Source organism: Bacillus sp. EA-CB0995 (assembly GCF_055814245.1).
Window position 1 is genome coordinate 3,996,837 of record NZ_CP169269.1, and the last position, 57,671, is coordinate 4,054,507.

55 protein-coding genes, 6 pseudogenes and 4 riboswitches (2 of these 65 cut by a window edge) are annotated in these 57,671 nt (G+C 35.9%); of the genes and pseudogenes, 24 read left to right on the forward strand and 37 right to left on the reverse strand.

Annotation, left to right across the window (positions count from 1 at the left end; genetic code table 11):
- The 6 genes from ACEWFJ_RS20525 to cdr all read right to left on the reverse strand — a co-directional run.
- Positions 1 to 332: the 5' portion of a rhodanese-like domain-containing protein gene (locus ACEWFJ_RS20525; RefSeq protein WP_473689750.1), read on the reverse strand. Its footprint begins 43 nt before the window's first position; only the first 332 of its 375 coding nucleotides appear in the window; its start codon is at positions 330 to 332; the stop codon falls past the left edge of the window.
- A 465-nt stretch (positions 333 to 797) separates the two neighbouring features.
- A complete protein-coding gene (locus ACEWFJ_RS20530; protein WP_098308173.1) occupies positions 798 to 1,025 on the reverse strand; it encodes a sulfurtransferase TusA family protein in 228 nt (75 codons plus the stop codon).
- Between the two features lie 69 nt (positions 1,026 to 1,094).
- Complete coding sequence (locus tag ACEWFJ_RS20535) at positions 1,095 to 2,225, reverse strand: MBL fold metallo-hydrolase (RefSeq protein WP_473689751.1); 1,131 nt, start codon at positions 2,223 to 2,225, stop codon at positions 1,095 to 1,097.
- Between the two features lie 47 nt (positions 2,226 to 2,272).
- Positions 2,273 to 2,842, reverse strand: coding sequence for a sulfurtransferase TusA family protein (locus tag ACEWFJ_RS20540; RefSeq protein ID WP_473689752.1), 570 nt, complete (start codon positions 2,840 to 2,842; stop codon positions 2,273 to 2,275).
- Between the two features lie 71 nt (positions 2,843 to 2,913).
- Positions 2,914 to 3,192: a metal-sensitive transcriptional regulator gene (locus ACEWFJ_RS20545; RefSeq protein ID WP_473689753.1), complete on the reverse strand. Its 279-nt coding sequence runs from the start codon at positions 3,190 to 3,192 to the stop codon at positions 2,914 to 2,916.
- Positions 3,193 to 3,515: 323 nt separating this feature from the next.
- Positions 3,516 to 5,183, reverse strand: coding sequence for a CoA-disulfide reductase (cdr, locus tag ACEWFJ_RS20550; RefSeq protein WP_473689754.1), 1,668 nt, complete (start codon positions 5,181 to 5,183; stop codon positions 3,516 to 3,518).
- Between the two features lie 247 nt (positions 5,184 to 5,430).
- Here cdr and ACEWFJ_RS20555 point away from each other — a divergent pair, with 247 nt between their 5' ends.
- From ACEWFJ_RS20555 to ACEWFJ_RS20585, 7 genes and pseudogenes are all read left to right on the forward strand, one after another.
- A complete protein-coding gene (locus ACEWFJ_RS20555) occupies positions 5,431 to 7,650 on the forward strand; it encodes an MMPL family transporter (RefSeq protein ID WP_473689755.1) in 2,220 nt (739 codons plus the stop codon).
- A 396-nt stretch (positions 7,651 to 8,046) separates the two neighbouring features.
- Positions 8,047 to 9,439, forward strand: a pseudogene (locus ACEWFJ_RS20560) (sensor histidine kinase).
- Positions 9,440 to 9,683: 244 nt separating this feature from the next.
- Positions 9,684 to 10,756, forward strand: a pseudogene (locus tag ACEWFJ_RS20565) (ABC transporter permease).
- Positions 10,756 to 11,469, forward strand: a complete 714-nt coding sequence (locus ACEWFJ_RS20570; protein WP_473689756.1) for an ABC transporter ATP-binding protein — start codon at positions 10,756 to 10,758, stop codon at positions 11,467 to 11,469. The pseudogene ACEWFJ_RS20565 and the gene ACEWFJ_RS20570 overlap by 1 nt, the downstream one beginning before the upstream one ends.
- A 236-nt stretch (positions 11,470 to 11,705) precedes the next feature.
- The gene (locus ACEWFJ_RS20575) at positions 11,706 to 12,074 is read left to right on the forward strand and encodes an HsmA family protein (protein ID WP_098308159.1); all 369 of its coding nucleotides are present in this window, start codon (positions 11,706 to 11,708) and stop codon (positions 12,072 to 12,074) included.
- 61 nt (positions 12,075 to 12,135) lie between these two features.
- Complete coding sequence (locus ACEWFJ_RS20580) at positions 12,136 to 12,534, forward strand: DUF2871 domain-containing protein (RefSeq protein WP_098308157.1); 399 nt, start codon at positions 12,136 to 12,138, stop codon at positions 12,532 to 12,534.
- Positions 12,535 to 12,547: 13 nt separating this feature from the next.
- Positions 12,548 to 13,042, forward strand: a complete 495-nt coding sequence (locus tag ACEWFJ_RS20585; protein WP_473689757.1) for a CcdC family protein — start codon at positions 12,548 to 12,550, stop codon at positions 13,040 to 13,042.
- A 376-nt stretch (positions 13,043 to 13,418) separates the two neighbouring features.
- Here the strand turns inward: ACEWFJ_RS20585 and ACEWFJ_RS20590 are convergent, their stop codons facing one another.
- Positions 13,419 to 14,090, reverse strand: coding sequence for a MerR family transcriptional regulator (locus ACEWFJ_RS20590; RefSeq protein ID WP_473689758.1), 672 nt, complete (start codon positions 14,088 to 14,090; stop codon positions 13,419 to 13,421).
- 482 nt (positions 14,091 to 14,572) lie between these two features.
- Here ACEWFJ_RS20590 and ACEWFJ_RS20595 point away from each other — a divergent pair, with 482 nt between their 5' ends.
- On the forward strand, positions 14,573 to 15,775 hold the full coding sequence (locus tag ACEWFJ_RS20595) for a macrolide family glycosyltransferase (RefSeq protein WP_473689759.1): 1,203 nt from the start codon (positions 14,573 to 14,575) through the stop codon (positions 15,773 to 15,775).
- A gap of 60 nt (positions 15,776 to 15,835) precedes the next feature.
- On the opposite strand, the pseudogene ACEWFJ_RS20600 reads toward ACEWFJ_RS20595, so the two are convergent.
- Positions 15,836 to 17,253: pseudogene (locus ACEWFJ_RS20600) on the reverse strand (SpoVR family protein).
- Between the two features lie 201 nt (positions 17,254 to 17,454).
- Here ACEWFJ_RS20600 and ACEWFJ_RS20605 point away from each other — a divergent pair.
- Entirely contained in the window at positions 17,455 to 17,760 is a 306-nt protein-coding gene (locus ACEWFJ_RS20605) for a DUF952 domain-containing protein (protein WP_473689760.1), read from the forward strand.
- 43 nt (positions 17,761 to 17,803) lie between these two features.
- Here ACEWFJ_RS20605 and ACEWFJ_RS20610 read toward each other — a convergent pair.
- The 3 genes and pseudogenes from ACEWFJ_RS20610 to ACEWFJ_RS20620 all read right to left on the reverse strand — a co-directional run bounded on the left by ACEWFJ_RS20610 (position 17,804) and on the right by ACEWFJ_RS20620 (position 20,619).
- Positions 17,804 to 18,363 (reverse strand): annotated as a pseudogene (locus ACEWFJ_RS20610) (nitroreductase family protein).
- A 173-nt stretch (positions 18,364 to 18,536) separates the two neighbouring features.
- A complete protein-coding gene (locus ACEWFJ_RS20615; RefSeq protein ID WP_473689761.1) occupies positions 18,537 to 19,946 on the reverse strand; it encodes a sensor histidine kinase in 1,410 nt (469 codons plus the stop codon).
- The gene (locus ACEWFJ_RS20620) at positions 19,933 to 20,619 is read right to left on the reverse strand and encodes a response regulator (protein WP_473692622.1); all 687 of its coding nucleotides are present in this window, start codon (positions 20,617 to 20,619) and stop codon (positions 19,933 to 19,935) included. Before ACEWFJ_RS20620 ends, ACEWFJ_RS20615 begins: the two co-directional genes overlap by 14 nt.
- Positions 20,620 to 20,802: 183 nt before the next feature.
- On the opposite strand from ACEWFJ_RS20620, the gene ACEWFJ_RS20625 reads away from it, so the two are divergent.
- A complete protein-coding gene (locus ACEWFJ_RS20625) occupies positions 20,803 to 21,426 on the forward strand; it encodes a hypothetical protein (RefSeq protein WP_473689762.1) in 624 nt (207 codons plus the stop codon).
- A 695-nt stretch (positions 21,427 to 22,121) separates the two neighbouring features.
- Here the strand turns inward: ACEWFJ_RS20625 and ACEWFJ_RS20630 are convergent.
- A complete protein-coding gene (locus ACEWFJ_RS20630; protein ID WP_429715579.1) occupies positions 22,122 to 22,766 on the reverse strand; it encodes a cupin domain-containing protein in 645 nt (214 codons plus the stop codon).
- A 336-nt stretch (positions 22,767 to 23,102) separates the two neighbouring features.
- On the opposite strand from ACEWFJ_RS20630, the gene ACEWFJ_RS20635 reads away from it, so the two are divergent.
- The 5 genes from ACEWFJ_RS20635 (at position 23,103) to ACEWFJ_RS20655 (ending at position 28,503) form a co-directional block, all read left to right on the forward strand.
- Complete coding sequence (locus tag ACEWFJ_RS20635; RefSeq protein WP_057219622.1) at positions 23,103 to 23,603, forward strand: DinB family protein; 501 nt, start codon at positions 23,103 to 23,105, stop codon at positions 23,601 to 23,603.
- A 567-nt stretch (positions 23,604 to 24,170) separates the two neighbouring features.
- The gene (locus tag ACEWFJ_RS20640) at positions 24,171 to 25,697 is read left to right on the forward strand and encodes a spore germination protein (protein WP_473689763.1); all 1,527 of its coding nucleotides are present in this window, start codon (positions 24,171 to 24,173) and stop codon (positions 25,695 to 25,697) included.
- Positions 25,694 to 26,776, forward strand: coding sequence for a Ger(x)C family spore germination protein (locus tag ACEWFJ_RS20645; protein WP_473689764.1), 1,083 nt, complete (start codon positions 25,694 to 25,696; stop codon positions 26,774 to 26,776). The genes ACEWFJ_RS20640 and ACEWFJ_RS20645 overlap by 4 nt, the downstream gene beginning before the upstream one ends.
- A 13-nt stretch (positions 26,777 to 26,789) precedes the next feature.
- Positions 26,790 to 27,881: a GerAB/ArcD/ProY family transporter gene (locus tag ACEWFJ_RS20650; RefSeq protein WP_473689765.1), complete on the forward strand. Its 1,092-nt coding sequence runs from the start codon at positions 26,790 to 26,792 to the stop codon at positions 27,879 to 27,881.
- A gap of 58 nt (positions 27,882 to 27,939) precedes the next feature.
- A complete protein-coding gene (locus ACEWFJ_RS20655; RefSeq protein WP_473689766.1) occupies positions 27,940 to 28,503 on the forward strand; it encodes a PCYCGC motif-containing (lipo)protein in 564 nt (187 codons plus the stop codon).
- A 399-nt stretch (positions 28,504 to 28,902) separates the two neighbouring features.
- On the opposite strand, the gene ACEWFJ_RS20660 is transcribed toward ACEWFJ_RS20655, so the two are convergent.
- A complete protein-coding gene (locus tag ACEWFJ_RS20660; protein WP_473689767.1) occupies positions 28,903 to 30,162 on the reverse strand; it encodes a PH domain-containing protein in 1,260 nt (419 codons plus the stop codon).
- A complete protein-coding gene (locus ACEWFJ_RS20665) occupies positions 30,155 to 30,634 on the reverse strand; it encodes a PH domain-containing protein (RefSeq protein WP_473689768.1) in 480 nt (159 codons plus the stop codon). Before ACEWFJ_RS20665 ends, ACEWFJ_RS20660 begins: the two co-directional genes overlap by 8 nt.
- Before the next feature lie 161 nt (positions 30,635 to 30,795).
- Here ACEWFJ_RS20665 and ACEWFJ_RS20670 point away from each other — a divergent pair, with 161 nt between their 5' ends.
- From ACEWFJ_RS20670 to ACEWFJ_RS20695, 6 genes are all read left to right on the forward strand, one after another.
- Entirely contained in the window at positions 30,796 to 31,044 is a 249-nt protein-coding gene (locus tag ACEWFJ_RS20670) for a YhdB family protein (RefSeq protein ID WP_098308131.1), read from the forward strand.
- 179 nt (positions 31,045 to 31,223) lie between these two features.
- The gene (locus ACEWFJ_RS20675; RefSeq protein ID WP_429720709.1) at positions 31,224 to 32,123 is read left to right on the forward strand and encodes an LCP family protein; all 900 of its coding nucleotides are present in this window, start codon (positions 31,224 to 31,226) and stop codon (positions 32,121 to 32,123) included.
- A gap of 166 nt (positions 32,124 to 32,289) precedes the next feature.
- Entirely contained in the window at positions 32,290 to 32,721 is a 432-nt protein-coding gene (locus tag ACEWFJ_RS20680) for a disulfide formation protein C (RefSeq protein ID WP_473689769.1), read from the forward strand.
- Entirely contained in the window at positions 32,721 to 33,134 is a 414-nt protein-coding gene (locus ACEWFJ_RS20685; RefSeq protein ID WP_098308125.1) for a thioredoxin family protein, read from the forward strand. The genes ACEWFJ_RS20680 and ACEWFJ_RS20685 overlap by 1 nt, the downstream gene beginning before the upstream one ends.
- A 75-nt stretch (positions 33,135 to 33,209) precedes the next feature.
- Positions 33,210 to 33,425 (forward strand): DUF1540 domain-containing protein, encoded by a 216-nt coding sequence (locus tag ACEWFJ_RS20690; protein ID WP_473689770.1) that lies wholly within the window; start codon positions 33,210 to 33,212, stop codon positions 33,423 to 33,425.
- A 95-nt stretch (positions 33,426 to 33,520) separates the two neighbouring features.
- Entirely contained in the window at positions 33,521 to 34,450 is a 930-nt protein-coding gene (locus ACEWFJ_RS20695) for a carbohydrate kinase family protein (protein WP_473689771.1), read from the forward strand.
- 105 nt (positions 34,451 to 34,555) lie between these two features.
- Here ACEWFJ_RS20695 and ACEWFJ_RS20700 read toward each other — a convergent pair whose 3' ends face one another.
- The 3 genes from ACEWFJ_RS20700 to ACEWFJ_RS20710 all read right to left on the reverse strand — a co-directional run bounded on the left by ACEWFJ_RS20700 (position 34,556) and on the right by ACEWFJ_RS20710 (position 37,000).
- Positions 34,556 to 34,822 (reverse strand): hypothetical protein, encoded by a 267-nt coding sequence (locus tag ACEWFJ_RS20700; RefSeq protein WP_473689772.1) that lies wholly within the window; start codon positions 34,820 to 34,822, stop codon positions 34,556 to 34,558.
- A gap of 176 nt (positions 34,823 to 34,998) precedes the next feature.
- Entirely contained in the window at positions 34,999 to 35,772 is a 774-nt protein-coding gene (locus ACEWFJ_RS20705; RefSeq protein WP_473689773.1) for a L,D-transpeptidase, read from the reverse strand.
- 358 nt (positions 35,773 to 36,130) lie between these two features.
- A complete protein-coding gene (locus tag ACEWFJ_RS20710; protein ID WP_473689774.1) occupies positions 36,131 to 37,000 on the reverse strand; it encodes an SDR family oxidoreductase in 870 nt (289 codons plus the stop codon).
- Between the two features lie 231 nt (positions 37,001 to 37,231).
- On the opposite strand from ACEWFJ_RS20710, the gene ACEWFJ_RS20715 reads away from it, so the two are divergent.
- Complete coding sequence (locus ACEWFJ_RS20715) at positions 37,232 to 38,533, forward strand: NCS2 family permease (RefSeq protein WP_473689775.1); 1,302 nt, start codon at positions 37,232 to 37,234, stop codon at positions 38,531 to 38,533.
- 50 nt (positions 38,534 to 38,583) lie between these two features.
- Here the strand turns inward: ACEWFJ_RS20715 and ACEWFJ_RS20720 are convergent, their stop codons facing one another.
- From ACEWFJ_RS20720 to tenA, 19 genes and pseudogenes are all read right to left on the reverse strand, one after another.
- Positions 38,584 to 39,438, reverse strand: a complete 855-nt coding sequence (locus tag ACEWFJ_RS20720; protein WP_473689776.1) for a patatin-like phospholipase family protein — start codon at positions 39,436 to 39,438, stop codon at positions 38,584 to 38,586.
- 159 nt (positions 39,439 to 39,597) lie between these two features.
- A complete protein-coding gene (gene kdpDN, locus ACEWFJ_RS20725) occupies positions 39,598 to 40,743 on the reverse strand; it encodes a KdpD-like non-kinase potassium sensor (RefSeq protein WP_473689777.1) in 1,146 nt (381 codons plus the stop codon).
- Between the two features lie 65 nt (positions 40,744 to 40,808).
- On the reverse strand, positions 40,809 to 41,390 hold the full coding sequence (gene kdpC / locus ACEWFJ_RS20730; RefSeq protein WP_473692624.1) for a K(+)-transporting ATPase subunit C: 582 nt from the start codon (positions 41,388 to 41,390) through the stop codon (positions 40,809 to 40,811).
- 17 nt (positions 41,391 to 41,407) lie between these two features.
- Positions 41,408 to 43,507 (reverse strand): potassium-transporting ATPase subunit KdpB, encoded by a 2,100-nt coding sequence (gene kdpB, locus ACEWFJ_RS20735; RefSeq protein ID WP_473689778.1) that lies wholly within the window; start codon positions 43,505 to 43,507, stop codon positions 41,408 to 41,410.
- Positions 43,508 to 43,520: 13 nt separating this feature from the next.
- On the reverse strand, positions 43,521 to 45,188 hold the full coding sequence (gene kdpA, locus ACEWFJ_RS20740) for a potassium-transporting ATPase subunit KdpA (RefSeq protein ID WP_473689779.1): 1,668 nt from the start codon (positions 45,186 to 45,188) through the stop codon (positions 43,521 to 43,523).
- Positions 45,189 to 45,207: 19 nt separating this feature from the next.
- Positions 45,208 to 45,288 carry a K(+)-transporting ATPase subunit F gene (kdpF, locus tag ACEWFJ_RS20745; RefSeq protein WP_336483473.1) on the reverse strand — a complete coding sequence of 27 codons (81 nt, stop codon included), beginning with the start codon at positions 45,286 to 45,288 and terminating at the stop codon, positions 45,208 to 45,210.
- Positions 45,288 to 45,389: a signal peptide protein gene (locus ACEWFJ_RS20750; protein ID WP_336483268.1), complete on the reverse strand. Its 102-nt coding sequence runs from the start codon at positions 45,387 to 45,389 to the stop codon at positions 45,288 to 45,290. Before ACEWFJ_RS20750 ends, kdpF begins: the two co-directional genes overlap by 1 nt.
- A gap of 97 nt (positions 45,390 to 45,486) precedes the next feature.
- Positions 45,487 to 45,630, reverse strand: a riboswitch (cyclic di-AMP (ydaO/yuaA leader).
- A gap of 239 nt (positions 45,631 to 45,869) precedes the next feature.
- Positions 45,870 to 46,106, reverse strand: coding sequence for a hypothetical protein (locus ACEWFJ_RS20755; RefSeq protein ID WP_473689780.1), 237 nt, complete (start codon positions 46,104 to 46,106; stop codon positions 45,870 to 45,872).
- Positions 46,107 to 46,123: 17 nt separating this feature from the next.
- Positions 46,124 to 46,525, reverse strand: a complete 402-nt coding sequence (locus ACEWFJ_RS20760) for a hypothetical protein (RefSeq protein WP_473689781.1) — start codon at positions 46,523 to 46,525, stop codon at positions 46,124 to 46,126.
- 94 nt (positions 46,526 to 46,619) lie between these two features.
- A riboswitch (cyclic di-AMP (ydaO/yuaA leader) is annotated at positions 46,620 to 46,771 on the reverse strand.
- A gap of 95 nt (positions 46,772 to 46,866) precedes the next feature.
- Positions 46,867 to 47,679: a bifunctional hydroxymethylpyrimidine kinase/phosphomethylpyrimidine kinase gene (thiD, locus tag ACEWFJ_RS20765; protein WP_473689782.1), complete on the reverse strand. Its 813-nt coding sequence runs from the start codon at positions 47,677 to 47,679 to the stop codon at positions 46,867 to 46,869.
- Between the two features lie 14 nt (positions 47,680 to 47,693).
- Positions 47,694 to 48,712: pseudogene (locus ACEWFJ_RS20770) on the reverse strand (thiazole biosynthesis adenylyltransferase ThiF).
- Positions 48,705 to 49,475 (reverse strand): thiazole synthase, encoded by a 771-nt coding sequence (locus tag ACEWFJ_RS20775; RefSeq protein ID WP_253628639.1) that lies wholly within the window; start codon positions 49,473 to 49,475, stop codon positions 48,705 to 48,707. The pseudogene ACEWFJ_RS20770 and the gene ACEWFJ_RS20775 overlap by 8 nt, the downstream one beginning before the upstream one ends.
- Positions 49,476 to 49,477: 2 nt before the next feature.
- Positions 49,478 to 49,681: a sulfur carrier protein ThiS gene (thiS, locus tag ACEWFJ_RS20780; RefSeq protein ID WP_473689783.1), complete on the reverse strand. Its 204-nt coding sequence runs from the start codon at positions 49,679 to 49,681 to the stop codon at positions 49,478 to 49,480.
- Positions 49,682 to 49,696: 15 nt separating this feature from the next.
- Positions 49,697 to 50,806, reverse strand: a complete 1,110-nt coding sequence (thiO, locus tag ACEWFJ_RS20785; protein ID WP_473689784.1) for a glycine oxidase ThiO — start codon at positions 50,804 to 50,806, stop codon at positions 49,697 to 49,699.
- Positions 50,790 to 51,419, reverse strand: a complete 630-nt coding sequence (tenI, locus tag ACEWFJ_RS20790) for a thiazole tautomerase TenI (RefSeq protein ID WP_473689785.1) — start codon at positions 51,417 to 51,419, stop codon at positions 50,790 to 50,792. The genes thiO and tenI overlap by 17 nt, the downstream gene beginning before the upstream one ends.
- A gap of 10 nt (positions 51,420 to 51,429) precedes the next feature.
- Positions 51,430 to 52,429 (reverse strand): annotated as a pseudogene (locus ACEWFJ_RS20795) (ABC transporter substrate-binding protein).
- Positions 52,426 to 53,178 carry an ABC transporter permease gene (locus ACEWFJ_RS20800; RefSeq protein ID WP_473689786.1) on the reverse strand — a complete coding sequence of 251 codons (753 nt, stop codon included), beginning with the start codon at positions 53,176 to 53,178 and terminating at the stop codon, positions 52,426 to 52,428. Before ACEWFJ_RS20800 ends, ACEWFJ_RS20795 begins: the two are co-directional and overlap by 4 nt.
- On the reverse strand, positions 53,175 to 53,924 hold the full coding sequence (locus ACEWFJ_RS20805) for an ABC transporter ATP-binding protein (RefSeq protein ID WP_473689787.1): 750 nt from the start codon (positions 53,922 to 53,924) through the stop codon (positions 53,175 to 53,177). Before ACEWFJ_RS20805 ends, ACEWFJ_RS20800 begins: the two co-directional genes overlap by 4 nt.
- Entirely contained in the window at positions 53,893 to 54,588 is a 696-nt protein-coding gene (gene tenA / locus ACEWFJ_RS20810) for a thiaminase II (RefSeq protein ID WP_473689788.1), read from the reverse strand. The genes ACEWFJ_RS20805 and tenA overlap by 32 nt, the downstream gene beginning before the upstream one ends.
- A gap of 85 nt (positions 54,589 to 54,673) precedes the next feature.
- A riboswitch (TPP riboswitch) is annotated at positions 54,674 to 54,774 on the reverse strand.
- A 59-nt stretch (positions 54,775 to 54,833) separates the two neighbouring features.
- Positions 54,834 to 54,941, reverse strand: a riboswitch (TPP riboswitch).
- Positions 54,942 to 55,347: 406 nt separating this feature from the next.
- Between tenA and ACEWFJ_RS20815 the strand changes: the two genes are divergently transcribed.
- On the forward strand, positions 55,348 to 56,511 hold the full coding sequence (locus tag ACEWFJ_RS20815; RefSeq protein ID WP_473689789.1) for an SH3 domain-containing protein: 1,164 nt from the start codon (positions 55,348 to 55,350) through the stop codon (positions 56,509 to 56,511).
- A gap of 6 nt (positions 56,512 to 56,517) precedes the next feature.
- On the forward strand, positions 56,518 to 56,853 hold the full coding sequence (locus ACEWFJ_RS20820; RefSeq protein WP_098308065.1) for a hypothetical protein: 336 nt from the start codon (positions 56,518 to 56,520) through the stop codon (positions 56,851 to 56,853).
- A 312-nt stretch (positions 56,854 to 57,165) separates the two neighbouring features.
- Here ACEWFJ_RS20820 and ACEWFJ_RS20825 read toward each other — a convergent pair whose 3' ends face one another.
- Positions 57,166 to 57,671 carry the final stretch of a DUF3965 domain-containing protein gene (locus tag ACEWFJ_RS20825; RefSeq protein WP_473689790.1) on the reverse strand. Its footprint extends 646 nt past the window's final position, so 506 of the gene's 1,152 nt are visible here — the last part of the coding sequence; its start codon lies beyond the right edge, outside the window; it ends in the stop codon at positions 57,166 to 57,168.

Here is a 57,671-nt window from a genome sequence, read left to right on the forward strand (position 1 = left end):
TTAAACCCTAGCTTCTTTAAAATTTTTGTTGCTTGTTTACTTCTCATTCCACTTTGACAAATTACAATTACTTCTTTGTTTTTATCTAAGCTATTTGCTTTTTGTACTAATTCATTTAATGGCATATTCCGAAAACCTTGAATATGATTGCCTCTAAATTCCCCTGGTGTACGAACATCAATCAATTGCTTATTCTTATTCTTTTTCTTGATCTCATCTTTTAGTGCTTTTCCGCTTATATTTTTTACTCCCTTAACAGGTAAAAAACGAGAGATAACAAACCAAGAAATAAGCGCAATAAAAACGATGTTCAATGCTACATTCGTACTCATACAACATCCCCTCCAATCCTTTGTTGTTCACCTTATCTACACGGACATTTTGTTAAGCTATAGCTTTGTATATGAAAGCCTTTCTTTCTCAAAAAACGTATACTCAAATTTCGATCTAACGTATTATTGACAATAAGATGAATCGGTCTATCTGGAATTTCATGATAATATCTCGCTAAATATGCATATGGTATTTGAATAGACTCGGGAATGCTTTCCTGACTGCTTTCATTATAATCACGTGAATCTAAAATAACTTCATTACCATATTTTACAGTTCTAGGATGTGAAATGCATGGAACACCTAAGATAGGAAAGTAACGTCTAAAAAGTATACGGGCAAAAACAATCATTAACGCAATACCTATATAAAACATGTTTATCATTATCCCCCTATTTTTAAATTCATTTAGCTCCATACATTTCTCAATATACACATTGAATTCCGCAATAAGACTCTTATTTTTACGCTTTCTTAATCCAGAATTTTAGAACACCGTCTTCTTCAACATGTTGTAATACTTCATGTCCACCTGTTTGTGCCCATGCTGGAATATCTTTTATAGAACCTTTATCTGTTAAATGAACCTCTAGCACCTCTCCAGATTGCAGGGCATCCATCGCTTTTTTTGTTCTTACGATTGGCATTGGGCACGCTAATCCTTTTGCATCTAATACTTGCTTTACATTCATTTTATATACCTCCAGTAGTATGTTTTATTTTAAATTTGTTTCCTAATAGAAGATAACTAGAATCTCATGTTACTCATGAACCGCACAGCGATTTGGTCCTATTTCCATTTCACGCTGTTCTTCTTCATTTGGATTGATTTTCCCCATATTCGTTTGACGAATTTCTTGATATGCATTCGGCTGTGGTGGTAAGTTTTCTGTAACTGTTTTACGAAACTCTGCCTCATCCTCAATATTTAATCCTGCATTCTGTACAAATAAATCTTTCAATTTTGCGCTAACTACGCCTTGTTCATCCAGTTCACTCACTTTAGAATAATGAGCTGGTAAAACAATTAACTCTTGAGATAATTCTTTGTAACGTTTATATAAAGTAGTACGTAAATCACTTACCCAGTCTTCTGCCTTACCCGCAAGATCTGGACGGCCAATGGAATCTACAAATAAAATGTCACCTGATAGAAGATAAGAATCATCTACGATAAATGACGTACTTCCAATTGTATGACCTGGTGAATACATTGCTTGAATATCAATTTTTGTTGTTCCAACTGTAATGACAGTTCCTTCTATAAGCGGCTCATAAGAAAATACGACCTCTTCTGCATCTTTTGGTGGTAACCAATACGTACCGTTTACCTTCTCAGCTAACTTACGACCGCCAGAAATATGATCGGCATGTAAATGTGTATCCATAACATTCGTAATCACAACACCTTGTTCTTTCGCAAAACTTTCATAAGCTTCGATTGTGCGTACAGAATCAATCACTGCCGCTTCACCATTCGAAACAACCATATACGATAAACAACCTTTTCCGACGCGGTTGAATTGATAAATGCTACCGCCATCTTTTAAATTACCTACTTTAATCGGTTTGACATACTCACTCCAAGCTTTCATACCACCAACTAAATAATAGACATTCTCTATGCCAGCTTCTACGAGTTGTTCAGCTACAAACATAGAAGATCCTTCTTTCGCACATACAACAAGAATATCTTGATTTTTTGGCAGTTCAGCCAAAATACCGTCTACACCTTCTAATAAATCAAAGTATGGCTTATTAATAGATGCTACTTGCTTTCCTTCGATTTTCCAATCCACATAATCTGCTTCATTACGAACATCTAAAATAAACAGTTCTTCAAACAACACCTTCTCAGCAACATCTTTCGCTTGTAATCCTACAACACCCATTAATTTACCCCCTATGGTATATTTTTATTTAAAAAATAAAAAACTCTTTATTCCTGCTCCAAAGCACCTTGCCACTGCGACATACCAGGGACTACATTTTTCACATTCAAGAAACCTTGTTTTTCTAGTAACTGACATGCTAAATCACTGCGGTTACCTGTTCGGCAAATGACATAAATCGGTTTTGTTTGATCAAGCTCACTCCATCTTTCTTCTAAATCACCTAACGTAATTAATACAGCTAATGGAATGTGACCAAAAGCAAATTCAGCTGGTTCCCGTACATCTAACACAATGCATTCTTCTTGAGATGTTAACTTATTTTGTAGTTCTTCATTTGTCATTGTACGAGGATACTTAGCCTCTTCCTTCATTTCCTCTTGACGTGCTTTTCGTAAATAATGCTTCAAAACACCGTTCTCGTCTTTCGTACCGAGATATTGATGTCCTACATTTTTCGCCCAAGCTTGAATATCAGCTATCGATCCTTTATCTGTCGCTTCCACTTCAATTACTTGGCCCTCTTCTAATGTATCCATTGCTTTCTTCGTCCGAACAATTGGCATCGGGCATGCTAAACCTTTACAATCCAATGTAGTATTAACTTGTATACTCATGTTTCATTCCTCCTGAAACTATTATCACACATATACCTGTACGGGTATATTAAAATCGTTTTTAAAATCTGTCAATAAATTGACAGATTATCTACTTTTACAAGTAGTTGTACAGCCTCTTTGATTACATCTTCATTAGATGTATCACCTTTTTCAAATTGCTCGCGAAGGCATTTTTCTAAATTCGTTCCGACAATTAATCCAATGGTACGATCCATCGCAGAGCGTGATGCAGTCAGTTGTGTAATCACTTCTTTACAATCTTTTCCCTCTTCCATCATGCGAAGCACACCACGAATTTGTCCTTCAATTCGCTTCAAACGATTTTTCATATCTTGACCATATTCCAATGTATGAGCACCTCCATACTTTCATTTGTTTTATGTTAAAGTAAAGTGTTTGTTTAACCTTATACACGTATATTATACCCTAGAGGGTATTTTGTAAACCCCTCTTTTTTATTTTTTTGTGATAAAGTGAAACTTCTATCAGTGGGGAGTTCTTCATCCCCCACTGATAGTTAGTTGAACCAATCGAACTTTTACGGGCAGTTATCCCCCACCTATCCTCTTCGCTTTTCTTTCTATCAGTGGGGGTCTTACTGCCCGTTAATGCGGGATAACGTCCTATCAAAACTGACAAGACGTTATCACTTATAATAAACAAGATTTAGTTATTCATGCGCAACACGGTTTGGTAAAACTGTCGCATACAATTTAAAACCACCGTCTACATTCTTTGCTGCATACCCATTTTCCATTAAAATACGTGCTGCTACGTAACCTCTCATGCCAAGTTGACACGTAATATAAATTTCTTGATTTGTCGGGATTTCATTTAATCGATCACGCAAATCATCCAATGGAATATTTACAGATCCTTTTATGATCCCTTGTTTTAGTTCATGCGGTTCCCGTACATCAATTAAATATCCGCCTTTTTCAACGATGTCATCAATTTCATGCCATTGCACTGTATCAACAAGTCCTTCAATCATATTGCTTGCTGCATACCCCACCATGTTTACAGGATCTTTAGCAGAAGAATACGGCGGAGCGTATGCTAATTCTAAATCAGGTAAATCCATAACTTTCAATTTTGCTTTCATTGCCGTTGCAATGACATCGATTCGTTTATCTACACCATCGCGGCCTACAGCTTGTGCTCCGTAAATTTCTCCCGTTTCTTTGTTAAAGATGAGCTTTAGTAAGATCGGATAGGCATTTGGATAATACCCCGCATGAGAGTTTGCTTGTACATGAACTACCTCATAGGGTATCTCTAAACGTTGTAATACTTTTTCATTTACTCCTGTTGAAGCCACTGTCATTTCAAATACTTTAGCAATGGATGTACCCATTGTTCCTTTATATATAGACTCTGCATGGCCATGAACAATATCCGCTAATAGACGCCCTTGACGATTTGCCGGCGATGCAAGTGGAATCATTGTTTCTGTTTCCGTAACAAAATCTTTTACTTCGATCGCATCTCCAATCGCATAAATAGATGGATCAGAAGTTTGCAATGTTTCATTTACTTTAATTGTCCCTCGAACTCCTAGTTCCAGGCCTGCATCTTTTGCCAAGCTGCTTTCAGGTTGGACACCGATAGAAAGAATAATCATATCCGTATGAATTTTTGTACCGCTTTTCAAACGAATAATTTCCCCATCTTCTTCAAAAGCATCTACCCCATCTTCTAAAATGAGCTGAACGCCATGCTTTGTCATATGTTCATGCACGTATGTTGCCATTTCGTAATCAATTGGTGGCATTACTTGATTGTTCATTTCAACAAGTGTTACATCAACACCTCTTTCTCTCAAGTTTTCAGCCATCTCAACGCCGATAAAGCCTCCGCCAATTACAGTCGCATGACGCGGTTTATTTTCATCAATATATCCTTTCATACGATCGGTATCAGGTACATTTCGTAATGTAAATAACGCTTTCGCTGCTTCAATGCCTGGAATTGGTGGAACCATCGGCTTAGAACCCGGTGAAAGAATTAAAACATCATAAGATTCTTCGTAAGTTTCATTTGTAACTGCATTTTTCACAACAATTGTTTTTTCTTCTTTATTAATTTTTATCACTTCGCTTAAAATGCGAATATCTAAATTAAAACGTTTTGACATTTTTTCAACTGTTTGCACTAACAACTTTTGTCTTTCTTGAATGACTCCGCCAATATAATAGGGCAGTCCACAGTTTGCAAACGAAATATATTCTCCACGCTCAAACATAATAATCTCATCATCTTCACTTAAACGACGCAGACGTGCTGCAACTGACGCACCCCCAGCAACTCCGCCAACTACAAGAATTTTTTTACTCATCCTTCTTTTCCTCCTTCATATATGGTTCAATCATTTTCACTTTTTAATTACACATACCCGTATAGGTATATAATAAACATAAAAAAACATTAATGCAATATTTCCAGCTCGATATTTCCATTTGTTCACAAAATAGAAACAAAGTTAAGAACTAATTATCGACATAATTTTTGTAATATTCTGTTCATATTCCGTTCATATTTCTATTTTAAAATTTTCCTGAAAATAAAAAAGGGAGGTTATACATGTGATTAATCGTCCTTTACACAAACTTGCTCGTTTTATAAGTAGTCCAAAGGGTGCCAAAATAGTTTTAATCGGCTGGATTCTTGTTATTGGCGTTTTAAGTTTCATTGCACCATCAGCCAAAAAATACGCAACAAGCAGTGGTGAAGGAAGCATACATGAAGATACTCCGTCTGCTGTAGCCCAAAAAATAGTGGACGAACAATTTCCATCCAAAGATGGAGCAGTCGCCCTACTTGTTTTTCATGGAAAAGATGCAATCACTGAGGCCGAGCGTGCAAAAATCTCAGAAATTAGTAAGTGGCTTTCTTCAGATGATAAACCGAAAAATGTCGCAAGTGCCTTACCATTCCACCAACTCCCCAAAGCCACACAAGATAAAATGTTTTCCAAAGATAACACGACTATTCTTTTAAATATTGCGCTAACGAAAGATTTAGAATCGGATCAAATTTATGAGACATTAGAGCAAATTCGAAACCATGTGAAACAAACAGATATAGGAGATTTACAGTTTGAGATTACAGGTCCAGCTGGAATTGCAGCGGATACGATTACGCTGTTCAAAAACGCTGACTTCGTATTAATGTTTGCAACAATCGGATTAATTCTTATTATATTAATCATCATTTATCGCTCCCCATTGCTTGCTGTCATTCCATTAATCATTGCTGGTATCGTATATCAAGTAGTCGATCGCATTTTAGGATTAGCAGGCCAAAATGGATGGTTCGTCGTTGAGAAACAAGCTCTTTCCATTATGATGATTCTACTCTTTGCAGTTTTAACGGATTATTGTTTATTCATCTTAGCTCGTTATAGAGAGGAATTAAAAAAGACTGATTCGAAGTACGATGCGATGCAAGCTGCATTAACGCAAGTAATGGAACCTATTTTATTCAGCGGCGGAACGGTGCTGGTTGCGATGCTTACATTGTTCTTTGCTGTTTTTAATGCATATCATAACTTTGCCCCAGTATTTTCAGTTGCCATGGTGTTCATTCTTCTTGGAGGCATCACACTCATTCCCGCTCTATTTGCACTAGTAGGTCGAAAAGCATTTTGGCCTTTCATTCCAAAAGTAGCCGAAAAAGAAGAAAAGTTAAGCGGCTTCTGGACAAATGTAGGCACTTTTGTAAAGAAAAAGCCTTCCATCACAGCAAGTATACTGTTAATTATGCTCATTCTTGCTTCACTGAACGTTGGATCTATGAAATATTCATTTAATTTAATGAAGTCATTTCCAAATGACATTTCATCGCGGCAAGGTTTTGAAATTTTAGAGGAAAACTTTCCACCAGGACAATTAGCACCTGTGACTGTCATTTTGAAATCAGATAAAGAAATTGCATTAGACCAACCATTTGTTGAAAAATTAGCTTCATTATCAAACTCAATCAAAGAACTAGATGGGGTAAATACCGTTACACCTGAAATCACTTCAGGATTATCCGCACCAAATTCGAATTTGCCAAAAAATTTCTTATCAGAAGAAAAGCATGCCATCAGACTGCAATTGACTTTGCAAGACAACCCATACGATAAAGCAGCTTTAAATACAATAAGTACGCTCCGAGACAATAGTAAGGACTTGTTAACGAAAAGTGGCTTCGATTCAGAGCAATATTCCTTGCATTATAGCGGGCAAACAGCACAGCAATTAGATGTGCAATCTTTAAATCAAAAAGATACGATCGTGACGTTCTCGCTCATTTCAATTTTCATTTTAATTATGCTTGCATTCCAATCAAGATCTATCATAATAGCGCTAACAATGATGATAACAATGTTACTTTCTTATTCAGCAACGCTAGGACTAGGTTGGATGATCTTTCATTATATTTTAGGTTACGACTCGATTAGCTATCGTCTACCGGTCTACACCTTTGTATTTCTCATTGCATTAGGGGTGGACTATAATATTATGCTCGTATCCCGAATCAAAGAAGAGGCGCAAAAACATGAATGGAAAGAAGCTGTGGCACGTGGAGTCGCTTTAACAGGGGGCGTCATTTCATCAGCTGGTATCATACTCGCAGCCACATTCGGTGTACTCATTACGCAACCACTTCAGGAACTCTTTCTGTTCGGTTTGACGATGACAATGGGGATTTTAATTGATACATTCCTTGTTCGTGGTATGCTGCTCCCTTCGATTCTAATTTTTTTCAAGCCAAACCGTTCTAAGCAAATTTCTTCAATTCCAACAGATTTGAAATAACCTAATGGTTCATCGTTTAAATAAAGTGAAAAGTGTGCTATCAAATTTGCTGACAGCACACTTTTCGTTTTCTTCGCAATTGTAATAACGTGTTCATCTTCTGTTCATAAACATTTCTTATTCTACAAACGTAGAACTCCGTCAGTTTTTTCTTCCTCCCCACTTCTCTTCTTTATTTTTTCAAAATTTCAAGGTGGAAGTCTTACTGTCCAAAGATAAAGTGAAACTTCCGTCAGTGGGGGTTTTCTTCATCCCCCACTGACGGTTAGTTGAACCAATCGGGCTTTTACGGGCAGTTATCCCCCACCTATCTTCTTTGCTTCTCTCTCAATCTTGAGGTGGGGGTCTTACTGCCCGTTAATGCGGGATAGAAAAATGAATCAGAGGTGAAATACTATGCGATCATTATATTCAAGATTTGTCATTATATCGATTTTTATTATGTTAATTAGTAGTGTTGTAGCATTTTTACTTACAAATGTATATTATCATGTGTATTTAAAACCATATAACAGTGAGAAAATTTTAAAGTATGCAGAAGAAGTAAAGCATTTATATGAAAAAAATACAGAACTTTATAAAGATGATTATTTACAATCTATTTCTAGCCTTGGCTTTGAAATTTACGTAGTAGACGATAAAAAACAAGGTAAGCGGTACGGTGATGATTTCAAGAAAATGAATATTAGCGCAGAGACGATTGAACATGTATTAAACGGAAATATATACAATGGGATTTTAACATATCCAAATCGTTTATTTGCTACCGGCTTTTTTGACAATACACTTTCGAATAGTATAGGAATTCCTGTTGAAAATAACGGTAAAGTGTATGCGCTATTTATTCGCCCAGATATTCAACAGCAATTTGGAGAATTACGTATTTTCTATGCTGTTTTATTAGGATTAACTATTATAATCAGCCTGATTTGTATCGCGATAGCTACCCGCTTTGTCGTTCGCCCTATTCAAAGATTTACACGTGCGACAAAAGAAATTGCAAGTGGGAACTATGATTTAGCACTGCCAGAAAATCGGCGCGATGAAATTGGCACACTTGCAACTAGCTTTCGGAGAATGGCCAAAAGATTACGAAATTCAGAGCAGATGCGACAAGAATTTGTTTCGAATGTTTCTCATGAATTTCAATCCCCCTATCATCTATTCAAGGATTTTCAAAAACATTACAAACGCATGATTTAACTACAGCTGAGCAAAAACATTACTTAGAAATCATTGAATCCGAAAGTCGACGCATGTCCAGTTTATGTAAACAATTATTAATGTTAGCATCGCTTGATAAAGAAGATCTTACTTTATGTAAGCAACCTTTTGATTTAGGGAAACAAATAAAAGATATTATTTTTATGCTTGAGTGGGAATGGCGAACAAAAGAACTTGCAGTTGAAATGGATGTTCCTAGCATACAAATTTACGGAGATGAAAACTTGCTTCATCAAGTATGGACCAACTTGTTTACCAACAGCATCAAATTTACAGAAAGCGGCGGAACAATTTTATTTGAAGCAGAAGAACTGGAAACAGAGTGGCGTATTTCGATCACTGATATGGGTATTGGTATACCGGAGCATGAAATAAAAAAATATTTGATCGTTTTCATAAAGTCGATACTGCGCGAAACAGAAATGTAAATGGAAGCGGATTAGGTCTTTCTATTGTAAAAAAGGTGGTTGACCTTCATGGCGGAGCAATAACAGTTGATAGTGAACTTGGAAAAGGAACGACCTTTTCCATTTACCTTCCGAAACCAAAAGAAGAATCTATATAAAAAACTCCCATCAGTGGGAGTTTTTTCATCCCCCACTAATAGTTAGTTGAACTAATCGGGCTTTTACAGGCAGTTATTCCCCACCTATCTTCTTCGTTTTCTCTTAATCTTGAGGTGGAGGTCTTACTGCCCGCGAATAGCGGGATAAACGGTAGGCTCTGCTTTTGTAATATTTTGTTCATATTCCGTTCATATTTCCTCTTTATGATAAGAGCATAGAACGAAACAAGGAGGAATGAACGTAATGTTTTTAGCACTTAAAGAATTAAAACAATCAAAATTACGATACGGATTAATCGGTACAATAATGATACTTTTATCATTTCTTGTACTTATCATATCAGGTTTAGCAAATGGTTTATCTCATGATAATGCCTCTTCTATTATCGGAATGAAAGCAGACAAGTTTGTAGTATCAAGTGATGCCGAGGGTAAATTATTACGCTCTCAAATTAAGCAAGACGACGTAGATAAAGTATTAGCACAAGTTGATGAAAAAGATGCGGTTCCAATGCATCTTAAAATGACGACATTTGAAAAAGAAGGAAGTTCAAAAAAGTTGATGCTGCTATTTTTGCAAGTAAACAAGATTCATTCATTGCCCCAAAAGTGATTGAAGGGAAAAACAGTGCTTTAGCAGACAATGAAATCGTTGCTGATGAATCCATCAAAGAAAAAGGTATAAAGCTTGGAGATGAGCTAGTAGATCCTATTTCTAAGAAAACTTTCAAAGTTGTTGGATTTACAGAAAATCAAATGTTTAGCCATACACCTGTTGTTCATATGAATGAAAATGTATGGAGCAGCATTGCAATGCCAAATGAAAAAGATTTCAGTATAATCGCTCTAAATACTGATAAAAAAATCGATAATACAGATAATGTAAAAATTGTTGATAAAAAAGAAGTACTACAAGGTATTCCAGGTTATAAAGAAGAACAAGGAACATTAACGATGATTATTGCGTTTTTACTTGTAATTTCAGCATTATTAATCGGTGTTTTCTTCTATGTTATTACTTTACAAAAAACACATCAATTAGGCGTATTAAAAGCAATCGGAACAAAAAACTCATATTTAGCAGGTAATTTAGTTGTACAATCTATCTTCTTATCTGGTGTCGCTCTTGTAATCGGCATTGGCTTAATCTTGGCAATAGAGACTGTTTTACCAGCTGGCATGCCATTCTTATTAACAACAACAACAATCGTGCAATATGCAGGTATCTTTATCGTAATTAGTATATTCGGTACACTAATTTCTCTATATCAAGTATTGAAAGTAGATGCACTAGAAGCAATCGGAGGTGGAATGTAATGGTAACAGAAGTGAAATGGGATAACCCAACGTCATTATTAAAGCTTGAACAAGTAAGTAAAGTATATGGCGAAGGAGATACAGAAGTAACTGCCCTTCATCCAATTACGTTAGATGTAAAAGCGGGCGAATTTATCGGTATTGTTGGTCCATCAGGTTCAGGGAAAAGTACATTGCTTTCCATTGCTGGTGCACTTCTCTCTCCTTCAAAAGGAAACATTTATATTTCTGAGCAAAACGTAACAAATTTATCAGAAAAAGAGATGACAAGTATTCGTCTAGAAAAAATTGGTTTTATATTCCAATTTGCAAATCTCGTACCTTTCTTATCGGTTAAAGAACAACTTTTATATATCGCTAAGTTAAAGGGAGAAAATAAAAAAGAAGCGGACAAGTTTGCAACTGAATTACTGAAAACATTTGGATTATCACATCGAATGAATCATTATCCAAATCAACTTTCAGGCGGTGAAAAACAACGTGTAGCCATCGCTCGTGCTTTTATGAATAATCCAGACTTAATTTTAGCCGATGAACCTACTGCTAGTCTTGACTCAAAACGTGCTAGAGAAGTAGTTGAATTAATGAAGCATGAAGTTAAGAAAAACAAAAAAGCAGCAATTATGATTACACACGATGAAAAAATGCTTGATGTATGTGATCGAATTTTAACACTTCGAGATGGAAAATTACTACGCGAAAACGAAATTTAAGAGCAAAAGTCCAATAAAAGTAATCTTAAAAAAACTTTCTTATTCCCTATCTGACTTGGGAATAAGAAAGTTTTCTTTCATTTAAAGCATACTTTCATTTTCATTTACAACATAACGCAATTTTAATATAATAATTAGACGAATTTCATATGTAATATTGCGTTCATATTCTATTCATAATTCTCATGTAACATGCTTTATATAAAGCAAATGACTGTTAGAAAGGAATGATGAACGTGTTAGCATCTGCTATTACATGTATTACAGCTGCACTCATTTTTTATACAATTGGAGTATGGAGTGAAAAATTTCAAAAAACATTAAAACCTTGGCATGTCATTATTTTTTGGCTTGGATTAGTATGTGATACGCTCGGAACTACATTAATGGAGAAAATGGCTTCAGCAGGATCTCTCCTCAGCTTTCACGGAATAACAGGCTTATCAGCAATTTTACTTATGCTATTTCATGCTGTTTGGGCAACGATTGTGTTAATAAGAAAAGATAAAAAAATGATGACAACATTCCACACACTAAGCGTTATCGTATGGTTCATTTGGTTAATCCCATATATTTCTGGCCTCATATACGGAATGACAAGATAGCTTCTAAATACAGCTCTATTCCCAGAAATAAACATTGCTATTACTACCTTAGGGGGTTATTATGAAAAAGTTATATAATGCATCTTTTGTCTACTTAGTTATCGGTTTATTTTCCGGTGTATTTGCAAGAGAATATGCAAAAGCGCAGGGAATTCAAGGCACTACTCTGCTGAACCTTTTGCACACGCATATGTTAGTTCTTGGATTTTTGTTCTTTTTAATTGCCTTTGCATTATCAAAATCATTTGCATTTCATGAAGCAAAAAGTTTTAATGCGTGGTTCATCGTTTATAATATAGGACTGATTTCAACAGTTGGTTCATTGGCGGCACGCGGACTTCTTCAAATAAATGGAACTGATTTTAAAGGATTAAGTCATATAGCAGGAACGTCTCATACTATCATTGGTATTGCTCTAGTTTGGTTTATGATTTTATTGAAAAAATCATACAAGGGATAACAGGAGGTAAAATATGAACTTAAATATAAACTTAGCTGTTGTAATGAGTATTGTTGCTCTTTGCATGGCTATTGGAATGATGATTATTCGCTTAAAATCAGCAAAGAAACCTGTATCGTTAAAGAAAATTGTACTCCCTCCGATTTTTATGAGTACGGGAGCATGCATGTACATCTTACCAGAATTCCGATTAACAACATCAGAAATTTGGGAAGCAGTGATCGTTGGTTTATTCTTCTCTATTTTTCTTATTAAAACATCAAAATTTGAAATACGCGGAAAAGATATCTTTTTAATACCTTCTAAAGCATTTATAGTTATTTTAGTCGGTTTACTTGCTGTCCGCATCGGTATGAAAGAATATTTAAGTCAATCAATTGATTTAGGACAATTAAGCGGTATGTTCTTCTTACTTGCTTTTGCGATGATCGCATCTTGGAGAGTTGGAATGTATCGTTCATTTATGAAATTGCAAAAGGAAATGGATTTTGTAAGCAAGAGCGTTTAATCAAAAAAGCGCATCTCTAAATAACGTGAGTCCGGTATTATACCGGGCTCACGTTATTTATTTTCTATAGTGTTTGGCTTTCCTAGCGACCTTTACACACACTTCCGATGTGAAAAACCAAGAGTAATACTACTTACGAGTTGTAGTATTGCTCTTTAAAGTTGCTTAAATATTGATAAATACAATAGTAAATGCCCCCAAATAAAGTTTTTCAGGTCTAAGAGATTATTCAATAATCCCGTTTGACTAGGCAAAAAGAAAAAGCCGTAGCTATACAAATACTTACGACTTTTTCTGCGATAATAAAGATGAATTTAACTGTGTGATATAGCATCCTTGATGTAGTCAGAAAGCTGTTTATCAATCTTATCTATTCCTAATTTTTTCCTACTTCAGGATTTTCTTTATAATAACGTTCAGCTGCTTTGGAGATTTCAGGATCCTTAAAAGTCAACTTATTGAGGAGTTCATTCCATTGTTTTGCTAATTGTGTTACGTCTAGGTTTTCGGATGGTGTTCCTTTCTCATATTCCATTCGTATTTTTGCAGTTATTTCAGCCCATTCACTTACACATTGTCTTCTTTCTTCTAGTCCCATTTGTTTGAACATCTTATCTTGTTGCTCTTGGGTAAAATATTTTTCTTTACTCATATTTATCACCTCAATTAAATTTATGAATTGTTCTCCGCTCACTTCTTGTTGACTGTTAAGCAGTTCGTATATTTTTTCCAACCGACTGCATAATTGTTTTTGTATTCGAATGTACTCTTTTACACTATCTAGCTGTACTTTTATAACTTCGACTGGATTTAAATTTGGATTTTCTATCATTTCTTTAATCTGGCCCAAAGCAAAACCTAGCTGCTTAAGTGACATGATTTGTTGTAACTTGGCAATATCTGTTTCAGTGTAAATCCTATGTCCCTTATCAGAAGAAACCGAAGGAGAAAACAATCCCATTTTGTCATAATGATGGAGCATCCGTACCGTAAGTCCAGTTTGTTTGGCTAATTCTCCAACTTTCCAAGTTTTTTTATTCAGAATCAACCCCTCATTTCGTACGAAGTAATTTCACCGGCAAAATTACTATACACCCTGACATCGTGTTAGATTCAAGTCTCTTTTTAAAACTTTTTTGTTTTTTATATTAATAACAGTTTTCATGAAAAAGATGCCTTCCTATTTAAGAATCACATCCAAATTTAAGACTATTGGCGACTGAAAAAAACATTACTTTATTAGTTTTTAAATAACAAGAACAACCGAAAGCTATGGTCTTAGATTGGCAGTTGTTAAAAGAATAATCGATTTGCACTTCGTGGATCGTATAGAAGAGAAAGAAACAACGTTTAAAGTAAAAAAATGAAGTAATTAGTTATGAGAAATTTATTTTTCAACATACGTTAGGTCACATAGAGGACACACAACTATTATATTCTGATACTTGTAATTGAGTTGAGCAATGATGTAGGACAGTGATCCGTACTATTACACAATTTAGAGAACATTTTACCTAAGGAGTGATTATAATGGCACGTGTTTTATTTATTAATGGTGGATCAGAAGGACATATCAATCCAACAATTGGTGTTGTACAAGAGCTTATTGCACGCGGGGAAGAGGTAGTGTACTTCACAATAGAAGCTTTTCGGGAGCGTATCGAGAAGACGGGAGCTACTGTACGAACATTTGATGGCCAAAAATTTTTAGAAGCCTTTATCTCAGGTGGAAGAAACTATTTATTCGAAAGAATCAACGGTCTTTTACATACGGCGGATATCATTATACCTAGCGTTCTTGAACAGATCCAGGGAGAACATTTTGATTACATCATTCACGATTCTATGTTTGGTTGTGGACGTTTACTTTCGCAAATTCTAAAGCTCCCCGCAATTAATTCGTGTACATCTTTTGCTCAGACTGAAATATCATTTGAAAAAATGTTAGAACATCTTTCGCAAAATATCCCAACAGAAATTGCTAAAAGGATAAATAATGATTTTCAAAACCTAACAACAAAAATCAAAGAAAAATATGGTGTTGAAATCACTTCTCCTTATGAAGTTTTTTGTAACCCTGCACCACTTGCAATCGTTTATACAACTAGAGAATTTCAACCTTTTGGAGAAACATTTGACGAAACATACAAATTTGTAGGTCCATCCATCTCTTCACGATTAACGCAAGAAAACTTCGACCTTACTACAATCAAGGGAAAAAGCCCAATTTATATTTCACTGGGTACTGTCTTTAATCAAGCAATTGATTTCTATAAGCTTTGTTTTAAGGCATTTGGGAACACTGATCATACCGTTGTCATGTCTATTGGGAAAAAAGTTCAAATATCTGATTTAGGGGATATTCCTAAAAACTTCATTGTAAAAAATTATGTTCCACAAACCGAAGTGCTAAAACACTCTAAATTATTTATCACACATGGTGGAATGAACAGTACCCATGAAGGTCTCTATTACGAGGTTCCGCTAATTGTAATCCCACAAAGCGCGGATCAGCCTTTTGTTGCTCAAAGAGTTGCTAATATCGGAGCAGGTATCAATTTAAGCATGCACAGTCTGAGCGCTGACCAACTTCGTGAAACTGCGGACCAAGTATTACACAATCCATCTTTCCTACAGGCTGTTGGCAACATTAGTAAATCCTTTCAAAAATCGGGCGGGTATCACCAAGCTGTTGAAGAGATTTTTGAATTTAAAAGTAAATATGATATCTAAATATAAATATTTTTCTCCTACACTGCCAAAAATAAAAAGCCGCTGGTTCCCCAGCGGCTCTCACACATACTTCCGATGCACCATCTTCCCATCATAAGAAAACACAACACTCTTATTCTCCACAGTCGACTCCATATGCACTGTTCTTCCCCATAACTGATGAATATACGGCAATACTTTCTCTAAATATTTTAAATCAAGTTCAATTCCTTCATAATAATGCTTAATGTACAATTCTCCGTTCTTTAAATGATCTCCATCTTCGACCATTAAATATGGGAAACCGCCGTTTGTTCTCATATTCACTAACTGATCCCGAACATTTTCCCAATCTTTATCAATGACTTTATAATCTTTCCCTTGGCGCTGGAATAAGTACATATCTTCCCGCATAACAAGTTCTTTGTTTAAGTAATTTCTAAGGAACGAAACGTCCCATTCAATTTCGCGTACTTCAAAGATTTTTTCTCTTCCTGAGTCTGGTTTTACGCCTTGGCGCTTCATCTCTTCTGTCGGATTATTGTAGCGTTCTTCAATGTCTTCAAACATTTTAATGCCAAGATAGTACGGGTTAATACTCGTCTTCGATGGCTGGACAACACCTGCGTTTAGTTTTGCAAATTCTATTGCTTCATCCGAGCTTAAGTCCATTTCGCGAAGGATACGTTGATGCCAGTACGAAGCCCAGCCTTCGTTCATGATTTTCGTTTCAAGCTGCGGCCAGAAATACAGCATTTCCTCACGCATCATCGTTAAAATATCACGCTGCCACTCTTCTAATTCTCGGCTATATTGTTCAATAAACAGAAGTAAATCTTTTTCTGGTTGCGGAGGAATTTTTCTTTTCTTCCGTACATTAGGTAATTCTCGTTTCTTATTTCGATTCTCTAAATTCCATAAATCATCGTACGGCGAGGGAGCCTTCCTTACTTGTTCCTCCTCTTCTTGATCATCTATACTCCACGCAAGCTTCGGTCTCATAAGTGAAGGATCAATGTGCTCTTGAATGGCTAGCACAGCATCTAAAAAAGTTTCTACTTCTTTTTTCCGTATTTATGCTCATAATTTTTAACTCTCTCTGCAGTTGCCGCCATACTTTCAACCATATCGCGTTTCGTGTTAGAAAATCGAATATTGTTTTTAAAGAAATCACAATGCGCCAATACATGAGCGACAATAAGCTTATTTTGAATCAATGAATTTGTATCGAGCAAAAAAGCATAACATGGATCGGAGTTAATAACGAGCTCATATATTTTACTAAGTCCTAAATCATAGTGAAGCTTCATCTTATAAAATTGCTTTCCAAAGCTCCAATGTGAAAAGCGCGTTGGCATGCCATATGCACCAAATGTATAAATAATATCAGCTGGACAAATTTCATAGCGCATCGGATAAAAATCTAACCCAAATCCTGTCGCAATTTCCGTAATTTCTGCAATTGCATATTGTAATGCTTTGTCCTCACTACTTCTCATCTCTGTCCCCTCCTTACACATTCCCTTATGAAAGTGTATGAAGGAAAACAAGCTTTCATGAAAATTAAAGAAATTACCTCAATTTATTTTGTCTTTTAGATGCGATTATCTTGCAAAACATGTAAAATTCCCTTTAGAGAACATTCATTACAAAGGGGATAATCTTATGAATACAATCATAAAAGTGATGACACTGCAAGCATGGGAAACTGCGAAAGAAAAAGGAGTAATTATCGAAACTTCTTTACAGAAAGGGGGTTCATTCACTGCTCATTTCTCAATCAATCATTACAAGTTGCTCACAAACATTTTGCAGCAGAACCTTCTATTGTATTTTTAACAATTGATCCAGAGCGTGTACAAGCAGAAATGAAATACGAATTAGCTGCAAATGGTGAACGTTATCCACATATTTACGGTGTTATACATACGAGTGCAATCACAAACATTCATATATTAAATCAACATAAAGATGGAACGTTCACCCTTCCAGCAGAACTTGCATAATAAAAGAAGGATGCTTATATGTTAATAAACATCCTTCTTTATATTATCCTTCAATAATCTCTAACTTCTCCATAATTGGTGTACGCTCTTTGCCTTCTGGCGCCTTATCAAAATACCCAACATGTAAAATACCAACAATTCGTTGTCCTTTCGTTAAACCAATTGCTTTCATGAAAGCAGGATTGTAAATAAGTCCACCTGTTTTCCAAACAACGCCTAATTGCTGTTCCCAAGCTAGGAGCTGGAAGTTTTGCATAAATGCACATACAGCAGCGTAATCTTCATCACGCTGCGCTTGGCGTGGGTCTTCATCCATATAGACAACAATCTGAGCTGGTGTACTCATAAAACGTTCCGTTAACATTTTTCCGCGTTTTCTCTCTCTTCTGGTGAAAAAGAATTTAAAACAGCGTCTACAAACTTTTTACGGCCATCCCCCAAAAATAATTTACATTTCCACGGCTCGCGATGCTGATGATTCGGTGCCCATGTTGCATTATTTAATAGTTCAATTAATAATGCTTTTTCTACTACTTTATTTGTAAAGGTACGAATAGACCTTCTTTCTTTTATTACATTTGCAATAGACGTATAAGTTGTCATCTGTTCCTCTCCTTCATCATCTTATATCTATATGTATACGTTAATAAATGATAAAGATTATCAATTTCAATTATAATCTAGTTTCCTCCTATAAATCAATATTTAATATCGAAAAACACAATGTGACCATTGCAGTAAAACAAAAAATCGCCTTACTTTATGTAAGACGATTTTCATGACCTAGGAAAACGTATGATAAACGTTGTTCCTTTACCTTGTTCACTCTTTACTTCAATCGTTCCATTATGCAGTTTCACAAGTTCTTTTACAATCGATAAACCTAATCCAAATTCACCATAACTATTTGTTCTAGATGTATCAGCTTTATAAAAACGCGACCACATTGCCGATACCTCTTCTCGTCCCATTCCAATACCAGTATCTTCAATTTCAATAATTGTCATTTGCTCTTCTTCTTTTCCTCGCAACATAATTGTCCCATTTTCGGTAAATTGCAGGCTATTTTTTGTGATGTTCAGCAAAATTTGCAGCAGCCGGTCATAGTCAGCATAAACAAATAAACTAGCGGGGACATCAATTCCAATTGTATTTTCTTTTTCCTCCGCTTGCAGTTCTAATTGTTCACTGATTACTTCAAAAACTTCTTTTACTTCAATCTCTTCTTTTTGAAGTGTGATTTCATTAGAAAGAATCTTTTCGTAGTCTAATGTTTCATTGACAAGGCGGATTAGCCGCTTCGTTTCTTGTTCCATCATCTCAAAGCAGCGCTGCTTTTTCTCCTCCGGAATGAGGTCATTTTTCATTCCTTCTACTAAACCATTGATTGTCGTAAGTGGTGTTTTTAATTCATGTGAAACATCAGCAATAAATTGACGCTTTCGCTTTTCTAAACGATTGATTTCCTTCTGTGCTTTATGAAGCTGCTGCGCCATATTATTAAAATCATTTCCAAGCAAACCGATTTCATCGTATTGTCCAATAGGAATATGCACATCATACTGACCTTTTGAAATCATTGCGGTCGCCTGGCGAAGACGCTGCACCCGTTTTACTAAAGAGCGCGAGAAAAAGATACTGACCACTAGTACAATTAGAAATGTAACACCTGCTGCAATTAACAAATATCGATTTAATTCCGTAACAATTTGAAGTGTGCTGTGAATGGGAGCTGTTAACATTACCCCGCCTTGCAGTTCACCATCTCTCATATATGGAATTGCAACGACCGATACAGGTTGTTCAAATCTTTTCGCGTCTCGTTTTATTTGCAACGTTTCACCATGTTGAATTTTCTTCCATTCTGCCTCGCTTAACAATGATTTTTTCTTTACCCGAACTGGGGATTGTGTAATTTCTCCCTTTTCATTAAAGATAAAAAACTTCGTGTCACGCGCATGCAATAGACTAGAGAAGTGTTTCAATTTCACAACATGAACATTCATTTCCTTTTTCTCAAGCTCATCAATAATTTTAGTCCCATAAGAAGTCAGCTCGTCTACCTTTGTCTCGTAAGCAAGATTTTCAGCTAAACTTAAAAACATGGCACTTAATAGAATAAATGCAACAAGTAAAATAAAAATGTAACTAAATAATAGCTTATAAAAATACTTAACCCTTTTCACAGCCAGCTACCACTTCATCAAATTTATAACCAACGCCCCAAACCGTATGAATCCATATATGCGAGTCAGTGCTAATTTTTTTACGAAGCCGCTTAATATGTACATCCACCGTTCGTTCGTCTCCGTAAAATTGATATCCCCAAATGCGTTCTAAGAGCTGTTCACGACGAAATACTTGGCGCGGGTGCTTCGTGAAAAAAACGAGCAATTCAAATTCTTTTGGCGTTAAATTTCCCACTTTCTCACCGTCTAAAAATACTTCTCTTGTTTCTTCATTAATATGAAAATGATTTATTTCATTTTTCACCTGTTTTTTTGATAACCGGCGTACAACTGCCTTCATCCTTGCGATTAACGTAAGCGGGCTAAACGGCTTCGTAACATAATCATCTGCTCCAATTTCTAATCCTAGTACTTGATCAGCTTCACTATCTTTTGCTGTTAACATGATAATAGGAACATCACTGCTTTCTCTTATTTTTTGACACAGTTTTATACCATCCATGCCTGGAAGCATCCAATCTACAATAAGCAAATCCCAATCTTTCTTTTGAAACAATGAATATGCTTCTAAACCATCTGCGACAAATGTTGCTTGAAAGTCTTCTTTCATAAAAAACATTTCAAGCATTGAACACACGCTCTCATTATCCTCTACAATTAATACATGCATCGCAGCATCTTCTCCATTCATTGAAATCTTTTTCTCCATTGTAAAACTCTTATCATATGGAAACAACTTTCTATTTCTCTTTTCTTTCTTACAAATAAAAACATAATTTGTTCATAGTTTTGTCATACTTTTTGGATAAGCTATATAACGCAAGCAGTTTACTACTTATAGGAGTGATGAAACATGAAGAAAAAGCTAGTAACAGGAATGTTAGCGTTATCATTATTATGCGGAGCAACATCGCTAACGGCATACGCTTCTACCGATAGCTCGCAACCAGAAACAAAACAAGAAACGAAACAAGTAGCGAAACACCACAAGCTCATTTCTGAAGAACAATACAAATCATTAACTGAAAAAGGATATAAAAAACATGAGATTTGGAAAGCGGCACGCATTGCAAAGTTAAGTGGCAAAGATATTAATGCTGTATTAGAGTACTATAAGCAAAAGCATACATGGAAAGAAACTGCGCAGCACTTTGGCGTTGATCCAAAGAAACTTCATAAATTTCATAAACATCATATGAGTAAAGAAATGGAAGGAAAACTGTTACAAAAAGTGGCAGAGATGCAAAAATCTACTCCAGATCAAGTGAAACAAACAATGCGCGACTATGAAGTATCTTTATTCCACCTTGCTGTACTGAACATTATTTCACAAAAAAGCGGCACACCATTAAATGATGTATTAAAAATGAAAAAAGACGGTATGAATGTAAAACAAATTGCTGAAAAATTAAATGTAAAAAAAGAAGATATTAAAACAGAAATGAAAAAATTAAAAGCATCCTTGAAAGCGGAATAAGCAAAATAAACATAAATAAGGAAGAAGCAAATTTGCTTCTTCCTTATTTATATGGCTCTGTTAAACACTGCTGTTGATTCTTCATTAAACTAACAGATCAGGTTAGCTCGATAAAAGAAAATTAAAGCCGTGGTATAATCGAAGCAAATATTAGGTTTAAAAGAGGGGACTCTAGTGTGAAGTTGATTTGTCAAAATTGTAAAATAGAGATTTCTAAGGAAGTGACTGAGCTAGAGGATTTAAACTTTCTTAATGAAAATGATGGTCAAGATTATATTCCTGAAGTTTTTTTATAGTTGGTGATGGAAAAGCAGACATAAAACTGAAAGGCTCAATCATTATCAATATTAAGGATTTAACCAATTCAAGCTACCATTCAGATGATAGTAGATTAAACGGATGTTGTGGTTATGATGGTTTAGATGGTATGAATCGAGTTTGCTTGAATAACCACGAAATTGGCACTGAGAATTCGGATTGTTGGATGCCTCATTTTGTCGCATTAAATCCAGACTTGGTTAAATTTATTTAAATATTTGGCTCTGTTAAAGAATGTTGTTGATTTTCTTGTTAAACTAATGGGGCAGTTTAGTTGAAGAAGCGAAATAACTCCTTCTTGTTGCTTTTGAGACAAACAGAAACAGGTACACAGAAAAGGCATGGATTAGCCATGCCGATAGATTTATTTATTTAATTTATCTAAAGCCCCAGTATTGCTGATACTGAGGCACGTAGGGATATTGTTGATTATATTGTTGTTGTTGATACTGTTGAATTAAATACTGCTGAGAGAAATTTTCATTTTTTCTATTGCAGTTTGTGTAAGGACCTATAACTGTTGATGGTTTAACCGGTTCAATTGCTTCTTTCCATTTATCTTCATCGAGACAGTAGGTATGTGCCATAATATTTGTAGGAGTAAATTTTAAAATGTCTGAACCAAAAACAACCTCTGGAGTTGGTGCATCAAAAATTGCTAAAAAGTGAGTGTTATCAGCAGTAGCCATTTGATAATGCCACCAACCTTGTGGAATGTTTGCCACTTGACCGGGGGTAATAGCGTAATTGAGAATTTGTTTTGTAAATGGGTTCAGCATCGAAACAGTTAGCTCCCCGGAAATACAATAGTTCAATTCGGCAGCATTTGGGTGATATTGCGGTTCTGCTACATTATTGGCACTTAGGAAAATGTCTAACAGAGATACATTTTCCAATGTATTTAACTGGTTCACACCTAATATGTTAATGAGGTTGTTGTTATCCTTTTTAAACAAGGGACTGTTATTTACGTCAAATGTGTATTGAGTTGATGGTGATGTGTAATCCATATATAAAGTCATAATTTTCTTCACCTCTTTTCATAAGCAGCTAAAAATATATAGGCATTTTATGTACTTAAAACATGTTCGGTGTGCAAAGTGATTGAGAATAAATTAGTGTGAAGCAGAAGAGAAGGTACTTATGAAGCTAACGGGGTTCGAGAGTTGCATAAAACGAAAAAGTGGCTTCTGAATAAGGAAGCCTTTTTTATTGAACTAAATGGCAGGATTGCTTTGACCTTTGTTCAACAATTGGGCCATTTAGTTGAAGATCTCATCAGATAAGTAATAATATTTACAGGAATAATTCATTCTGATAAAGAATATTAAAAAACGTGATGATAAGGAGGCGATTGTATGGCAAATCATGTAGAAAATCTATATAACTATCATGTATGGGCAAATCAACGGATTATTGATCATCTTAAGACACTTTCTCCTGAGAAATATCAAAAGGAAATGAAAAGTGTCTTTTCTTCTGTTTCAAAGGTTTTATCTCATCTCTATTTGGTGGAATATGGATGGCTTAATACCCTCGAGGGTCAGAGTATGAATGAAGCAATGCAATCTTCATTTCAAATTCAAGAAAAGATTGAGAAACTGCCCATTGAAGACTTAGAAACGGAATTTCACACTTTAACATCTCGGTTTAAAACCTTTTTGAACAGACAGGAAGATATGGAAAAGAGAATAATGTTGGATAATCCATGGGCAGGATTAAGAGAAACAAGTATATCTGAAATGGTCTTACACGTTGTGAATCATGGAACCTATCATAGAGGGAATATTTCAGCTATGTTACATCAGTTGGGTGATTCTTCAGTTATGACTGATTATGCTTTTTATTGGTATTCTTGAAATGTTATTCATTATAAATAGGCAAGAGAAGAGTAATCCATTTTTTCTTCAAAAAGGTGACGTTAGTTGAGGATCGAGAGATGTTTACACAGACCTTTCTTTGAGCTAACGAATAACTTTAATCAAACAATTGTTGATCCAAAGTAATCTCACTCTTCTACGATATTTAACATTACCAGCAAGTATGAGCTTCTTGTTTAATCAAGAAAAGGGCGTGATTCTTTAATAAGAATCGCTTTTCTTAATGAACTAACGGGTGCGTTAGTTGAAGAAATTACTCAAAAAAGTTGATATAAAACATCAGCTTTTTTTATTTGAATAAAAATCAACAATGGAATTTAACAGAGTCATTTATATAAAACAACGATTTAATAGTCATTGTTCCCACATGCCAAGTGCATATCTTCGCCCCCAAAAGCAAGACTTCCAGCAATAAAATTCCCTCTACTATTAATATAGAAACACCTCGAATATTCCAACCTACTTTTCATATATCTTCTCGTATAATTTTTCATTTTTCCCCCAAAATAACAAAAGCACTTCAAACACCGAAAAGAGGTGAACCATATGTTTCGTTTACAGTTCGGACAAAAAGAAGCGAAACAACAAGTGAACGAAAAAAGTAATTGTTCCATACCAGAATTTCTCGAAAAGATGAAACAATCTATGGATTTTCTGCATTTCAACATAACAGATAATGGGAATTTATGTATATTTTATATCAAATCAGTATCAGAAGAAGTTGTACTAAAACATTATATTCTTTCTCCTATAAAAAGACGGCTAGCAAACATTGAAAAAATAGAAGATTTACCTAATATTATCCCAATTGAAGAAATTATCTTATCTCCTTCTATAGAGGAGATTCGTGAAAAATTATTAGGTGGATTTATATTAATACAGCTTCAAAATTCCTCACAAAAGGATACTTATGCTCTAATTCGTGCCGAAAGTACAGTTCCAGGCAGCCGTATATATAATGATACTGAAAATGAATATAGTGTTGTTGGACCGAAAGTTGGATTTGTTGAAAGTCTCGATGTCAATCTTCATTTATTGAGAAAAGGCGTTGTAACAGAAAATCTTATCTTTAAAGAAGTTACAGTTGGGTCTATATCAAAAACACAGCTTGCTGTTGGTTACCTCGACGGGATTACAAATAAACAACATGTCAACACTGTAATGCAACGGTTACAAGATATTGATTTTGATATTCCATTTGACGCAACAATGATTGAACAACTCATTAGTGATAATAGTAATTCAATCTTTCCGCTTCTGCTATCTACAGAACGCTTAGATCGCGCTATGTATGCATTGATAACTGGGCAAGTACTCATTTTAACAAATGGTTCTCCTTATGTTTTGGCTGGCCCAACAACTTTACTTGACTTCTTTGTTTCACCAGAAGATTATTATTTATCATGGATTATTGGATCATTTTTTCGTTTTATTCGATTTTTCGGAGCTTTATTCTCTATTTTTTCTTCAGCGATTTATACAGCTGTTTTAACATATCATTATCAAATGATTCCAACAGATTTAGTCGGCCCTATCGTTTTCTCTAGAGCAAATGTCCCTTTTCCACCTATATTAGAAGTTCTTTTTTTAGAAATTACGATTGAATTATTACGAGAAGCGGGAGCACGCTTACCGACAAAGGTTGGACAAACGCTTGGTATTGTCGGTGGCATTGTCATCGGGCAAGCAACAGTGCAGGCTGCTTTGACAAGTACAATTTTACTCATTGCCGTTTCTCTATCAGCACTCGCTGCTTTTACAACCCCGACAATTAAAATGACTAGCACGATTCGTATCCTACGATTTCCACTTATTATACTAGCTGGTATGATGGGTGGTCTCGGTTTAATAATTGGTTTTACTCTTATTTTGGCTCACTTAATTCATTTAAAATCACTTGGTTCACCTTACTTATTACCACTTTATCCATTTAGAAGTATTGATTCATCGGAAGCATTTGTCCGCTATCCGTTCAGTATGGCAGCAAAGCGCCCTTCTTACCTACGCCCAAAATCAAACTGGCGCTTTAATCCGAAGAAAGCAAAAACAAAACAGAATGGTGACAAAACATGAGAAACTTTTTCTTTCCATTCCTTATATGCTTACTATTTTTTCTTTCTAGTTGTGCACAATCACAAGTTGTAGATGAAATGCGAATTGTTCATACTGTTGGATTTGATCTCACTGCAGATAAAGAATTTAAAGGAACGATTATATACCCTGTTTACAACATTGGGAAAAATAAAACCCCAAAAATATTATCATCAGTCGGGCGCTCAGGAGAAGTAGTAGCAGCTAATTTAGCTGCCAAATCTCCTCACAAGATAGTAGTAGGTCAAACACGAATGATTGTATTTGGATCAAGTTTAAGTAAACAGGGAATTTCAAATATAATTGGAAATTTGCAACGCGATCCAAATATTGGACGAGATGTACAAATTGCAGTTGTAGATGGCACAGCAGAGCAATTACTAAAACATACGATAAAAAACGGATCTCTATATTTATCAGAACTAATTGATCAAAATGTTGCAAATGAAAGTATACCGAAAACAAATTTACACGTTTTTCTATATAATTATTTCTCATTTGGATATGATCCTTTTCTTCCCTATATCCGAATAGACGGTAAAGATTCTGCTTCTCTTCAAGGCCTTGCATTTTTTAAAAAAGATAAAGTTGTGATGTATGCGAATAATGAAGACTCATTTTTAATCAAATTAATCATGAATCCAATGAAAAATGGCCGATACGAAATGAATATACAAAAAGAAAAAAACAAAGGTGTTGTTGTCATTCACAGCTTATCGGGAAATAGCACCTATCATATTACAGATAACACTCCTTTACCTAAAGTAGAAATTAAAGTAAAGCTAAATGGTTTAATTAAAGATTCCCCCAGCTGGATGAATTTAGAAAATCATAAAAATATTTCTTATATTGAAGCACAATTACAAGAAAATATTGAGAAGCATTTAACGGCGCTCATTCGTCAATTTCAAAATAAAAACATAGATCCGCTTGGAGTTCGTGATCAAATTAGAAGTCACTCTAGAAAGTTGAATATGAAACAAATTTCAAAAGTGTATCCATCTATAGATGTTTCTGTAAAAGCAAAAATCAACATTGTACAATCTGGAATCGGAGAATGAGGAGGAGAAAAAAATGAATCTACATAGCAAAGAATTTACAGTTTCTCCTTATTTTACGTTCTTTTTAATTCATTCTCTTCAAATAGGTGTAGGAATTTTAGGCTTTCAGCGTATTCTTATTAAACATGCTGGCTATGATGCTTGGATTTCTATTATCATCATGGGAGTCATTACACATTTCGTTTTATTTTGTATGCTTAAAATGCTTGAAAAAGATAATGATTTAATTAACATTCATACTACATGCTTCGGAAAATGGCTAGGTAAAGTCTTTACAATATTCTTTATGCTATATTACGGCCTATCTTGTCTTACTATCCTTCGAACATATATTGAAGTTGTTCAAGTATGGGTATTTCCTACTATAAAATTATGGCAAGTCGGGCTTATTATTTTATTCGTCGTGTACTACATTTTAAGTGGAGGATTTCGCTCTATAACAGGGATATGCTTTTTGGGTGTTATCTTGCCTCTTGTAATACTTGCTTTTTTCGTTTTCCCACTTAAATACGCTCATTTCCGCAATATTTTACCTGTTTTCACTCACTCTTTTTCCGATATTATGCGATCAGCAAAGCAGGCTTCGTTAGAATTTCTAGGATTTGAAACATTACTCATGTTTTATCCATTTATTGAAAAGGGAAAAGGCGTAAAGCGGTGGGCACATTTTAGCATTTTTTTTACAACCTTTCTATATGTGCTTGTAGCCTTGCTATCATTTGTTTATTTCAGTGAAGGCCTGCTGCAGCATACAGTATGGGGGACATTAACGATGTTCAAAATCATTAAAATCCCTTTTATTCAGCGATTTGAATACGTGATTATCTTCCTTTGGTTTCTCATCATTTTACCGAATCTTTGCTTAACAACATGGGCTTCTTGCCAAGCTGCACATCGTTCTTTTCAGCTACCATTAAAGGTTGCTTTTCCAATATTTATTGGAATCATTTATATTAGCTCCTTATTTTTTATGAACCGTGAATCCATCAACACATTAAATACTTATACTTCTAAAATTGGGCTGTATTTAATATATGTTTATATACCTGTCCTTTTTGTTTGGCACTATTTTTGTTATCGGTGGAAAAATAAAGCTACCTCATAGGAAATAATTAGGGAATCTGTTACAATTTTAGTAAAATTAAAATAAAGGAGAAATGTTGATGAAAAAGCCGCTTTTATTATGCAGCATGACAGGAATACTTGCCTTCACAATGATTGGCTGCACGAATACTGAAGACAAACAGTCAGCAAAAGAAACAAGTTCCTCCACTTCATCACATGAACATAAACAGCCAGCAAAAGAAACAAGTTCCTCCACTTCATCACATGAACATCATCAAGAGCAAAGAGATATCGCCGAAACTACAAAAGGAATCGATACGCTCCCTTCTTTTTTATCTGGACATGATGCGCAAATAAAACAGGTTTACGCTGTGGCAGCACAACACGCCGAGTTACTTCAATGGATTCCATGTTACTGCGGGTGTGGTGAGAGTGCCGGACATAAAAGTAATAAAAACTGTTTCATTCGTGAAATCAAAAAAAATGGCCAAGTTGTTTGGGATTCTCATGCAACAACTTGTGTAAATTGTCTACAGATTGCATTAGACGCGGCAAGATTACAAGAAAAAGGTAAATCACCACTTGAAATTCGAAACTATATAGATAACAAGTATAAAGAAGGATATGCAAAACCAACACCTACTCCAATGCCAAAATCATAAAGGCGCTATCCGCCAATCAGGCTTTTATGATTTACTTTATAATGTATTAAATTTGAACGAAATAAAAAAACGAGGGAGATACTCCCTCGTTTTTTTATCCGCATTAACGGGCAGTAAAACCCCCACCTCAAGATGCAGAGAGAAACGAGGAAGATAGGCGGGGGATAACTGCCCGTAGAAGCCCGATTGGTTCAACTAACCATCAGTGGGGGATGAAGATGGAAGTTTCACTTTATGCGAAATCACTCTCTTTTTCGTAAGAGTACCACCTCCGAAGCGAAGTTCCAACTGTATCGTCTGCATCTTTTATACGAAATGTCATGTTTTTCACACCCGATTTCACACATATTTTCACATTACATAACGATGCTGGTTCTTGAAGTACTGTTTTAGAAACCGTTAACGCCTGTATATGACTTTTTTTGTATACACCGTTATTCGTCCAATTCGGCGATATATGACAGTAAGCTGCTCTCCCGTAATGCACCAACGCGCATCATGGTATCTCCGATAACCTAGAACTGCGCCAACAATTAGAAAAATAGGTGCTACATATTTTACCATTGAAGTTTGAGATAATGTAATCGCTATGAATAAAAGAACAGGCACAATAACTCTTATCATATAACGCTCAAACGATCGCTTTGGTAAATGTTGAAACGAAGACGGAGCTCGATAATCAGGAAAATAACGCTGCAATAAATATGGAATATGGCTTCGCTTTACGAGCGGAAAACAGACAAGGCGAAAACCTGCGTATTCTTCTTCTTTCGAACTCGAGCTCGCACTCACAAAACGAATTGTAGCATAACCAAGCCATTGCCGAATTATATTTTCCTCTACTTTAATTGCTTGAATACGATCAAGCGGAACGATAAGTTTTTTCTTCTCAAATAATCCCCTCGTAATAACAAGTTCATCCTTTTGTTTCACAACTGTAAATCCATGATACTTCTGATATACAAGCAACGTACCGAGTAACCATCCCGCTGTAAGAACAGCAATTGCAACTTCTCCGTAAAAAGAAGGTGTTTGTGATTGAAAATTTTCTAGCTTAAAATGAATTGAAACGTACTCATCTATCTCTGTATAAATACCAAGTAACACCGAAAATACAAATCCAATACTGCCTGATGTAGCCGCATATAGAAACGTCTTTTTATTCGATAATGTGAATATCGGTAGCACGGCAATATCCTCTTGTATCATTCTCCTCCTTTCAGACAGCTGCCCTTGAATATGACTCGCTTCTTCTTTTGTAATTATTTGTAATACTATTTCTGCCCCTTCCCTACTTCCCGCCGTATCAATTTGCAGTTCCGTTAATCCAAACAAACGATGAATTATATTTTGTGATTCATGAATTGCCTGAATTCGTTCTTTCGGAATGTACTTTCGTTTTTTGTTTAACCATCCTTGCTCAAGGATCACTTGTTCTTCAGTAATTGTATATGTAAATCGATACCAACGCATCCAAGCAATAAAGGTGAGAATAAACAAAGGTACAAGGCTAAAAATAATCGTATTCATCAGAATTGAAAACGGTAAGCTATCGCGAAACTTAAATAAGAAAATAAGGTAAAGAGGAAATAATGTCGACGCATGTTTCACAACTGACAATAGGATTGACAACGAATGGATTCTATTTCTTCTATACATCGGCAACCGCCACCTGCGTTAAAGTAGAAAGTTGCTCCCGTAAATATTCTGCATCTTCATATGCAATCGCCGGAATTGTATGAATTGTCGCCGCTGTCGTGATATCCACTGATGCTAATTGATAATAACGTAAAAATGGGCCTTGTCTTACATCTACATGTTGCACACGAATCATTGGAATTAATGTTTTCTCTGTAATAAATACACCTCGCTGTAAGTCAATCTCTTGTCCACGTATCATATAGCGCCATCTCTTCCATCTAAGCTTTGGATATATACCAATTGTAAAGATAGCATGTCCACAAAAAAAACAAAGAAATAAGAGTTGCAAGTTTGTCATACTTCGAAATGCGTCAAGCCAATACATCACTCCGCCATAAGCAATCCAAACAATAATATTGATTGAAAATGCCGTTAATCTCCATACTTGAATTGCTCGTTCATCAACCGATTTTAGTAACCTTGGACTCATTGACTCACCCTCTCCACCTCTTCGTTTTCTTAATTTTCTTTCTATTAATTATAAACATATTTCCTTTTCTTTCCTATAACATTCTGTTAACAAATTCTTTCAAGTGTATTTCTTCTTTTCCGTCACACACTATATATAACTCCTCATTAAGGAGGCACACAATGCAAACATACACCGACTACGATAAAGCTCTCTATTACACATATTGCTGTAATTGGGAAAAGCTGCTTGTACTTATGGTACAAACAGAAGATGAGTTATTTTCGAAACGAATTGAACACTTTCTACATGCTTATCAATACGGTAAAGATTTATCAGAAGTTGATCAAAAACTCCAACTTTTGTTTCAATATATTGATCATGCAACGCAAAAAACATATACAGAACAAGCGGAGCAAGTTCATATGTAAATAAAATGAAACTTCCATCAGTGGAAGGCTTCATCCTCCACTGATGGAAAGCCCTCACCAATTGGGCTTTTACTACCATAAGACGCTATCCCTATACACGGGGATAGCGTCTTTGTATATTTTTCCAAAGCGCTGTTCATAATACTTATTATGAATATTAAGTAGACGGACGTGATTATGTGAAAAAACACATTTACTTATTTTTACTTATTACATTATTTATGATTAGCTGCCAAAAATCATCCAAACAAAATAATGCTGAACACTTCCAACCATTTCAAGGAGCTAAAGACACTCAAGGAACATTTAACGTACTACTTATCGGAAATGATTCTCGCGGAGAAAAACAAGCTAGGGCTGATACAATTATGATTGCACAATACAATAAAAAAGAAAAAACCGCAAAACTCGCTTCTATTATGCGTGATAGCTACGTAGAAATTCCTACCTATGATAAAAAATATAATAAAATTAATGCCGCCTACTATTATGGTGGTCCTGAATTATTACGAAAAACCATTCAACATAACTTCGGAATTGATGTATCTCATTACGTTACAATCGACTTTGCGGCATTCGAAAAAATTGTAGATACCGTCGCTCCAGAAGGAATTACTGTAAATGTAACGCAAACAATTATCGATGATATGGGATTACATTTACAACCCGGATCCCAACAATTACATGGAAAAGAATTACTAAAATATGCACGTTTCCGTCATGATGCTGAAAGTGACTTTGGACGTGTACAACGCCAACAAGAAGTACTACAAGCTCTGCAAAAAACCTTTACCGAAAAAATTCAATCCGTAGACGGTATATTCCAATTACCCACGGTAATACAAGACCTTCTCCCTTATATTCATACTAGTATGGATACTCAAACATTATTTTCACTCGGTAGCAACGTTTTATTCCATCCTATTGAAAAGATGGAAACGATGCGAATTCCAGTGGCAAATGGATATGAGCCAAAAACATACGAGCATGCCGGGGCAGTATTACAACTTCATCCACAAAAAAATAAAGAAGCAATTCAAAAATTTTTTATCGATTCAACAAAAGCTGTTAATCATTAATTTTGCTCGTTACAATCAAGTAAAAACAAGGTGTATATCACCTTGTTTTTTTATTTCCAAGTTTTCAGCGCAAAAAACTTTTATTATGTTGAATATTTTCTCTTTCTTTTCCACTCCTCCTCGTACTATAATTTTGTATGTAACTATTATAAGAGAGGTATGGAGAATGAATCGCGAGAAAAAACAAGAAACTTTGTTATTTACGGCTTGGGGAACTTCGTTTATCGCTACACTCGGAAGTTTATATTTTTCCGAAATTATGAAATTTGAACCATGTACATTATGTTGGTACCAACGTATTTTTATGTATCCATTTGTGTTACTACTTGGCATTGCAGTTGCACGTAAAGATTATCGCATTGCCACATATTCCTTACCAATCGCAAGTATTGGTGCCTGTATATCGCTATATCATTATGCCCTTCAAAAGATACCTGCTTTTTCAGAAGCTGGAGCAGTGTGTGGGCGAGTTCCTTGTACAGGAGAGTATATTAATTGGTTTGGCTTTATCACAATCCCATTTCTAGCACTAACTGCTTTTATAATTATCGCCATCTGCAGTTTTCTTTTACTAAAAACAAATAAGGAGATGAAATAATGAAGAAAATGTTTCTTTTTGGCGGCATTGTTGTCGTTTTATTAATCGCTATTTTTGCAGTAACAAAAGTTGAACAAAAACAAGAAAACAAAACAGATTACTACACAAATAAAATTTCTTTAGAAGATCTCCAAAAAAATGTAAAAGAAAAGAAAGATCAAACGATTTACTTCTATCAGACAAACTGTGTACACTGCCAAAAAGTATCACCAATTATCGTTCCAATGGCAAAAGATATGAACATTGATATGAAAGTCATTGACTTGGAAAAGTATCCAACTGGATGGGACGAATTTAAAATTACAGGTACGCCAACGATCATTCGCTTTAAAGAAGGAAAAGAAGTAAGCCGCATTGAGGGAGAACAGCCGAAAGACAAATTCAAAGAGTGGTTTACAGCAAATAATAAGTAACAAGAAAAGGAAACTTCCTTTATACATGAAGTGAGTACAAAAATCTCACACTACTTGTATAAGGAGGGGGATCCTATGCCAGAAGTACGATGTTCTGTCTCCAACTGCTCATTTTGGGGACAAGGTAACTTTTGTCAAGCAAATGCCATCGTCGTTCAACCTGACTCTCAAGAATCTATTCAATCAGAGGACGAGTCATTTACAGATACAATATTATCTGGACAGACGATAGAAAGCTCGGCAACAACGAGTGTAGAAACATGTTGCCATACCTTTCAGCCAAGACATTAAACAACTGCCCATCTCGCACTGTATGAGATGGGCTTTCTTTTTTCTCTTTTTCCTTTCATACTATATATGAAAAAAATCAGTTAGGAGCGAATGAGATGAAACAAGTTTTCTGTATTGGGGAATTATTAATTGATTTTGTTTGTCGTGATCCAAACGTATCATTAATGAATGGAATAAGATTCGAAAAGAAAGCGGGCGGCGCTCCTGCAAATGTCGCTGCAGCAATTACAAAGCTAGGTGGAAAAGCTGCTTTTATGGGGCAAGTCGGAAATGATCCATTTGGAGAATTTCTAGAAAAAACTTTACAAGATGCAGATGTTGATACATCTATGCTTATAAAAGAAAAACAAACTACTCTTGCTTTCGTTTCTCTTGATTCACATGGCGAGCGTGATTTTACATTTATGCGCGGAGCAGATGGTGAATATAAGTTTGAACAAATTGATTTAACAAAAATAAAACAAAACGATATCATTCACTTCGGTTCAGCTACAGCATTATTGCCAGGCCAATTGAAAGACACGTACATAAAGCTTTTGCAATATGCAAAAGCAAAACAATTATTTATTTCCTTTGATCCAAATTACCGAGCTTCATTAATTACAGACTTGCAGAAATTTCGTAAAGACTGCATCACTTTCATCGCTAACTCTCATTTCATAAAAGTAAGTGCTGAAGAAGCAAGCCTCCTTACTGGTGAAACAAATATGTATAAAGCTGCTGAAGCATTATTATCATACGGAGCAAAAACCATTGCCATTACACTTGGAGAACGAGGTACACTTCTTACAACAAATGAGAATCAAACTATTATTCCATCCATTACCGTACAACAAGTCGATACAACTGGTGCCGGTGATGCTTTCGTCGGTGCAATGCTGTATCAGTTTGCAAAAGAAGAACACGTTCATATGGATTTTACAAAATTACAACAATATATATCATTTGCAAACAAAGTTGGTGCACTTACTTGTACAAATTACGGAGCAATATCTTCACTCCCAACACTTGAAGATATAAAGTGAAACTTCCATCAGTGGTCCCCCATTGATGTCAATCGAGCTCTTATGAGCAAATGTCTCCCTGTTAGTAGTCAGATAAAAGCGTACGATTAATCGTACGCTTTTATCTTAAAATAACCCCTTTTTCCAGACAGCATGCATCATTGTAATATATACAATAACAATAAAAACCGTACCACATAATGTAATCCAGCGATATATACTATCTTCACTCTCTCTCGCTTCTACAAATGCCCATACAAATCCCACTAATAATAATAAGTCTACATACGGGATATACATAGAAAAAATAAATGAAACAAACAAATATATAACAAATAAACAAAGTGTAATTAAAAAAAGTTTAAATGCAAATGTACTGTCTTCATTTTGCATAGCATATGCCCTCCTCAGCTTTATAATATTATATTCAGAGAGGGATTTTGATGCGATAAAGTGAAACTTCCATCAGTGGTTTTTTTCATCCCCCACTGATGGTTAGTTGAGCAATCGGGGTCTTACTGCCCGCGAATAGCGGGATAAAAAAGGATACCCTGTCCCACCGGTATCCTTTACTTCACTTCATATTTTCGTTTGTATATATTACTCAGTACGGAGTTAGGAATTTGTTCATACCTTACCATTGTTTCTTTTTCATCCATAATATATAAGTTATTTCCTATATAATAAAACCCTTTTTTCCCTTGTGAATACACAGGATATACTTCATTCGGTAGTACTGTTTTCATTTCTGTAAATTGTCCGTTCGGTTCTTGCCAATATATTTTCGTCTGATCTATCGTTGTAATCTTCCCAATCTGTTCTTCCTCTAACACACGTCCGTTCCAGCTAACAACCCGGTATCCAAATTGATGCGCCGCATATTCAGGAGATGTATGAAAATGAGCAATGATTACCTTCGTTTGTAATGGAACTCGATCATACAACCATTGAATATCTCGATCATGCATGCGAATACATCCATTTGACTGACGACTGCCAATCGACCATTCACGATTTGTTCCATGAATCCCATATTCATTTTTATTTAAGCCCATCCACCTAGTGCCGAGTGGATTATTAGGTGAACCGCCCGGAATATTTTTTCTGTGATATGCTTTATTTTTATATTTATTAATAATGCAAAATGTTCCTTCTGGTGTAGGAGTGTTTGTCCTTCCTGTTGTTACAGGAAAAGTTCGCACATAATTTCCATCTTCGAAAAAAGATAATTGATTTGTCGTTAGATTTATAAGTAATAAATGATCTGTCTCCTCAGCAGAAATAATTGGTACATATAAAAGAAGAAAAAGAAATAACAATGCAAGTGAACATGCTTTTTTCATCAATGTCACCTCCACATTCCCCTTAAAATCTCACCATGAAATACTATGGTTTATTTAGTTTTTACTATAAATCCAATTCTTATGAATGAGAGCTGACCTTAAAGGTCAGTCTCTTTTTTACGCGCTCTCAAAAATATCGGCGGAAATAGTACATTTATCGGCGCTTCGACAGAATATAAAGTGAAACTTCCATCAGTGACGCTTTTCTCACTGATAGAAAGCTCTCACCAATCGGGCTTTTACGGGCAGTTTTCTTCCCCGTGCTTCCCCAACCTTTACTGCCCGTTAATGCGGGATAAAGACCCTTCGATAACGTTCGACGTGCGAATAGTCGGAGCACTAGAACTGGATAAGCCACCTAACCATTCACAATAACGCCACCATTAACATGAAGCATTTGTCCAGAAACATAAGTAGAGTCATCAGAAGCTAAATACACATATGCCGGTGCTAGCTCAGATGGTTGTCCCGGCCGTTTCATTGGTACATTACTGCCAAATTCCGATACTTTTTTCTTATCAAAACTTGATGGAATTAGCGGTGTCCAAATTGGACCTGGTGCAACTCCGTTAACACGAATGCCCTTTGGAGCTAGCGATTTTGCTAATGAACGTGTAAAGGCAACAATCGCTCCTTTTGTTGCTGAATAATCGATTAACTGCTCATTTCCTTCATAAGCCGTAATGGAAGCAGTATTCACAATTGTATCGCCTTGTTTTAAATGAGCTAGCGCAGCTTTTGTTATATAAAAATACGAGAAAATATTAACCCGAAACGTCTTTTCAAGTTGCTCTGCTGTAATTTGCTCTAAACCTTGCTGCGGGTATTGCTGAGCAACATTATTTACAACAATATTTAAACCTCCCAATTGCTTTGCAACCTCCGCTACAACTTGCTGACAATGCTGTTCATCACTTACATCTCCCGGAAATAAAAAACATTGTACACCTTGCCCTTCTACCCAACGCTTCGTTTCTTCTGCATCTTCATGTTCATCTAAATAAGCAATTGCTATATTCGCGCCCTCTTTTGCAAAAGCAATTGCTACTGCTCTCCCAATTCCGCTATCCCCTCCTGTAATAAGTACATGTTTCCCTTGCAGCTTCCCGCTTCCTTTATACTTCTCATCTATACATTTTGGGCGTGGATTCATGATTTTCTCAATCCCCGGCTGTTTCTCCTGATGTTGCGGGGGCAATGTTTTCTTTGGTTGTTCTTGTTGTGTCATACAGAAAAACCTCCTTATCATATATCCTTCTTATGATGTGCGAAATCGAAAAATATACTTATCCTTATATAAACGAAATATATAAGAAGAAAAGGCACTTAATATTCGAAATTCCGTCATAAAATACAGAGAAATATAAAGTTTTTATGTAAAACTCTTGCCAAAAAACAAAATAACGAATATTATATATAACTGTTGTGACAATTATTCGTAAAAAGAAAGGATGTTTTTATGTTTAACCTTTCAAAACATCAAACTTCTATTAAAACTGAAATTATGGCTGGTATTATTACCTTCTTAACAATGGCATATATTATTGTCGTAAACCCAGTCATCCTTGGTGATGCAGGCGTTCCATTTGAACAAGCATTTACAGCAACAATCATTGCTACTGTTGTCGGAACATTATTTATGGCATTCTTTGCAAATTTACCAATTGCACTTGCACCAGGAATGGGATTAAATGCTTACTTTGCTTACTCTGTTGTAAAAACTCATGAAGGTATGACATATGCAATTGCTTTCTCTGCTGTATTCGTAGCAGGTATGATTTTAATTTTGCTATCATTAACTTCTTTCCGTACAAAATTACTGGAAGCTATTCCTGAAAACTTAAGACATGCCATTACAGCTGGTATCGGTTTATTTATTGCATTTATCGGCTTACGTCTAACAGGCATTGTTACGAAACATCCTTCAAATTTAGTTGGACTTGGAGATCTTCACTCTCCGTCCGTTTTACTTGCATTAGCTGGACTTGGTATTACAGTAGTGCTTATGTCTTTAAACGTAAATGGCGCATTATTTATCGGTATGCTATTAACAGGAATTATCGCTTATTTTACTGGACAATTAACGTTCTCAAACGGAATTACCTCTATGCCTGGTTTACCTGACGGCGTGATTGTTTCTAATCCAATTACAGCATTTTCTGATGTTATTCACTACGGATTATACGGCGTTGTCTTCTCGCTCCTCCTTGTAACATTATTCGATACAACAGGTACATTACTTGGAGTTGCACAGCAAGGTGGATTTATGAAAGATGGCAAACTCAAAAATGCAGAACGTGCACTTCTTTCAGATTCTATCTCGGCAACGATTGGTTCAATGTTCGGTACAACACCAACAACTGCTTATATCGAATCTTCCGCTGGTGTTGCTGCTGGTGGTCGTACAGGCTTAACAACACTAACTGTTGCGGTATTATTTGCAATAGCTGCATTCTTCGGCCCGCTTGTCGGCGCAGTATCTGGTGTTGCTGCTATTACATCTCCATCATTAATTATTGTTGGTAGCTTAATGATGGGCGCAGTTCGTCACATTGATTGGGATGCATTTGACGAAGCTTTCCCAGCATTTTTAGTCATTTTAACCATGCCGCTTACATCAAGCATTTCAACAGGTATTGCACTCGGCTTCATTTCATACCCGCTTATGAAAGTGGCAAAAGGGCAATTCCGTGCAGTTCATCCGCTTTTATACGTATTCGGTATTTTGTTTGCTTATCAGTTAGTATTCTTACCGCATTAAAAATCCCGAGAGGAATATAAAAAGGTGACTCATCTTATTGAGTCACCTTTTTATTTATTGAGAAATCGCAACAAGTCTTCATGCGTTTTCTTAGCATCTTTAAATCCTTGCTCATACAAGCGTTGTAATTTTTCTGGATTCTTCTCCATACGATCCACGTCTAATTGCTCTGTCGGACGAATAACGAATACATTTCCAGCCGCCTCTTCCTTTTCGATATAATGAAGTGTCTCATTATATACTTCATAACGAGTTAGCATTGTGTTCACTAAATTAGGATATTTTTTATAAGCTTTAGCTGCAATCCATCCAAATTTTGATTTTTTCTTTGCATAACCTTTATTTCTTGTCAAAATAACAACTGATTTTTGATAACCATCTACCTGTGCCTTTCGAACAGGAATTGGATCTGAAATTCCACCATCCAATAACTTTTTCCCACCAAATTCTACAACAGGTGCCACAAATGGCAATGAACTTGATGCCTGTAACAATGTTAATGCTTCTTCTTGTGTACGACCTTTTTCAAAATAAACAGGCTGTCCAGTTTCACAATCTGTCGTTCCTACAAGAAAACATTGCTCATTATTGAAATATGTTTCAAAATCAAATGGAACATGCTGCATTGGGATTTCACGAAAAATAAAATCCATATCAAAGAGCTGCCGCTTTTTCCAAAAGTTTTTATACGATAAATATCTTGGATGTGTCACATATTCAATGTTTACTGTTTTATTTCTTTCTTTTTGTCTTGAAAGATACGACGCTGCATTACATGCACCTGCCGATACACCAATCACATATGGAAAATATAAATCATTTTCCATAAAGTACTCCAGTACACCCGCTGTATATACGCCGCGCATACCGCCGCCTTCTAATACTAAACCTGTATTTTCAAGCATCGCTCTCCCTCTCCTCGTTCTATGTATACTTTTAAATAATTCACATTGTTAAATATCTATTTCTATTATATAAAAAACTGTTAGAAAACCATATTCAGACGACTTGCAAAATAAAAAAAATCGTATTCATACAAATGAATACGATTGATTCGGTATACCCTATCGCCGTTGATCTGCTACAATATGAATATCAATATTCTCCGTCTGCCTCATAATCTCATTCACAATCGAGCCTTTTCGAATCTCCTCCCACCTTGTTCTTGCCGATTGGCCGAGTAAAATTTGCGTTACCTGTAATTGTTTTGCAACTTGAATAATCGTATCAGCTGGCTTACTCCCTTTTGATTCCTCTAATAGAAATGTTGCATCAAATTGACTGGTTAAAGCTTTCCACTCTTCGATAACCTGCTTCTTTGCTTCTGATAAAGATTCAATATTTTCTCTTTCTACATTTAATACATATAACTCTGCATTTAAGCGGTTTGCCATGCGCCATCCACGCCGAATCAATTTTTCTGCCGTTGAGCTGTATTGAACACAAACAAGGATTTTTTCTTTCACTCCAATTGGTTCTTCAGTAAATTGACTGATTTTCTCATCCATATCATCTGCAACTTCTCGAAGTGATAATTCACGAAGTGCACCTAAATTATTAAGCGTAAAAAAATGATTTAAGCTACGTTGAATTTTTTCTTCCTTATATATCTTTCCATCTATCAATCGTTTTCTGAGTACTTCCGGTGTTACATCCACAAGCTGAATTTCATTTGCCTTTTGTAAAATAAAATCAGGAATGCGCTCCCTTACTTTCACACCTGTAATTTGCTCCACAATATCATGTACGCTTTCCAAATGCTGAATATTAAATGCTGATAAAACATCAATACCAGCATCCAATAATTCTTCGACATCCATATAGCGTTTTTTATGTTTAGAGCCTGGAATATTCGTATGAGCCAACTCATCAACAATAACAACTTGCGGTGCCCGGTTTATAATTGCTTCTACATTAAGCTCGTGAAACACTTTTCCTTTATAATCAATTTCTTTTAAAGGAACAGCCTCTAAATCAGCAATAGCATCGTCTGTTTCTTTTCGCCCATGTGTTTCAATTAAACCAACAACAACATCAATGCCTTCTTTTCGCATCTCTCTCGCATCAAAAAGCATTTTATAACTTTTTCCGACTCCAGGAGCTGCCCCGACATAAAGTTTTAATTTCCCGCGGTTCAGTTGACGAATATATTCTAAATACTCTTCTGGTGTACGCCTTTGGAACGTCGGCTTATAGTCATCTGCATACATCACAAATCCCCCTACCCCTACCAAACAATGCTACCTCAATCCCTTAGATTGAGGTAGCATTGTTATTATTTCATCATTTTTTGTAATTCTAGATTTAGCTTTAATACATTGACACGATCTTCACCAAATAGTCCGAGTGCTTTTCCTTCTGTTTGAGATTCAATAAGCTTATTGATCTTTTCTTTCGGAATATTCGTTATTTTAGAGATACGATCTACTTGTGCGTAAGCCGCTTGTGGACTAATATCAGGATCCAATCCTGAACCAGAATTCGTTACTAAATCCATCGGAACCTCCGAAACAGGAACTGTTGGATTTTCCTTCTTCCAATTTTCTACACTCTCTTCTACACGTTTTAATAAATCTGGATTAGATGGTGCATAGTTATTAGATCCGGATGCTTCTGCTTTATATTCTATACTAGACACACGTCCGTGGAAATAACGTGGATCTGTAAAATTTTGACCAATTAATTCTGAACCAATTACCTCATTTTTTTCATTATATATGAGACTTCCGTCTGCATTATCTTTCATAACCGCTTGTGCAATTCCGGTAACTAGCAATGGATATACAAGCCCGCACACAATAAGAAATGTAAAAGTTATACGAATGACAGGTGAAAGTATCTTTTGTTTTTCAAGCATTTTCATTTCCCTTTTCCTTAAATGAGCAGTCCTACAATCATGTCAATCAGCTTAATACCAACGAATGGAACAATCATTCCCCCAAGTCCATAAATAAGTAAATTACGTCCTAACAATGCATTAGAGCTCATCGGTTTATAAGCAATCCCCTTCATTGCTAGCGGAATAAGCAGCGGGATAATAATCGCGTTAAAAATAAGCGCTGATAAAATCGCTGATAACGGTGAATGTAATTTCATAACATTCAGAGCTTCCATTTGCGGAATTGCCAAAGTAAACATTGCTGGAATAATGGCAAAGTATTTGGCAATATCATTGGCGATACTAAATGTTGTTAATGCACCGCGTGTCATTAATAGCTGCTTACCGATCCCCACAACTTCAATAATTTTCGTTGGGTTTGAATCTAAGTCAATCATATTTGCTGCTTCTTTTGCTGCTGCAGTACCACTATTCATTGCAAGCCCAACATCGGCCTGTGCTAAAGCCGGTGCATCATTTGTACCATCACCTGTCATAGCAACAAGCTTTCCTTTTTCTTGCTCTGCTTTTATTACTGCAATTTTATCTTCCGGCTTACATTCTGCTACAAATTCATCCACACCTGCTTCTTTTGCAATTGTTGCGGCAGTAAGCGGATTATCACCTGTACACATTACTGTTTTAATTCCCATTTGACGAAGCTGTTCAAATCGTTCGCGCATACCTGGTTTGACAGTATCTTTTAAATAAATTAATCCGTAAATACGATCATTAGCTGCAACTGCAAGTGGTGTACCACCTTCTTTTGCAATTAAATCAGCTTTTTGATTTAAGTCTTTCGGAACTGTACCGCCTTGTGATTGTACCCATTCAAGTACAGCACCAACTGCACCTTTTCGTACTTTTGTACCATCTACTAAATCAACACCGCTCATTCGTGTCTCAGCTTTAAATGGAACAAACTCACCTTGCTCAGCAAGTGTACCGTTATAAGAGAATGCTTTTGATTGTACGTATTCAATAACAGAACGTCCTTCTGGTGTTTCATCTAATACCGAGCTAAGCGCTGCCCATTTTGCAACTTGTTCAATTGTTTCATTTCCTACTGGTAAAAACGTGTGCGCCATACGATTACCGAATGTAATTGTACCTGTTTTATCTAAAATAATTGTGTTAATATCACCAGCTGCTTCAACTGCTTTACCACTCATTGCTAAAACGTTAAACTTCGTTACACGGTCCATACCTGCAATCCCAATTGCGGATAACAAACCACCAATTGTTGTTGGAATTAAACAAACAAGAAGTGCAACTAGTATAGACGTATCAATTTGAAAACCAAGATAATTCGTAAAGATTGGTAACGTAACAACAACGATTAAGAAAATAAGTGTTAAACTCGTTAATACAGTGTTCAGAGCAATTTCATTTGGTGTTTTTTGACGAGATGCTCCTTCTACTAAAGAAATCATTTTATCTAAGAAAGATTCACCAGGATTACTCGTAATTTGAATTGTAATTTCATCGCTAACAACAATCGTACCGCCTGTAACCGAGCAAAAATCACCACCAGCCTCTTTCATAACTGGTGCAGATTCCCCTGTAATAGCTGATTCGTCAACAGATGCTAAGCCGCGAATAACTTCCCCATCACTTGGAATCATTTCCCCTTGCTTTACAATAACAACATCACCTTTTCTCAGTTCAGTTGCTGAAACTTGAACAACATCTCCATTTTCTTTTATTACATTTGCAAATACATCTTTTTTAGATTGTTTTAATGAATCAGCTTGCGCTTTTCCACGTCCTTCTGCCAATGCTTCTGCAAAATTAGCAAATAAGACAGTGAATAATAGAATAAGAGAAACCGTTATATTGAACCACCCTGGTATATTTGTAGATGAATTCGGTAGAAATGATAAAATCAATGTTAGGAAAAATCCGATTTCCACCACGAACATAATAGGATTTTTCACCATAACTCGCGGATCCAATTTTACAAATGCTTCTTTTATAGCATGTGTAATAATGTCATGCTCCATTGTTTTTGCTTGTCTTACTTCATCTTCTGCTCCCATTTTTGGTGATGCAATCGATTGATTCGGTTGTTTATCTTTTACCACTACAGGTTTCATCATTTACCCTCCATTACTTCAATGTAAGAAATTCTGCGATTGGCCCTAACACTAACATTGGGAAGAACGTTAATGCACCAACAATCACGATTGTTCCAATGAAAATACCACCAAATAAACTGTTATCTGTACGGAATGTTCCGATTGTTTCTGGTACTACTGTTTTCTCTTTTAATGAAGCTGCCACAGCCAGCATTGTAATTAAACTAAAATAACGTCCTAAGAACATCACGATACCAGTTGTAATGTTCCAAAATGCTGTGTTGTCTCCTAAACCTTCAAAGCCTGAACCATTATTCGCAGCCGAGGAAGTATATTCATATACAACTTGTGTTAAACCATGAAACCCTGAATTCGAAATTGCATCTGTTCCTAAATGAGTTGAAAATGCCAACGCTGAAAATCCTAAAATAAGTAAAGGATGAAATAGTATTGTTACCGCAATCAATTTCATTTCCTTGCCTTCAATCTTTTTCCCTAAAAATTCTGGTGTACGTCCCACCATTAATCCCGATATAAAGACTGCGATCATTGCGTACATAATGATATTGACAAAACCTGCGCCAACTCCGCCAAACACTGTATTTAACATCATATTTACAAGTGGTACTACTCCACCAATTGGCGTTAACGTATCGTGCATTGTATCAACAGCACCTGTTTCCGCCGCAGTTGTTACAGTAGCATACAGTGAAGAAAAGACTGTTCCAAATCGAACTTCTTTCCCTTCTGTACTACCTTGATCATGCTGCATACCTATTTGATTTAACGCTGGATTTCCATGTAACTCTGCCGTCACGATTGTTGCAAACCCCATTAAAAACACGATGAATAAAGAAGCGAAAAGAACACGTCCTTGTTTTTTATTACCAACCATTCTTCCATACGTAAATGGTAAAGCTGTCGGTAACAGCATCATCAGCATCATTTGTAAAATGTTACTTATTTGACCTGGATTTTCAAATGGATGCGCCGAATTTGCTCCGAAAAATCCTCCGCCATTGTTCCCTAATTCCTTAATAGAAACGAAAGAAGCAACTGGACCACGTAATATGCTTTGTTTTGCCCCTTCAATTGTATGAGCTGTAACGGCTCCGTCCAACGTTTGCGGTACACCGAGAGCAACGAAGACCAACGCAGCCACAAACGCGATTGGAAGAAAAACCCTTGTTAAAGCACGTGTAAAATCTACGAAGAAGTTCCCAAGTTCCTTACCTGCTAACCCTCTTATAAAAGCCATTACAAGCGCTAATGTTGTTGCTGGCGCTGTGAACATTAAAAATGTAATCGCGATTAATTGTGATAAGTACGATAAACCATTCTCACCGCTATAATGCTGTAAATTTGTATCTGCCATAAAACTAATAGCTGTATTAAAAGCAAGCGTAGGCTCCATACCTTTAACATGAGCTGGATTTAATGGCAGCACGCCTTGTAAGCGAAATATGAAATATACGACAACAATCATAAAACCATTAAGAGCAACTAATGATAGTGCGTATTGCTTCCAACTCTGGTTATAAGGCTTAATACCCGAGATTTTGAAGATGATTTTTTCAACAGGGCCAAATATTTTGTCTAATTTACGATTCCCTTGGAACGCCTTCTCTAAATAAATCCCCATTGGTTTTGCAACAAGAACAAATAATAGCATCGTGATCAAAACTGCAATCCAAACCATAATAAACGCTTCCCCCTAATTAAAACTTTTCTGGATTTAATAACGCATAAACTAAGTACACAGTAAGTGCGGCAACAATAATAAATACTGCAATACTCATTACTTCTTCCCTTCCTTCACAACATTATCCGACCATCTTGCAAGGCCAATCATTGATCCAACTAACACGATTAAAATCCCTATCATAGCGATATCTAACATATTCATCCCTCACTAAATGTAAAATTTTACCATTAAGAGCATAAAAAAGAACACTGAGGATCTACTCAGTGTTCAAAAATGAACAACACAAAAGTAAACCTCCTCTCCAAACGCTTACGAGGTTAGCTGTCGGATTCGGGCCTAAAGAGTAGCCCTACTTTCATCATGAAAGATTCACCCCAAGTGACAATGCACAAAATTGGTTCCCCCGCTCCATTTCTGGACTCAGCGATATCAGGTTGTTTTTTGGAAAATTTATGAACAATTTATGAATGTAAATATACTCCTCTAAATTTCACTTGTAAAGAGGTGAAATAGCTAAAATATGAAAATATAAGACCTGTTAAACGCTTACATTAATGGAAAATACTCTTTTATCATCTTTTTCTTTTGTTTTCTTCTTTTTTCGTAAAAAAGGCGTTCTTTTGCAAATTTAAAACAAAAAGGTTATCTCAATACATGAGATAACCTTCTAAACACTTAATCTAAATCATGAAAAAACGAACGTAAATTACGCCCTCTAACATATACTTGCACTAATTCTGTATGTTGTTTCTCATATTCAATAATATCTTGCTCGAAGTATAAACAGGTATGTTCTGGCGAAAGAATTACGGATGGCTTCGGAAAGAGTGGATCATATTCAACTAGCTCATGTACTCGTTCTAACGATAGAGCCCAGCGCGTTGCTAAATCACGACAAAGGAATATTTTCATATTCGTTTCCTCCGCTCCTACTCTAAAATCAAAAACGAAATGTTATCACAAGTTGTAAACACCACTAATTTAACTCCTATCGTTTCATAGAGGCGCTTTGGATATTGTTTATTTCGCGTGACAACCGTAATAGGTGCATGAAAAGAAAAGCGAATACGCTCCGCAAAGAAACTAATTGTGGATAATTCATCTCCTAGTAAAATTACTTTTTTTATTCCTCTGCATATTTTCACAATCATCCTTGCATCATTTGGACAACAATATGCTTGCTGAAATCCACATGCTTTCACTTCATTAACCATATGCTCATTCTCTGCGAAAATGATTATTTTACTTTGTAAAAGCACTAAATTTTGTAAACTCTTAATTTTTTCCGCTTCTCCTACACAAATGAGTGTGTACTCTTTGTCCTCATCCATGTATTTCATCCTCCCCTGCATAAAAGAATTTTAAATTATATTATCAAAATTCTTTTATACTAGTCGGACCGATGAATTGATGTATTCATTTGCATCATCCTCCCTCAATACGCTTACGGAGTTAGCTGTCGGATTCGGGCTTTGAGAGTAGCCCTACTTTCTCTAAGAAAGATTCACCCCTAGTGACAATGCACAATACACAATTGGTTCCTCCGCTCCAGATTCTGGATTTAGCGTTCTAGAAAAATAGATTCTGGCTGATATAGTACTCCTAATTTTGGAAAAAGTAAACAAGAAAAAAGCCAGTTTTTTCAACTGGCTTTTTTAAAGAAAATACATATTTATACATTTACACTTCTACGTCCATAAGCAAAATGATTCGTTGGTCCATGCCCGCTACCAATATTAAGCTCGTCTTCAATTGCTATACTAATAAAACACTTTGCTTCACGAACTGCTTCTTCAATCTCATAACCTTTTGCTAATCCTGCCGTTACAGCTGCGGCAAATGTACATCCGCTTCCGTGCGTTTGCGTGGAAGCGATACGTTCGCTTCTGTACTCAACAAATGCCTTGCCATCAAACAACAAATCTATTACTTCATTTCCTTGATACGCCGCATGCCCGCCTTTCATGACAACAAACTTCGCGCCTAAATTATGCAGTACTTTCGCAGCTTCTTTACTATCTTCAATCGTATGAATCTTCATTCCTGTTAATACTTCTGCTTCAGGAACATTTGGAGTAATTACTGTTGCAAGCGGCAACAAATGTTCTTTTAATGCCGCAACAGCTTCTTGTTGTAATAAAGATGCTCCGCCTTTTGCAATCATAACAGGATCTAATACAATATTATTCCATGAAAATGATTTAATTTTTTCAACTACAATTTTAATAATTTCACTACTAAATAACATGCCAAGTTTCACTGCATCTGGTGTTAAATCCGCACCGATAGAATTTAACTGTTCTTGAATACCTTCCACTGGAACAGGATACACTCCTTGTACACCAAGTGTATTTTGTGCAGTAATCGCTGTAATTGCTGTCATTCCGTACACACCGAGCTCTTGAAACGTTTTTAAATCAGCTTGAATACCTGCACCGCCGCCGCTATCAGAACCAGCAATCGTTAATGCTTTATTCACTTTCATTTCACTCACCCTTTTTAACCAAAGTAACGATGATAAATCGTTTTTGCTTCCGCTATATCTTTTGTGCCATGTACAAGCACACGGCCGTCCTGGAATGCTACTAATCGTTTATCGTCAACAGAAAACGATAATAAATACGGATTAACTGTTAAATCCATTACACGATCTTGTAATAAATTTTTATACATAGAAAGATCGAACTGTTCTTTATATGGCGGACGAATTTGCACTGTATTTCTGCCGCATAAAACAGCTGTCTTAGAAGTATTTTCCTTACTTAAATACGGATAAACTGCTTCCTCTCCGCATGATAGACATTGTTTTTTCTCAATTTCTGTACATTCATACATGAATATTCATTTTTCCATACATCAAATGAAACGAATCCATCGCGAAGGGCTTCATAATCCTCTACTAAAATCTTTAATGCCTCTGCAATTTGATGTGATACAACGATGGATACAGCAGGTGAAATAATCCCTGCTGTATCGCATGTCGCTCCGCCAAGCGGGATAGATTGTAGTAAACAAGATAAACATGGTGTCTTTCCTGGTAAAATCGTATAAGAAAGACCGTAACTACCGACGCAGGCTCCATAAATCCATGGCACCGAATGTTTCTGTGATATATCATTTACAATAAAACGGGTCTCAAAATTATCTGTTGCATCGATAATAAGATCTACCCCTGTAACAAACTCCTCTAGTTCTTCTGCTGTTACGTCTTGTACGTAGGCTTCTACAACTACACCACTATTAATAGCTTGTAAGCGGCGCTTTGCTGCCACTGCTTTTGGTAAATTATTTCGTACATCTTCTTCACAATATAACTGTTGACGCTGCAAATTACTCCAATCAATGTAATCGCGATCAACGATTGTTACTTTGCCAATTCCAGCGCGAACAAGCATCTCTGCATTCGCACTTCCGAGTGCTCCTGCACCGATAATTAATACATGCTTTTCTCCTATTTTTTGCTGTCCTTCTTCTCCAATTGGAGAAAACAATACTTGACGGGAATATCGACTATTCAAGAATGCTCATTCCTTCTAACGGGCTACTTGCAGTTGCACAGCGCTTACGTGCAATACGTCCCGCTTCAAAACCTAACCGACCTGCATGAATACTCAGTTTCATTGCCTCGGCCATTTTCACGGGATCTTTCGCTCCAGAAACAGCTGTATTCAGTAAAACACCATCTGCACCTAATTCCATCGCAAACGCTGCGTCAGCTGGACTACCGATACCAGCATCAACAATAACTGGAACAGTTGCTTGCTCAATAATAAAGCTTAAATTCAATGGATTTACAATACCAAGACCAGAACCAATTGGTGATGCTCCTGGCATAACTGCATGGACACCTAATTCTTGTAATTTACGTGCTAACACAACATCATCAGACGTATACGGCAGAACAATAAACCCTTCTTTTAATAGCATTTCGGATGCTTTTAACGTTTCAACTGGATCTGGCAATAACGTTTTATCATCACCGATCACTTCTACTTTAATCATGTCACATAATCCTGATGCTTTTGCTAGTTTCGCAATGCGCACTGCTTCTTCTGCTGTTTTTGCTCCTGCTGTATTTGGAAGAAGTGTATACTTTGTTACGTCAATTTTTTCTAGTAAGTTTGGTTGCTCTGCATCAAAAATATCCATACGACGCACCGCAAATGTTAAAATTTCTGCTTCTGATACTTCAATTGCTTTCTTTTGTACATCAAAATCGGAAAATTTCCCTGTTCCTAATAACAGTCTAGAATTAAAAGTAAATGGTCCAATATTTAACATAATCAACCGCCTCCTACGAATGTTACAATTTCAATTTGATCTCCATCAAAAACAGATGTATCTCGATGATTATCTTTTTGTAAAATGTCTTGATTGCGTTCTACAACAACAATTTTCGTCTCTAATCCTAAATGAGCAAGCAAATCAGCTACCGTCTTAACCTCACTTGATACCTCTACTTGTCTACCATTAATTTTTAAGTTCAAGCTTTCATCTCCTTACTAAATAGATTGTGAAAGCAATGAATCTAATAAACGATTATCTTGCTTTCCTTCTATAAGATCAGCCATATATTGGCCTGAAATTGGACTTAATAAAATTCCATTTCGATAATGGCCAGTACAAGCGTATAACCCGTTAATTTCTTCATGCATACCAATATACGGCATACTATGATTCGATTGCGGACGTAATCCTGCCCATGCACTTTCCCATTCTGCTTCTTTTAATGCTGGAAGGATACGATAAGCACGCTCTAATATAGAAGTAATACTTTCTGGACGCACAGCTTTGTTATATGTATGAGGTTTCATTGTCGCCCCAATGATATAGCGTCCACCGCGTTTCGGTGCAATATAAAATCGCTCCTGAAAAATAGGTGCTTGTAGCAGTGGCTTATGACTGCGCACCGCAACAACTTCACCTTTAACAGGGTATGTCCCCCACTCACTATGAAAATATTCTAGTAGTTTTGTACTCCACGAACCTCCAGCAATTACTACTTTCTCACATGAGATGATTCCTTCGGTTGTAAGCAATCCGGTCACGTGATTATCCTTAATTTGAATATCAAACACTTCAGTTTCTTCATATATATCCGTTCCAGATATCGCAGCAGAGTGAGCAAATGCTTTTGTCAACTCGGGTGCAATCACATGGCCATCTTTTGGATGATATACGGCTCCAATAATAGAAGAGGATAAACATGGTTCTTTTTCGCGCAGTTCTTCGCCTGAGATAAAATGTGATTCTTCTCCTGTTTGTTGCTGCCATTTCATGATATGGAGAAGCCGTACGCTCTCCTTTTCACTTTGAGCAATGCGGTAAATTCCTTTTTCTTCATATCCTATATCAATTCCGGTTTTATCACGCAATACACTTGCAAGCTTTGGAAACATCGCGCGGCTTTGCCTACCTAATTCAAACAGCGGATCATATTCATCCCATTCCGCCTGTACACCTAGTAATCCGGCCGCTGCTTTAGAAGCTTCAGAAGCAATCTTTTGTTTTTCAATGATGGCAACTTTATAGCCTCTTTCAGCAAGAAAATGTGCAACTGAACTTCCGATTACACCGCCGCCAACGATGGCAACATCATATATTTTTTTCATGATTTCTCGCCCACTTTCGTATCGTTTCCTTATATAATTTCGCTTGCTCATTCGGTTTTACTGCACTTAAAATTCCGGACATAATTGCAATACCAGTAGCCCCGGTACCAAGTACTTCTACTGTATTATTAGGAGTAATCCCTCCAATAGCAGTAATTGGGATTGTTAACTGTTTTGCCATTTCTGTAATTTCTTCTAATCCTCTTGGCGGAACTCCTTTTTTGGAGTTTGTTTGAAACAAATGTCCATACATAAGAGAATCCGCACCGCTTTTAAAAGCAACAATCGCTTCTTCAAGTGAATGAACAGAATAACCAACATGTAAATAAGAAAACTTTTCTTTTACAAATCTTATATCAGCACTGCGATAGCCAAGCTGTACACGTCTAATATTTAATAGAATTGCAATATCAATCCGATCATTGATTACAAGCTTAGAAGAAGGAAAGCCCCTATTTAAGAGCTTTTCCACACCTTCATATAACTCTTTCGTACTTTTCTCCCGCTCACGAATGTGCAAATAATCTATTTCACTTTCAATCTCAGTTGCTATATTTGCTAACTCTTCAAACGGCATACGACCATTTGATATGACGTGAAGCTCATCTTTCATATACATTCGCCTACTTTAAAATGTTTTCAAACAACTCGTTTGCAGGAACAATTTCTTTTGCCATTCCTTTTTCTTTCAACCACTTATTTTGTTTTTCCCATGAATCTGCTGTATCTGATAAAAATGGTTCATCTTTCGTTTCCATTTTATCTAATAAAATGTTCATACTTTCTTTTTCAACTTCTGGAATAAGAGGGAAATTTTCTTTTTCTTGATGGTCTAATAAAATGTTTAATGCTTCATCTGGATTTTGCTTCGTAAATTCATAGCCTTTTTCGCCCCGCGTAAAAAGGCTTGCAATGTTTCTTTATCTTTCTTCAATGTTTTGTCACCTGTTACAAATACAAGTTCATGATAGTTTGGTACACCGTAATCTGCTGGGTTAAAATATGCTGGGTCAAAACCTTCGTGGCGCAGTACTGGTACTTCATGGTTAATATATGCACCTGTAACAGCATCTACTTTTTCGTAGTAAGAGCCGGTACTAAATCAAAGCCAACATCAACTACTTTTACGTTATTTGGATTTCCACCATCTTCTTTAATCATCGTTTTTAAATACTCTTCACTTAACGGTGTTCCTGAATATCCAACTGTTTTTCCTTCCAAATCTTTTGGAGAAGAAATGCCAGCTGATTTTAACGATACGACATGGTTTAAAGGTGAACGAACAACTGCACCGATAGATTTCACTGGAATGTTTTCATTCGCTCTAGCAATAACAACATCAGGCTGATAGTATAATCCGACCGTTACCTTTCCTGCCGCTGCTAACGTTAATGGATCAGTTGGATTTGAAGGGAATTTAATATTTACCTTGATACCTTCTTCTTTAAAATATCCTTTTTCAATTGCTGCATAAATAAAGCTATGCACTGCATTTGGATACCAATCGAGCATTACAGTTACTTCTTTTTCACCTTTTTTCTTTTCTGATGCCGTATTGCTAGAACACCCAGCAATCATCGCGATTAATAATGTAAACACAAAAATGCGTTTTAATAATTTCATGCATGCTTCCTCCAACTAATAAACTTCTTCTCTAATATAGAAACAAGTAATACAAAGAAAATAGCAAGTAATGACAATAAAACAATTGGTGCAAACACACCCGCACCATCCATTTGTGTCATCATTCGTTTACTAAAATAACCTAGTCCCGCTTGCGCCCCAAGCCACTCTCCAATTGCTGCCCCGATAACACTGAACGGCAGGGCCACCTTCAAAGCAGAGAAAAAGTATGGAAGTGCGGATGGTAATTTCAATTTTAAGAAAACATCCTTTTTTGTTGCACCATATGTAATCAAAAGCTCTTCCCATTCCTTTTTCGTACTGCGAAGGCCATCATACGTATTCACTGCAATTGGAAAGAACGTAATGAGTACTGTGACAACAACTTTACTCCAAATAGAATAGCCAAACCATAAAACAAATAATGGTGCCAAAGCTGTAATTGGAATCGTTTGTGAAGCAACTAATAGTGGATAAAATGCTTTCTCAGCAAATGAGCTCATACTCATTACCATTGCTAAACCAACACCTAATACAATGGAAATGACAATACCGATAACTGTAACAGAAAGCGTTGCTGGTAAATGCACCGTAAGCAATATATCCCGTAAATCCCACATTTTTTGAACAATGGCACTTGGGGATGGTAAAATGTACATTTCATCGAGAATCCGTGCTCCTACTTCCCAAACAATAAGAAAAATAGCAGTAACAATAAAAGCTGGAACATAATCTACAATTCTTTTCATACAAGTACCTGCCTTTGTAACAGCCCCATGAGTTCATCTTTTAATGCTAGCATTTCTGGACGATGTAAATCCTTTCGAGATCGTTCTTGTCCAAGAGGTACGACCCGTTCCGTCAATGATGTAATGGGCTGCTCTGTTACGATAAAAATGCGATTGGAAAGATAAAGCGCTTCATCAACATCATGTGTAATAAATAAAATTGTTTTTCGCCAATGTTTCCATTGTTCAAATAGCCATTCTTGCAGAGATGCTTTCGTCAATGCATCAAGTGCACTAAATGGTTCATCTAATAGTAAAAGATCTCCGCCAGTTAACAACGTACGAATAAAAGAGACGCGTTGCCGCATTCCGCCTGATAAATCTTTTGGTTGTTTATTTTCATACCCTTGCAGTCCAAACTGCTCCAACAATTCTTGTGCTTTCATTTGTGCTTCTTTTTTCTTCACACCTTGACATTCAAGAGGCAAAGCTGCGTTTTCAATAATTGTTCGCCACGGGAGTAACATATCTTTTTGTGGCATATAACCGACTGGGTGATCGGTTGCTCCTATCACATCGATAGTGCCCTCACTTGCTTTTTCGAGTCCCGTAATGAGCCGAAACAATGTGCTTTTCCCGCAGCCACTTGGCCCAATAATACTAACGAATTCCCCTTCTTGTACTGTAGTATCAAGATTCGTTATAATCTGCTTCTCATCATAATGAAAGGAAACGTTATGAAACTGTAGTATGTTCTTGCTCCTCAAAACCCCACATCTCCTTACGATATGCCATATCCCAGAATAAATATTCAAAACGACTGGAATATAAAAAGATTTCTTCTAAACGATTTAGTTCTTCTTCTGTTTTTCCAATTGCAATTTCATTAAATAACTCAATTAACCATACACAAAGCTTTCCGTATTCTTCAGAGCTATACCCTTGAATCCACTCGCCAAAAAATTCATGGTCGCGTGCTCCTGGAATATCATTCAAACGCTTTCCAATCTCCCAATAACTCCACATACACGGAAGCAACGCTGCAATTAACTCAGCAAGTGTACCGTTTTGTGATACAGACATCATATAGTTTGTATATGCTAGATTCATTGCAGACGGCTTTGCTAATTCCATTTCTTCAACAGAAATTCCTAAACGCTTTGCATATTGTTTATGAATCGTCATTTCTCCATTTAAAATCCCATCGATTTGTTCAGCAAACTTCGCCATTACTTTTGGATTTGTTGCTTTTACAACACCAATTGCATATAATTTTGCGTAATCTAACAAATACAAATAATCTTGAACAATATAATATTGAAATCTATCTTTCTCTAACGTCCCATCTCCCATCCCTGTTACAAATGGATGATTATGACTCTTTTCCCAAACAGGCTGCACCTTTTCAAATAACCTTTCACAAAATGTCATCTAAATTTCCCCTTCCTATATACATGTATCCAAATAAAAAACCACTTCTATATAAGAAGTGGTTACAGCAAACAAAAGAAAACTCCATTTGTTGTTTCCACTTCCCTACGCTAGTATCACCTAGATCAGGTTATAAGGGTTAAGGTTTCTACCTCTCTCAGCTTACAAGCACCCCTAGTGGTGTTCTATAAAATTTTCAATAAAAAATCCCCGTTTCTATACGCAAAGAAACGGGGACGTTATGTATATCGTCCAAATTGCTTCCCTACGCTAGCATCATCTAGATCAGGTTCAAGGGTCAAAGACTATATGTCTTACTCTCAGCTAGCAACACTAGCCCCCTAGCATTATATTCATTTAACATAGTCAGTATACCATCGCCATATCTCATCGGCAACTCTTTTGAGTTATAAAGTCAAATTTCCATTGATGGTAATTTGAACCAAAAAATGATTAGTTAAGCCACTCTATGTCTTACGGGAGTTTTTCATCTTAAAGCCTCTCCCTAAAATATCAACGTTTTGAGCGAGATAAAATAATATCATTCTATGTATTTTGTAAGTTCAAAAAACGCAAACTTCTTCTATCTATTTCCATAATAGTGATAAATCTGCTATCCTTTTATTATGGGACTTTATAGTATAGGAAAATGTTCATTTATTTTTAATACTACATTTCTATGCGCACAAGAAAAGTTTAATATTGTTATATTATAATTTAAAATATAACAATTTATTACATAAGGAGGCCTATAATTATATGAATATGAAAGCCGCAGCAATGACAGCAGCTACTGTAGCAGTTGCTTCTTTACTCCCGTCTATGACAGATTCCACTGTACAAGCTGTAGAAGCGCAGCAAAAACCAAAAACGAAAATTGGTTATGTAAAAACAAATACATTACAAGTATATAATAGTCCTAAAACAACAGATTCCGTTATTGAAAACATTGTACGTGACACTCCCGTTACAATTCTTGAAACAACAGACGAATGGTATAAAATTCAAACGCAAAATAAAACTGGCTATGTAAAAAAAGAAGCAATTTCTTTAACAAAACCAAGCAATAGTAAGCAGCAATATATCGTTAATTCAGACGCATTAAACGTTCGCTCTGAACCAAATACGCAATCTGAAATTATTGATGTATTACCAAATGGGAAATTTGTTACTGTCCAAGAAGAAGAAAATGGATGGTATAAAATTATACATAACGGAACAAATGGCTATGTAAAGAAAGAGTTTTTATCTAACGGAACTCAGCCGTTAGTAAAAGGAGTTACGGTACAAGGCGGAAGCTCTTATTATGTTGCTACTCCAGCATTAAAAGTACGCAGCGGTGCAGGAACAAATACAGCTGTTATTGGTTCTTTAAAGAATGGAACACAAGTACAAGTCGTTGGAAAGGTTGGCACATGGTATAAAATTCGCTACGGATCAGGATATGGCTATGTTGGACAACAATATATATTGCAAGGACAACAACAACAGCAGCAACAGCAGCAACAAGCTAAACCATCTATTCCAGCTGTATTTAAATATCCAGTTCAAGGGAACGTGAGCTCAACATTTGATGTACGTTGGGGACAGATGCACTATGGCGTAGACTTTGCGGCAACAGGAAATGTTCCAATTCAAGCTGCTGCACCTGGCACTGTTGTTAAGTCGTACTATTCTACAAGCTATGGAAATGTTGTATTTGTTGCCCATCATATAAATGGGAACTTATATACAACTGTATATGCTCACATGAACAATCGTGCGGTTAAAGAGGGCGATAACGTAGCAACGGGTCAATTGCTCGGTTATATGGGAAATACAGGACATTCCACTGGTCAACACTTACATTTTGAATTACATAACGGGGAATGGAATTTTGAAAAAACAAATGCAGTAAATCCGCTTCCTTTCCTAGTTAGGTGATGTAAGATGACACGCAATATCCCATTAATTATTGAGTATTTAGCATTTTTCGGTCTCATTTGTTGCTTATTAATTTACAACACAAACATTGTATTTTTAAGCATCGCTATTACGTTCGTTGCTTGTGAAGTGCTGATGGAAGTATTCAAAATTCGTTTAAAACGCCATATTTCACACATATATACTGCACTGTTCATTATAAGTTCTTTACTAACAAACATTATTTATAATGGCCTAAATGCCGCCGCAATTTTCCCTGTATTCTTTATGACTATTCTTCTTATAGTATCTCAATATATATATGTCCCAGAACATCGTAAACATCAATATCAAGAAACATAGAAAGAGGGAAAATGGTGCAACGCTTATCCAAAGCTAGTCTAACAAAATCGTTTTTAGACTTATATGAAAGAATAAATGAATTTTTTGGTATTAAAGAAAATAAAAATGGCCAATTCCTTTTATATGGCATGATTTCTCTCATAATAATTTCTTTTTTTATTTACTATTAAATAAGGATTCCACATAAAGTGGAATCCTTATTTGTATTCTACGCTATTTCTTTTTATTTACTGGACAAAGTATGCTTTCTCAAAGAAATGAACTTTATGTAACCATTAGTTGAAAAAGCATCAAATTAGTGGAAAACTCACTTTATCCGCACGCATATTTTTCATAAATAAAACTTAAGTTATATTTATTTTCTAAGTTCATACGCTGTTCATCGCTACACCAGTAAAATAAAATATCATGTATTGAAGCATAGCGCTTATTCTTTAAAAATTGCTTAATAAAGGAAGGAAAACAATTTGGTAATTGTATAAATATATAATCGCGTAGTAGTTCCTCTTTATATCCTATTCCTTTACATATATACATGAGTTCTTCACAATAATATGCATGTTGTGGAACTTGAATCATCTCGAAAAATGGAACATATGATAATAATTTCCCAATAAAATGCTCATATTTTTTCATAAATTCAAATGACATATATTCCATTATTTCTTTTATAACAAATAAATAATCATCAACATGAGTTGTCTTTAATGGATTAAGATGATCTGATATTTGTGCAATCACCGCATGTTGGCATGCTACAGCAGCTCGGCTTGGTTCATAATATGTTAAGAAATCAGTGCATTTTCTATATTTTTTCA

What these genes read in the sequence shown, in the direction of transcription:
- cdr (WP_473689754.1), bottom strand. Translation starts at nt 5,183, where the DNA reads ATGAGTAAAAAAATTCTTGTAGTTGGCGGAGTTGCTGGGGGTGCGTCA.
- ACEWFJ_RS20750 (WP_336483268.1), bottom strand. Translation starts at nt 45,389, where the DNA reads ATGTTAGATATCGCTATGATAGGGATTTTAATCGTGTTAGTTGGATCA.
- ACEWFJ_RS20715 (WP_473689775.1), top strand. Translation starts at nt 37,232, where the DNA reads ATGTTTAACCTTTCAAAACATCAAACTTCTATTAAAACTGAAATTATG.
- ACEWFJ_RS20690 (WP_473689770.1), top strand. Translation starts at nt 33,210, where the DNA reads ATGCCAGAAGTACGATGTTCTGTCTCCAACTGCTCATTTTGGGGACAA.
- ACEWFJ_RS20665 (WP_473689768.1), bottom strand. Translation starts at nt 30,634, where the DNA reads ATGAGTCCAAGGTTACTAAAATCGGTTGATGAACGAGCAATTCAAGTA.
- ACEWFJ_RS20685 (WP_098308125.1), top strand. Translation starts at nt 32,721, where the DNA reads ATGAAGAAAATGTTTCTTTTTGGCGGCATTGTTGTCGTTTTATTAATC.
- kdpDN (WP_473689777.1), bottom strand. Translation starts at nt 40,743, where the DNA reads ATGTATGCAGATGACTATAAGCCGACGTTCCAAAGGCGTACACCAGAA.
- ACEWFJ_RS20640 (WP_473689763.1), top strand. Translation starts at nt 24,171, where the DNA reads ATGTTTCGTTTACAGTTCGGACAAAAAGAAGCGAAACAACAAGTGAAC.
- tenI (WP_473689785.1), bottom strand. Translation starts at nt 51,419, where the DNA reads ATGAAAGATGAGCTTCACGTCATATCAAATGGTCGTATGCCGTTTGAA.
- ACEWFJ_RS20585 (WP_473689757.1), top strand. Translation starts at nt 12,548, where the DNA reads ATGAACTTAAATATAAACTTAGCTGTTGTAATGAGTATTGTTGCTCTT.
- ACEWFJ_RS20720 (WP_473689776.1), bottom strand. Translation starts at nt 39,438, where the DNA reads ATGCTTGAAAATACAGGTTTAGTATTAGAAGGCGGCGGTATGCGCGGC.
- ACEWFJ_RS20595 (WP_473689759.1), top strand. Translation starts at nt 14,573, where the DNA reads ATGGCACGTGTTTTATTTATTAATGGTGGATCAGAAGGACATATCAAT.
- thiO (WP_473689784.1), bottom strand. Translation starts at nt 50,806, where the DNA reads ATGAAAAAAATATATGATGTTGCCATCGTTGGCGGCGGTGTAATCGGA.
- ACEWFJ_RS20605 (WP_473689760.1), top strand. Translation starts at nt 17,455, where the DNA reads ATGGGAAACTGCGAAAGAAAAAGGAGTAATTATCGAAACTTCTTTACA.
- ACEWFJ_RS20705 (WP_473689773.1), bottom strand. Translation starts at nt 35,772, where the DNA reads ATGAAAAAAGCATGTTCACTTGCATTGTTATTTCTTTTTCTTCTTTTA.
- ACEWFJ_RS20620 (WP_473692622.1), bottom strand. Translation starts at nt 20,619, where the DNA reads ATGCATGTATTAATTGTAGAGGATAATGAGAGCGTGTGTTCAATGCTT.
- ACEWFJ_RS20540 (WP_473689752.1), bottom strand. Translation starts at nt 2,842, where the DNA reads ATGAGTATACAAGTTAATACTACATTGGATTGTAAAGGTTTAGCATGC.
- ACEWFJ_RS20760 (WP_473689781.1), bottom strand. Translation starts at nt 46,525, where the DNA reads ATGGATGAGGACAAAGAGTACACACTCATTTGTGTAGGAGAAGCGGAA.
- ACEWFJ_RS20815 (WP_473689789.1), top strand. Translation starts at nt 55,348, where the DNA reads ATGAATATGAAAGCCGCAGCAATGACAGCAGCTACTGTAGCAGTTGCT.
- thiD (WP_473689782.1), bottom strand. Translation starts at nt 47,679, where the DNA reads ATGAAAGTGAATAAAGCATTAACGATTGCTGGTTCTGATAGCGGCGGC.
- ACEWFJ_RS20580 (WP_098308157.1), top strand. Translation starts at nt 12,136, where the DNA reads ATGAAAAAGTTATATAATGCATCTTTTGTCTACTTAGTTATCGGTTTA.
- ACEWFJ_RS20570 (WP_473689756.1), top strand. Translation starts at nt 10,756, where the DNA reads ATGGTAACAGAAGTGAAATGGGATAACCCAACGTCATTATTAAAGCTT.
- kdpA (WP_473689779.1), bottom strand. Translation starts at nt 45,188, where the DNA reads ATGGTTTGGATTGCAGTTTTGATCACGATGCTATTATTTGTTCTTGTT.
- ACEWFJ_RS20700 (WP_473689772.1), bottom strand. Translation starts at nt 34,822, where the DNA reads ATGCAAAATGAAGACAGTACATTTGCATTTAAACTTTTTTTAATTACA.
- ACEWFJ_RS20800 (WP_473689786.1), bottom strand. Translation starts at nt 53,178, where the DNA reads ATGAAAAGAATTGTAGATTATGTTCCAGCTTTTATTGTTACTGCTATT.
- tenA (WP_473689788.1), bottom strand. Translation starts at nt 54,588, where the DNA reads ATGACATTTTGTGAAAGGTTATTTGAAAAGGTGCAGCCTGTTTGGGAA.
- ACEWFJ_RS20670 (WP_098308131.1), top strand. Translation starts at nt 30,796, where the DNA reads ATGCAAACATACACCGACTACGATAAAGCTCTCTATTACACATATTGC.
- ACEWFJ_RS20660 (WP_473689767.1), bottom strand. Translation starts at nt 30,162, where the DNA reads ATGTATAGAAGAAATAGAATCCATTCGTTGTCAATCCTATTGTCAGTT.
- ACEWFJ_RS20630 (WP_429715579.1), bottom strand. Translation starts at nt 22,766, where the DNA reads ATGACTTTATATATGGATTACACATCACCATCAACTCAATACACATTT.
- kdpC (WP_473692624.1), bottom strand. Translation starts at nt 41,390, where the DNA reads ATGCTTGAAAAACAAAAGATACTTTCACCTGTCATTCGTATAACTTTT.
- ACEWFJ_RS20635 (WP_057219622.1), top strand. Translation starts at nt 23,103, where the DNA reads ATGGCAAATCATGTAGAAAATCTATATAACTATCATGTATGGGCAAAT.
- ACEWFJ_RS20530 (WP_098308173.1), bottom strand. Translation starts at nt 1,025, where the DNA reads ATGAATGTAAAGCAAGTATTAGATGCAAAAGGATTAGCGTGCCCAATG.
- ACEWFJ_RS20645 (WP_473689764.1), top strand. Translation starts at nt 25,694, where the DNA reads ATGAGAAACTTTTTCTTTCCATTCCTTATATGCTTACTATTTTTTCTT.
- ACEWFJ_RS20680 (WP_473689769.1), top strand. Translation starts at nt 32,290, where the DNA reads ATGAATCGCGAGAAAAAACAAGAAACTTTGTTATTTACGGCTTGGGGA.
- ACEWFJ_RS20535 (WP_473689751.1), bottom strand. Translation starts at nt 2,225, where the DNA reads ATGGGTGTTGTAGGATTACAAGCGAAAGATGTTGCTGAGAAGGTGTTG.
- kdpF (WP_336483473.1), bottom strand. Translation starts at nt 45,288, where the DNA reads ATGAGTATTGCAGTATTTATTATTGTTGCCGCACTTACTGTGTACTTA.
- ACEWFJ_RS20820 (WP_098308065.1), top strand. Translation starts at nt 56,518, where the DNA reads ATGACACGCAATATCCCATTAATTATTGAGTATTTAGCATTTTTCGGT.
- ACEWFJ_RS20775 (WP_253628639.1), bottom strand. Translation starts at nt 49,475, where the DNA reads ATGTTAAATATTGGACCATTTACTTTTAATTCTAGACTGTTATTAGGA.
- ACEWFJ_RS20655 (WP_473689766.1), top strand. Translation starts at nt 27,940, where the DNA reads ATGAAAAAGCCGCTTTTATTATGCAGCATGACAGGAATACTTGCCTTC.
- ACEWFJ_RS20710 (WP_473689774.1), bottom strand. Translation starts at nt 37,000, where the DNA reads ATGACACAACAAGAACAACCAAAGAAAACATTGCCCCCGCAACATCAG.
- ACEWFJ_RS20695 (WP_473689771.1), top strand. Translation starts at nt 33,521, where the DNA reads ATGAAACAAGTTTTCTGTATTGGGGAATTATTAATTGATTTTGTTTGT.
- ACEWFJ_RS20755 (WP_473689780.1), bottom strand. Translation starts at nt 46,106, where the DNA reads ATGAAAATATTCCTTTGTCGTGATTTAGCAACGCGCTGGGCTCTATCG.
- kdpB (WP_473689778.1), bottom strand. Translation starts at nt 43,507, where the DNA reads ATGAAACCTGTAGTGGTAAAAGATAAACAACCGAATCAATCGATTGCA.
- ACEWFJ_RS20650 (WP_473689765.1), top strand. Translation starts at nt 26,790, where the DNA reads ATGAATCTACATAGCAAAGAATTTACAGTTTCTCCTTATTTTACGTTC.
- ACEWFJ_RS20625 (WP_473689762.1), top strand. Translation starts at nt 20,803, where the DNA reads ATGAAGAAAAAGCTAGTAACAGGAATGTTAGCGTTATCATTATTATGC.